Consider the following 56,822-nt stretch of genomic DNA (forward strand, 5'->3'; position numbering starts at 1 on the left):
TTCATCTTCGGAGACGGCCGGAAACCCGACGTCCATGATGTGCACGCCGATGTCGGACAGGCGCTTACAGATCTCGTACTTCGTCTCGGGCGTGTAGGCGATGCCGCACATCTGCTCGCCGTCGCGCAAGCTCGTGTCGTAGATGCGCAACCGCTTTGGATCGGGAAACGCGATGTCTTTCGTGAACTCGCGCGGATCGCGGATCAGGCGCTCGATGGGCTCGCGGAATTCCACGGCGAACTCCCGACGCGAAGGCCTTCTTCGCGCTTCAACGATGAGGGATGACTACGGTTCGACGATGATCTCGCCGCGCATTCCCGCGCTATAGTCGAAGAAACATCCGTACAAGAACGTCCCCGGCGTCTTTGCGGTCAGCACCGGCGACGAGGCGCCTGGGCGGATCTCGCCGGTCGACCACTGGCCGGCGTCGATCGTGGTAGACGGACGCGTGCTCGCGTCGGTCCACATCGGATCGTCCACAAACGTCGTGCCCGTAAGGCCGGTGGCGGTGTGCGCGTGGGTATCGTCGTTCTTGAAGACCACGCGGTCCCCGACGTGGACGCGCAGCACGGCCGGTGATGTTCCCACGGCGTCACCCGCCGAGGTGTGGACGACTGCTGCGAACTTGGCAAGAGACAGCGACACCGTGAAAGTGTCGGCCCGGGCCGCCCCTGGGGCCAATAGCACGATCAGCGCCGCCGCCGACGAGGCGAAGAACCCCAACCGTCCCCGATGATAAAACACGTTGACGCCTTCCGCGGTGAAAATGCGCTTCCCTCCGGTCGCTCGAGCGGCCGATCGGGAGACCTTGCTCACAGTCTGTGAACGAATGGTAACGTCCTGACCGTTTCCGCTGTCTTACCGATGTCGGGCCTGGCCTGTTCCTTTCTTCTATGGCCAGAGAAGCGGCGGGAATGCTAGTAAGCCATTGAGCGCCCCGAACGGACGAAAGCGTGACGACCGAGGTCACATAAAGCGGCCTGTTTCTCGTTTTGCTCCCCGCGTCGACGGGATGTCCGTCCAGCCCATCCGCGCCAACATCGCGCAAGACTATTCGCACGCGCTGCGCCCCGGCCAGATCATCCCGGCGCTGCTCCTTGCATGCGCGGCGGGGGGTATCGTTTGGGCTTTGCCGCTCGCGCCCCACAATGCGATCGGCTTCGCCGCGCTCATCGCCACGACGATCGCGCTCGACGTGCTAGCCGCCGATGCGGTCCGCGCCGGCCGCCGCGTCATCGGGCCTGCTCTTATCATCACGATCGCGGCGTTCGTGCTCTACGGCGCGCCGGCCGCGATCCTTGTCGGCGCAGTCCGCGGCATCACGCGCGCGCTCGTACCGGCGTCGTTGACGCGGGTCGAGGGCGCGTGCGTCGCTTCAATGGGCGTCATCGGGCCGATGCTCGCGAGCGCATCGGCGGCTGCTCTGCCGTTGATGATCGCGCACCCGTCGCCGTGGATCAGCATCGCGGTTTACGTCGCGTGCGCGTTTATCATCGAAGTCGGCGCTGAAAGTCTCGTGCTCGGCCGCCTGTCTCGCCCGTCGATCTTGCGCGCGCTCGAGCGCAACGTCGGTTGGTCGGCCGTCAACTACGCGCTGTACGGCGCGCTTGGTGCATGGCTTGGAACCGCGCTCGCAGCCGGCCGCTGGGCCGATCTGCTGTTCGTCGGCATCCCGCTCGCCATCGTTCGGCAGACCACCGACATGTCGGGCGGCGAAGAACGCTACGTCGGCACGATCGAACATGAGAACTCGGTGCTCTTCGACCGGATCGGCCAACTCGATCGCATGAACGGCGATCTTATCGAAGCTCTTTCGATGGCGATCGATGCGCGCGACCCGCACCAGACCGGGCACAGCGGACGCGTGGCGCAAATATCGGCTGCCATCGGCGTCGCACTCGGTCTCGCCGGCGAACGATTGGAGAATCTGCGCCGAGCGGCGCTGCTTCACGACGTCGGCACACTCGCGCTTTCCGGGCACGTCACGGATAAGCCCGGTCCGCTCTCGCCGCAAGAACGCCGTTACGTCCAGATGCACAGCGACCTCGGCGCTCGCTTCGTCGCCAAATGGCGCGACTGCCGCGACATGGCGCAGATCATCGAACAGCATCACGAGCGGCTGGACGGCAGCGGTTACCCGCGCGGCCTCTCCGGCGACGCCATCGTATTGGAGGCGCGGATCGTCGCGGTCGCAGAGAGCTACGTCGCGTTGACGTCGCCGCGCCAGCACCGCGTCGCTTTGACGCACGCCGAAGCGCTGGATGAGCTCCGTGGCGGCGTAGAAACGCTGTACGATCCGAACGTCATCGAGGCGCTGGCGCAAGTCGCCGAGACAAGAACGGCAGACGTCCTGCCGATCACTCGCCTCCGCAAACCTTAGCCTTAGGAAATGTAGGGCGGACCTTTACGGTCCGCCGGCGGCCCATAAAGGGCCGCCCTACGTTATCATAGTGTGAACTCGCGCGCGGGGCCTTCGCGCACGATTCGCCCGCCTTCCAACAGATACGCGTAATCTGCGAGCTGCACGGCGAATGGCGCCGGGCGTTCGGCCAAGAGCACCGGCATGTCCTCGACGCAGACTTGCCTGATCACGCGCAGTACATGGGTGATATCCGCCGCGTCGAGCTCGGCGGACGGCTCATCGAGCATCAGCAGCTGGGGCTTGCTCATCAGCGCGCGCGCGATCGCGAGAATCTGTCCATCGCCCGCATCGAGCTTCCAAGCCGGCTGCGCGGCGGCCGTTCCGAGCTTGGGAAATCGCTCCAAGAACGCATCGACTTCGGATGCGATCGACCAGCGGTCGCGGCGAACCCACGCGCCGATCTCCAGATTTTCGCGCACCGTCAGCGAACCGAAGATCGCTCGACCCTGCGGCACGAGCACGATGCCGCGCCGAACAGAATCGAACACGGGGATCCGGCGCACGGCGCGGTCGGCGAAGGTTATCGAGCCCTTGTGCGGCCGCAGTGCTCCGGCGAGCGCCAAGAGCACCGCCGATTTCCCGGACCCCGCCGCTCCGATGATGGACACGACCGTGCCTGCGAAGAGCCGAAGATCGATGCCGCTCACGACGTCGCGCATGCCGTAGCCCGCGTGCAGTCCGCTGACTTCGAGCACCGGCGTGAGGCGATCAGGCAGCGCCATCTGCACGCCTTTGATCGAAGGAACCGTACGCGCGCTTTGCGATTTCCAGTAATCCGTCCGGCAGCCAGACGAACGCTGCGATGAGCAGTAGTCCGGCCACGATCGGCCCCCCTCGGCCCGCGATGACGATCAGCGGCAACGCACACCCGGCGATCGGTGCTCCTAAGAGCGGGCCGAAAATACTGCGCCGGCCGCCGATCACGGCGACACCAACGGCTATGCAGAGCTGCTGGATGAGCGTCGTGGTTCCCAGTGCGACTTCCGCGGGTAGGAGCACGCCGGCAGCGCCGGCCGCCAGAGCGCCGGCGCCAAATGCGAACCAGCTATTTGCTGCTGCTCTGCAGATACCCACGCAGAGCGCGAGGACGATCACCCCTTCAAAGGTAGACGCGGAGTGCGGAAAAACTTTGTTCACGACGCCGCTTTGCATCTGTCGATCGGTACTAGCGACCAGTACCACGACCGCAGAGAATGCGAAAGTCGCGACCGCGAAATACTTGTCATCAAGTCGCCGCAAACCCAAGCCGACGAGAACCCCCACGCCTGCCGCGCTCGACGCGCCGATCAATAGCTGTGCGATGAGCGATCCGTGCGCAAATCCGGACGCGGCGCCCGCGCTGATCGCGCCGAACGCCATGAAGCCGGCACCGGCAAGCGACAAGCGTCTTGGCGCCGCGGGCACGAACGCGGTGAGCCCCAATGCCAACGCCGAGATGTAACTCCAAATGAGCGCTTCGATCACGACGCGGCGTCCTTGGCGGCGGCAGCGTCAGGCTTGCTCCGGACTGCGACGCCGATTGCGATGGCGACCAGCAGCACGACCGCGAGAACGATAGGCGAGAACGCGGGCCGGTGCGCTGAGACGGCATCGACGGCAAGCGCCAGCACGAACGACAGCATCGCCGCCACGCCCACCGAGCCGACCGGTGCGAACATGCATGCAGCGAGCGCAGCGATCAAAACCATCGCCGGCATCGCAATCGTGAACGACCCTGCGTGCATCGCGAAAATCGCGCCGCCGATGCCGGTTACCGCGCAGATCGCGGCCATGGCGGCGGGTGGAACTCGGTCGGCGCGCAGGCCCATGAATTGCGCCGCGGCCGGATTGTCGATGGCCGCTCGAACTCCCAAGCCGAATCTCGTGCGATAGATCGCCACATGCAGTGCGACGCATGCGAAGATGCAGGTCGCCACGGCGAGAGCCTGCATCTCGGTGAACGTGAAGCCGCCGATGTTGGCGATTCGCTCAGAGAGCAGCGGTCGCGGCAGCGTTGCGACGGCATCGAGTCTGAAGACCGCGAGGTAACCCAGGATGATGAGGTAAGCGGCTAAGCCTGCCGCGACCATGAGGTCGGCGGCAGCGCGCTTTCGCAACGGGTTCAGCGCGAACCGATCGAATAAGAAGCCGGCGATCGCGGCCGCGAGGGCACCCGCGACAAGCCGCTCCCATTGCGGCGCACCGGTAGCAGCGAATTGATATTCTTCGGCGGCGCCGAGGATGAAGGCGCCGACCAACATGAGGTTGAGGAAACCGAACACATCCAAGCAAACGGTGGTCGCGGCTGAGACAAGCGCGATAACGCTGCCGTCGAACAGCGCGCCGGCAACGACCTTGGCATCCATCGTTCGCTCCCCTACGCCTCTGCTGCGGAGGCACCCTGCCCATGCGAACCGGCGCGAGAGGCGGCATTTCGCGCTTCGTGGTAGAAGGCGCACCACCATGACCGACTTCAACCGCATGACGATCGGCGAAGTCCTCAACCGGCAAGCCGAACGCTATGCGGAGCGAGCCGCGGTGTCGTACGCGGACCGCGACGTGCGCTGGACGTATCGCGACTTCATCCGCCGCACGGATCGTGTCGCAAACGGTCTCATGACGCTCGGCATCCGCAAGGGCGAACACATCGCTATCTGGGCGCCGAATGTGCCGGAGTGGCTGCTCGTGCAGTACGCCGCCGCAAAGATCGGCGCGATCCTCGTCACCGTCAGCACCACAAGCACCGCCACCGAGCTGGATCGCTTGCTCCGCCACAGCGAAGCGACGACGCTCTTCATGGCGCCGAGCCATCGGGGGCTGGATTTTGTCGCGACGCTGCGCGAACTTCTACCCGATCTCGACGACGCGCCCGTCGGCCACGCCACGTTCGAGAAATATCCGCGCCTGAAGCGTCTGCTCGTGATCGGAAAGCAGCGCCTCCCGGGCATGCTTCGATTCGACGACCTCTTCGATCTCGCGGCACAGGCGCAAGAAGGCGAGCTGCGCAGGCGCGAGTCGGCGCTGGATAACTTCGACGTCATCAACGTCCAATACACAAGCGGAACGACCGGAGTTCCAAAAGGCGTGATGCTCACGCATCGCGGCATGCTGCAGAACGCGTTCGCTCTCACGCTCTGTCAGAAGATGACGCAGAACGATCGGCTGTGCATCCCGGTTCCGTTCTTCCATTGTTTCGGCTGCAGCAGCGCAAGCATCGGAGCGGTCGTGCGCGGCGCATGCATGGTGCCGGTCGAGGTCTTCGAACCGGCGACGGTGCTCGCGACGGTGATGAACGAGCGGTGCACGGCGCTCTATGGCACGCCGACCATGTTCACTGCTATGCTTTCGCATCCGCAGTTCGCCGACTTCGACTTGACGAGCTTGCGGACGGGCATCATGGCCGGCGCGCCGTGCCCTGTGCAATTGGTGTCAGACGTCATCGAGCGCATGGGAGCGCGCGACTTCACCGTTGCATACGGCCTGACGGAGTCGTCACCCGGCGTGACGCAGACGCGCACGGATGATCCGGCGGAAAAGCGGCGCACGACGGTCGGACGGCCGCTGCCCGGCATGCAGGTGCGTATCGCCGACCCGGAATCCGGCGACGACGTGCCGGCGGGTAAGTCCGGTGAAGTGCTGTCGCGGGGTCACAGCACGATGAAAGGGTATCTCAAAGACCCGAGCGCCACGGCGCAGGTCATCGACGAGGCAGGCTGGCTGCACACGGGCGATCTTGGTTCGATCGACGCCGACGGCTACGTCAAGATCGTCGGCCGGCTCAAAGACACGATCATCCGCGGCGGTGAGAGCATCTTTCCGGCCGAAGTCGAGGCGTTCTTGCGGACAAATCCAAAGATCCGCGACGTCGCTGTGGTCGGTGTGCCGAGCATGATGTACGGCGAAGATGTGTGCGCTGCGGTCGTGCTTGCCGTAGGCACGTCGATCACAGAGCCGGAACTCGCAGCGTTCTGCGAAAACCGGATCGCGCGCGAGAAAATCCCGTCGCTTCTGATGGTGCTAAAGGAACTGCCGCTGACTGGGAGCGGGAAGGTGCGAAAGACCGATCTTCGCGCGATGGCGATCGAGCGCTTCAACCGCCAGGCCGACGCCGACATCGCGACGGCATGACTCAGACGACGTTTTCTGCGACGGCGACGCGGGTCGCCTCCGAAGCCTCGGACTTCGCGCGAGCCCGACGTTCGATGGCAGGCGGCGTGTCTTCGCCGGTGCGAGCGGGAACGGCGGTCGGCGGCGCGCCGCCCGTCATCGCGCGCGCGCGCGGCAGCCGCATCTTCGACGCCGAGGATCGCGAGTACATCGACTACTTGTGCGCCTACGGCCCGGTTCTTCTCGGGCACGCCGACGAACGGATAGCAGCCGCTGTCGATCGCGCCTGCAGACAAGGCGCGGTCCTGGGCGGCACGCATTCGGAAGAGATCAGGCTAGCCGAACGGCTCGGAGAAGCGATGCCGTCGATGCAGCGCGTGCGGTTCGTCTCCACGGGAACCGAGGCGTGCGCGAGCGCCGTTCGCGTCGCGCGCGCATTCACCGGGCGGCTGAAAATCGTGCGCTTTGCCGGCAACTATCATGGCCACTCCGACGCGATGATCTTCAACGCCGGGGCGGCGTCTAATTCGCGCGCCGATGCGCGCGCGGGTATCACCCAAGGCGTGGCAGGCGACGTGATCGCTCTGCCCTACGACGATCTTCAGACGTTGGGCGCCGCGCTTTCGCGCGAAGGCGACCGCGTCGCAGCCGTCATTCTCGAGCCGGTGGTGGGCAACATGGGGCTCGTGCTGCCCAGCGACGGTTATCTTTCGGGCGTTCGCTCTCTCGCGACGCGCCACGGTGCGCTCTTGATCTTCGATGAGGTCATCACGGGTTTCCGACTCGGGCTCGGCGGCGCGCAAGAGCTCTTCGGCGTCAAGCCCGACGTCACGTGCGTCGGCAAAGTCCTTGGCGGAGGGTTGCCGATCGCGGCATTCGGCGGGCGCGCCGACGTCATGGCGGTGCTGGCGCCTGATGGTCACGTGTTCCAAGGGGGAACCTTCTCCGGCAACCCCGTGTGCGTCGCGGCCGCGCATGCGCTGTTGGATGCGATCGAAAGCGATCCGCTTTTCTATAACCGCTTGAGCGCGAAAGGAAGCCGCCTCGCGCGCGGTGCGCGCCATGCGCTTGCGGATGCCGGACTTGATTTCCCGGTAGTGCAGCTCGGATCGATCGTCGATTTCATGTTCCGCCATGGCGGCGCGCACCGCACGTTCGACGAAGCTAAGCAGGCGGATGCTCGAAGCTACGCGCGCTACTACTGGGCGATGCTGGAGCGCGGCGTCTTCCTTCCTCCATCGCAGATGGAAGTGATGTTCCTGACCGCGGCGCACAGCGATGAAGATATCGACCGAACGGTTGATGCGATGCGTAACGCTTTGCTCGCACTGGCTGAAGGGGCCGACGCGAGTCGGCCCTAGTAAGAAAGGGCCGACTGATGTCGGCCCTTTCGTAGTGGACTTCAGATCGGAGTTGTCGGCCCTGGTTTAGGTGTCCGGCGTCTCCGAGATCGCCGTTATCTCGTATTTGTTCGTCGTCGGACTGAACGGCGGCGGATTGGAACCGAGGCGCTTGTCGTAGCCCATGTGCCGGCAGAAGCCGGTCGCGCAGCCGTTGGCGCCGTAGACTTGTGTGCCAAGCTTGCCGCGCACGTTCTCGACGAGGCTTCCGAAGATCGTCAGAACGCGATTCGCTCCGCCGCCGCACGCGCCAGCGCCGCACGATGAGTTGGAGAAGGTGCCGCTGTTGCACGCGCCGGTGCACTCGCCGTTGTAGCCGGTGAGCAGCAGCGCGTCCACTTCGAAGGCGGCGTCGGTGTTGTCGTTGACTTTGATGTTGTTCGCCCACATCGCAAGCACGTCGGTAGAGTTGGAGTCGGTGGTCGGATTGTCGTCGTAGAGCACCGACTTGTTCAGCGTGATCGTGTTGCTGTAGCTGAGCGGGCTGGACGAGTTGTAGTCCGGAACCGCAAGCGTGTATTGTCCGTGAACGGTGGCGTTCACGCCGGCGTTGGGCGTGAAGCCCGCGCCGATGCCGCCTGCGACGGTCACATTGCCGTCCACGAAGATCGAGCCGTTGCCGCCCGATCCGCCTGCCGGTTGACCTGACGCTTCGCCTGTGTAGGTGGTGGTGCCGCCCGGTCCGACGACCGTGGTCGTATTGCTGGAGAAGTTGACGGTTACATCATAGTTGCCGGCTTGCGTCTGGAAGATGAACTCCTGGTTGCCCGTGCCGACGCACGAGACCGGACATGCCGAACCCTGCGCGTACACGGTCACGTTGCCGGAGATGTAGATGCCCGTCGAGAGAGGCAAGCTTCCACTCGTGGGGATCACGCCGTTGACATAGAGTCCCGGCGGCACCTGCGGTGGCTGCTGCGGGCTCAACGGCGCGGACGTGCCGTTCCACGCTTCGCTCGCGACGAGGAGATTGTCTTTGAACGTGGGCAGCGGTTTCGGCGGTACGCCGACCGAGATATTGCTCGAAGCGCTCTGGCCGCCGTTGAGAACCGAATTCCAGTCTGCCGTGTTTTGCGGACCGGTCAACTGCCCCGTGGTGTAGTTATCCCAGTTGATGTTCTGGCCGGTCTCGATGGTCGAACCGAAGATCGGCGAGTCGCCGTCGGCATACAGGATGTTCATCGGGCCGCCCGAGTAGACGGGGCCGTCGTAGTGCTGGCCGTTCGCATACCAGACTTTGCCGCCGACGTTGTTCGTCTCGGAGACGCTGTACATCTCATACGCGGAATACGGCACCGTGCGGACGAGCGCGTAGAGCGATCGTGTGATGCCGTTCTGTCCGTTTGCACCGAGGAAACCTGACCCCGCCGTGCCGGTGGCCGACACCAAGAAGTACTCGAGGCTGCCGGTGGTCGGGAATTGATAATCGACCTGCGCGGTATAGCTGCCGCTGAACCATCCGTCGCCCGGTACGGACGTGGATATCGGCGTGGGGATCGAGACGTTCTTGCCGGACGTATTTTCTCCGAGCTGCAGCACGACGTCGTCGATGCCGGAGTAAGCGTTTGCGAGCGCCACGTTGCTTACGCCGTTGACACCTGCGCTGTGGAATTCATAGATCACCGCGTCCGTGATGCCGCCGATCAAGATGGCGATCACCACCGTGATGATGACCACCATGATCAGCGCGACGCCGCGCTCGGCTTTGCGGGTGACTTTCTGCTTATCCATTAGTGAAACGCCTTCCAAGACGAAAAGTAGATCTCGTTCGAGACGTATGCGTGTTCGGCGACACCGCCGCTTGTCGCGGATCCCGTATTGCCGACCACCTGAGTCGCCTGGTTCACGACCGAGATATCGATCTGCAGCCCCAAAACTTTGTCCGAGCAAGTCGTGTCCGTCACGTTGCAGCCGAGCGGCGTGACGCCGAACGGAACGTTGGCCGCGCCGTCCACGTTGTGGATGAGCGTCTGGGTTCCGGTGGTGGAGTTTTGGCACGGCACCGTCAACGGATTCGGCTCGGAGTTGTATTGCGCAAGCGTTTCCGTGCACTCTTGCAGCAGGTTCGGCGGATTGTAGAATATGGTCTCGACATTATACACCGGGATAGGTTCGTGGGCCCCGTTCACCGGCATCGTCTTGCTCAAGTGACCGGACGTGCCGGCGTCGCTTGTCACGACGTAAAAGGAGACGGCCGTGTTGCCGTCCGTCGTGTTCTGCAGCGCCCCGGCCGCTGGAATAACCGAGCACGTGTTGCTTTGCGAACACGGGTTATCTTCGATGTCCGGCGTGGCCATCTTCGTGGCATCGTTGATGCGCGCCATCGCGATGCGGCCTTGCGTCTCCGCGTCGAGGTGCGCATCTTGGAACCGGAAGTTCTGGATGGCGGCGGTGAATTCTGCCACCGTCAGTCCGAGCACGATCCCGAGGATCGTCATCGCGAACAACAACTCGATGAGAGTGAACGCGCGCCCGGACTGCGAGCTCCGTCTGTGCTTCATATCCTCTATGTTCCGAAGGTCGGCGAAGGCGTGGGCGTGGGCGACGGCTTGACCGTGGGTGACGGCGACGGCTTCGGCGTTCCCGACGGCGTGGGCGTCGGCTTCGCTGTCGGCGACGGCGACGGTTTCGGCGTTCCCGACGGCGTGGGCGTGGGTGTCGCGGTGGGCAGCGGTGAGATCGGCGGCGCGGTGCCGTAGTTCAGGCCGGACGGCTGATTCGCGTTGAGGCCGGTCAATTCGTACACTTGCGAATTCGGCGAAGTTCCGGTCTTGACCCAGATCTGGATGTTTGCGGCGTTCGTGTCGGTGGGCGATTGCGTTGCCGCCCACATGAACTCCAAATTATTGTTGCCGCACCCGGACGGCAGCGCTTGCCAGTTATTCGTGTCCGGTCCGTTCGGCGGCGGCTTGACGTACGAGCCGTTCATCACCGGGAACGTGCCGCACGAAGCCGCGGGCGCGTAGTTCGACCAGTTCGAGTAGTTCCAGAAATTTCCCGAATCGTTCTGAACCGTTGAGAGCAGATAGTTCGCTTCCGAGACGGCGACGGAATTCGAGCCGGCTTGCGACTGCGCGCCGACCGTCGCGATCATGTCTTGGGAGACGAGCAGAAACACAAGCGTCAGCAGCGTCACCGCTACCAACACTTCCAGGAGCGTCATACCACGCTGTCTCATCGGGTTACCTCTGGCGATCCGGGCGGTTATAGACAACCCCCCGGACAGTATATATCCGGTGTGACCGGAGTAACAGCGCATCTGTTACACCTCGTGGATATTATATCGCCCTAAATCCGGGCGGCAAAGACCTCTGCACTGATTGTGCCTACGGTCACGCGTCTCATCTATTGTCGAGCATCTCCCCAAAAGTCCTAAGAGCCGTCCCGCGCGAAGGCGACCGAACCGGTTTCTCTACGGCTCGCGCACACCCGCGCCGATGAAACCATATAGGAAGAACGTTTTTCGAACGATCGGCGGTTCTTTGGCTATGGCATCTCATATGACGGCAGTGAGCGGTGCGGCGGCGTTCCCGCTGAGCCTTGGCGAATTGTTGATGAAGATGTACGAGGACAAAGCCTCGGACTTGCACATCGTCGTTGGTTGCCCACCGATGGTTCGACGCGGCGGCCAGCTCGAAGCTCTGATGGATCAAGTGCTCACGCCCGAAGATACGCACCAGTTATTGACGTCGATCTTGAACGACGACCAGCTGGATGTGCTCGAGTCTAAGCGCCAGCTCGACTTCGCCTACTCCATGATCGACCTGGCGCGTTTCCGCGTCAACTTCAGCTACGAGCGCGGCGCGCTCGCGGGCGTCTTCAGACTGATCCCGACCGACCCGCCGCACCTCGAAGAGACGAACTTCCCGGATATCCTCGCGGAAGTCACCGGACGGCCGCGCGGCCTCGTGCTCGTCACGGGACCGACGGGCTCCGGAAAATCGACGACGCTCGCCGCGATGTTGGACTTCATCAACCGCCACCGACGTTCGAAGATCGTGACGATCGAAGACCCGGTCGAATTCATGCACAAGAGCCAGAAGTCGATCATCACGCAACGCGAGATCGGCCGCGACACGCTCTCCGCAGCAGACGCGCTGCGCGCGATGCTGCGCCAAGATCCGGACGTCGTGCTCATCGGCGAGATGCGCGACCTCGAAACCATCGCGCTCGCGTTGACCGCGGCTGAGACCGGCCACCTCGTCTTCGCGACGCTGCACACGACGAGCGCGCCCGAGGCCGTGACCCGCATCATCGACGTCTTCCCGCCGGATCAGCAAGAGCAGGTCAGGATAATGTTGTCGACCGTGCTCGAAGCCGTCTTCTCACAGACGCTCGTGCCGCGAGCAGACGGCAACGGCCGCGTCGCCGCGCTCGAGATCCTCATCGGAACGCCGGGCATCCGGAATCTCATCCGCGAGAACAAGATCCAGCAGATGATCAGCGCGATGCAGACCGGTCAGAACCTCGGCATGCAGACGCTGGAGAAAGATCTGGCGAATCTCGTGAAGTCCGGCGTGATCACGCTCGAAGCTGCCATGGCAAAAGCGTCGAATCCGGCCGAAGTGAAGCGCGTGATCGGGGTCGGGAACTAACCGCTTCGCGATCGCGACGCTTCCACGCGAGCGATGAGGCGCGCGACATCTTCACGCCGTATGAATCCGCCGTACGTCCCAGCGTCTTCGACGATCACGGCTTCCGGCCGGTTGACCGCAAGCGCCGGCAGCAGCGCCATGGCGTCGTCGTCCGGCGCTACCGTCGCCAGGTCCGCGACGCGAGTCATGACCGCGGTGATGCTCGTTCCGCTCGCACGATCAAGCGGAACGGTCGCGACTTCTTCGTCCCCCACACAGCCGGCCGGACGCTCGCCGAAGAGCACGGGCAACGATCGCGATGGTGCCGCGGCTCGCAAAGCAGCCGCGGCCTGTTCGACCGTGGCGGTCGTCTGGAGCACCTCTACGTCTTTTGCGTAAAGGTCTCGCACTAACAGGCCGTCGAGAGCGATGCGAACGATCATCGTCTTGTATTGTCCGTCCGCAAGACCGCCGAGAAACCACGCTGTCGCGCACGCCCAGATGCCGATCGCGGGATCTTGGATAAGCGCAACCCAGCAGCCGATCGCGCCAAGGAGAATCGCTATCGCTTTGCCCGCCATCGCGGCTTGGCGCGTCGCTTTGACCGCGTTGCCCGACAAGCGCCAGAGCAGGCCGCGCACAACGCGCCCGCCATCCATCGGGAGGCCGGGCAGCCAGTTGAACCCGCCAAGCAGACCGTTTGCGAGCGCGAGGTAGCCGAGAAGATCGCCCGCGGGCCCGCCGGCCTTGGTCAGGCCATATGCGCCAAGACCAAACACGATCGCAAGCGCGGTGCTGACTGCCGGGCCGGCCGCGCCGATGGCGATATCGTCAGCCGGGCGATCGTCGGTGTGCGCGATGCGCGCGGTAGCGCTCAAGAGAGTCATGGTGACGCACGCCACCGCCTTGCCGCGTCGTTGTGCGACGATCGCGTGGCCGAGCTCGTGTGCGAGCACCGACCCGAAGAGCAACGCCGTGAAGAGCAGGCCGACCGCCAAGGCCTGCCCCGGCGTGGTCTGCGGCGCCACGCGCGGCAGGAGTCCATACGATATGGCGCAGGTGAGTGCGCCGAAGAGAAATAGCGCCGATGCATGGACGCGGATTTCGATGCCGGCGATCGATCCAAGGCGATAGCTCCGCTCGCTCACGGCACCGCGCGCTTCATGGAAAAGCCCGTCGAATGCGCTTCAGGCGTCGCAACTGCCTCCTGCGCTGCGGCCAACAGCCTATCGACGGTGATGGTCGCGCCGCCCTCCGTGAAGGCGAGACCGACTCGCGGCCGCGCGCCGGATTGCGCGTGCTGCGAGCGCAGCCGATCGGCGATCATCATCCCGACATCTTTGGCCCCGCCTTGAGGCAGACCGTCGAGGAGCACGGCGCACACATACGGCGCGAGATCCCCGGCGACGTCGGAGCGGCGCAGGCACGAGCGCGTCAGCGCAGCCAGCGCGGCGTGCGCGCTGCCATCCCCGCCTGCGGCGACGACGAGAACGGCGACCGACGACGCACCGGGCACCGCGCCCGCTATCGCCTCCGCGACGTGCTGCCTAAAATCTTTGCTCGGCTCGTCGCGGCGAAGCGCACCGGCATCGACACGCGCGCGCAGCTCGGCGATGTCGAAAGGTTTGCGCAGAAAATCGACGTTGGTGTTTCCGGCGCCGAGACGGTCGGGCGCCGCGTCGTCCGCGGAGACGAAAATCACCGGCGTGCCGCGGGCATTGCTGTCGCTTTCGATCCGTGCCAGCAGCCCAAATCCGTCCAGTCCGGCCATGCGGACATCGGACACGATGCAGTCGACGCGCGGCTGGGAAAGGATGAACTCCGCCGCCTCGGCTCCGTCGCCGAAGCAGGTCACGGAGCGACCAGGCTTGGCGAGCGCCAGCTCCATAAGGGCTCGGATCTCGACGTCGTCGTCGATGATGACGATGCTTTGCGGTTGGGGCATCATGCCTGCGGGTGTAACGTCGGGTGCGTCGCGCCTGTCGAACGGGATAGGAGGGAGTCGCTCACACTTCCTCCGCCGGGGGTTGCGGCGCTCTCCTGCCCTTCCCAGCCGCGAACTCCGAAAGCGGCTCTCCAATCGAGCCGGCCGCGGCCGGCCGTCGCAAGACGGCCGGCCGGATATTTTGTCGCTGCGCTAGTCCATTGTCCATTCCCAAGAATTCCAATAGGCCGATGTCGCCGGCGATGCTTTGAAGCCCTTGAATCGATTGGTGAACACGTCGGCTCGGCGCTCTACATAGAGGATGATCGTGGGAACCTGCGTCGCGAGTTCGGTCTGGATGATCGCGTAGTCGGCTTTACGGCGTGCCACGTCAAAAGTGCTGAGGGCGTCGTTCTCGGCTGCTTGGACCTTCGGGTCGCACCAGTGCAAGCTGTTCTGGCCGGCCGGCGGGAACTGATCGCAGCCGTATAAGGACGAGTCGTCCGGATCGACGCCGTTCACCCAGCCGTAGTATGCCATCTCATACTTGTACGAGTTGAGGATGCCGCCGTTCTGCTGCGAGTTGAAGAAGAGCGGCGCCGGATACGTCTTCTGCGTCATCTCGATGCCGACGCCACGCAACTCTTGCTGGATGATGTTGCCTACCGCAGCGCCGATGACATTGCCGGAGATGTATGCGTATTGGATCGTGAACCGCTGTCCGTTCTTGGTCAGGATGCCGTCGGGCCCGGGCTGCCAGCCGGCCTGCGCCAATAGTTTGCGCGCCATCGGCGGATTGAAGCCGATGTGCGGAATGCTCCTATCGTACGCCCAGTTGAAATACTGCTGGTCGCTGTCGGATGGGACGAAGACGTCGTGGGTCGCATCGTGGGCGATCCGTTGCCGATCCATCGCGTATTCTATCGCCTGCCGCACGCGCACGTCGGACCACGGCGTGTTGGGATCCTTCAAGTTGAAATCGAGGTGGCCGAAGACATTCTGCGGCGAGAGCACGACGTTGATTCCCGGGATGTTCGAATACGCCGGATAAAGCGACGGGTCGGCGCGGAACCACGCGTCGGTCTCGCCTGTCTTCAATTGGGTCACGATCGTGTTATTGTCGCCCACGATCTTCAGCACGATCGACTTCAATTTGGGCGGCCCGCGCCAATAGAGCGGGTTGGCCACCATCGTCACGTGATCGCCATGCACCCATTCGGTCACGCGGAACGGCCCGGATCCGATCGGCAGCACATTGTACGGGATGTGATTGACGTTGGGGTATGAAGCGAGCAGATGCGCGGGCATGAGCGGGTACCCGCCTTGGATGCACATGAAATACGCCACGATCGGCGCGAAGAATTTTTTCATATGCACGACGACCGTGTAGTCATCCGCTGCAACGACGCTGCCCACGTGATCGTAACCCGTGCGTACCTGGACGTTGTTCTGCGGATTCATGATCGCCTGGTACGTGAAGACGACATCCCGCGCCGTCAGCGGCGCGCCGTCCTGCCATTTCAGACCCTTGCGAAGGTGATACGTCAGCGTCATGCCGTCGCGCGAGACTCCGCCGTTCTCCAGCGTTGGAACCTCGAGCGCGACCTCGGGCACGTATTGCTGATGATCGTCGATGTTGAAGAAGAATTGATAGACGAAGTACGAGAGGTCGATCGTCGTCGCTTGCGTCGAGACGAGCGGATTCAAGGAGTCCGGCTCGGCGATCTCCGCGTAGTGCAGAACGCCCGGCTGCCCGCCGCTGCGGCCGCTTGCGCCCGATGTGCTCTGCGAGACATTCGAACACGCGGTCACGACGGTCGCGAGCACGGCGGCTAGCACCGTGACGACCAGCATTCGTGGATTCGTCATCGTGGGTACTCCTTGCGGGCGTTGTTCGGCTTGCGTCGACGTGCAGCCTTACGGGCTGGTCGGCGCGCCGGGCAGGACGGTGATCGTCGCGATCATCGTCGGTTGGAGCGAACTGTGATATTGGAAGGTGCCCGGAATCGAGGCGACCCACGTCCATCGCCCGCCGTTCGGCGCGATGATGCCGGAGTCGAACGCACCGGCTACGGTCGCGCTGTGCGGCTGGGTATCCTGGTTCACGAAGATGACGTGTGTTCCGAGCGCGACAGTGACGTTGGCGGGATTGTATGCCCCGCCGCCTGCGCCGGTCATATTGATAGTGACCTGGCCGGTGTTCACCTTCTGCTGACACGCCGCGCAGGCGAGCAGCGCCAGCGCGAGAAGCGTGACGCGAATCGCCGCGCGCCCGCGCGATGGTTCATTCATGTGATTCGCGCTTCTGTCGGGCGCGAAGCAAACCCTACCGCAGCTCGTGCGGCGCAATCGAGAGGTCGCCTATTGTGAACGCTCTGCTCGCGCTTCTTGCGGCTGCGCTCACGATCGTCTATCCTGGACCGGGCGCGCAACTGCCGGCGGTCTCGCGCTCGTTTGTGTTCGGCGCTTCGCCTCCCGGATCTCATGTCGTCGTCAACGGCACTGCCGCGCATAGCGCCTCCGACGGCGGATGGATCGCGTACGTGCCGCTCGTGCCCGGAGACTTCACGCTCAACGTCAGCGCTGAAGGCGATCGCATGTGGTATCTGCAGCGGCGCATCCACGTGGCCGCGCCGCTGCGCACCGATCCGCCGGCGCCCGCGCGATTTGACGGCGCGCTTTCACCGCAGCCGTACGCGAATCTCGTCGTGCGAGTCGGCGATGTCGTGCGATTGCAAGTAAAAGGAAGCACCGGCGCAAGCGCTTCCGCGACTGTGGGCGACGAAGGTCCGGTTCAGCTGACCGAAACCGAGTTGAACGGCGCTCGCGGGGTGTATGAAGGCCAGCTTCGAGTCCGGCCGAGCACACGCTCCCAGCCGCTGCCGGTCACGTATACGCTTAGATCCGCAAACGGCGCCGCGATCTCGGCACGCGCTCGCGGCCGTGTGACCGTCGATGCTTCCGCGCAGCCGGCGGTGGGTTCTGTCGCGCTCACGCGAACGGCGGACGGGCAGCGCCCGTACGGCGTGGTGATGCGGTCGCCCGGCAACGATTGGTTCTTGTTCCCGCCGGCGGGCACGCCGTTTGCGATCGAAGGGAAAGACGGCAACTTCTTTCGGGTGGAGGCGGGAGGCGGTGTATCCGGTTACATCTATAAGGATAATCTGCGCATCGAACCTCCGGACACGCCTTCGCCGAGCGCGGCGCTCAACGGGATCGAGACCTCCGACTTTCCAACCGAATCGGTCGTCGAGGTGCACCTCTCATCGCGCGTGCCGTTCACCTTGGCTGAGTCGAGCGCCGCGACCGCCCTCAAGCTCGCACTGTTCTCCACAGACGCAGGAACGGGTGCGCTCACGATCTCCGGAGCGGCGGAAGGCATCTCTTCCATTACCAGGATGGCGGCGCCGGCCGGCGCGTTGGGTCTGCGCATCGCGCTGCGGCAACACTCGATCTGGGGATACCACGTCAGCTGGGCCGGCAACGATCTGGAGATTTCGATCAAGAAGCCGCCGCACATGGACGCTGCTCCCCGGCCGGCGTTGCGCGGACTTCTCGTCGTCGTGGACCCCGGACACTCGCCGGATGCGGGCGCGGTCGGACCGCTCGGCACGCAAGAGCGAGTGGTGAATCTCGAAATCGCGCGCCGCCTTGCATACCATCTCGGTTTGTTCGGCGCGCGCACCCTGTTGACGCGCACCGATGAGAGCGGCCCTGGACTCTACGACCGAACGCTGACCGCGACGGCCGCGAACGCCGACGTGTTGATCAGCGTGCACAACAACGCTTGGCCGGACGGCACGGATCCGGCGACGCAGCTCGGCTACTCGGTGTACTATTACCACGCGGAGAGCCTCGATCTCGCACGAGCGATCCACGCTGCGTACGCGCGCGAAACGCAGCTGCCCGACGCCGGGCTCTTTCGCGAAGATTTCGCGCTGGTGCGGCCCACCGAGCAGCCCTCGGTGCTCACCGAATCGGCATTCATAACGTGGCCGGATGAAGAACAGCTCTTGTTGTCGCCGCCGTTCATCGATCGCCTCGGCGCCACGCTCGCCGACGGCCTCGAGCGTTGGGCAGAAGCTCGCCGCGCGCTTGAGACACCGCGACAGCCGTAGTAGGGCAAGCATCGCTTGCCCAATTACGGTTTGCTGATCGTGCCCTCGGCCAGCTGCAGCGCCGCTTGCGCCACCTTGAAATTGTAGAGCGCTGTGATCTGATCGCTCTCCGCCGTCGTCAATCCGACTTGCGCGTTCAGGAGGAGAGGAAGCGTGGTGACGCCCGATTTGTACTGGGCGTTCGTCACGTCGAGTACCGTGCGCGCGTTCGCAAGCTCTGCATTGGCCGCAGTCACGCTTTCGCTCGCGGTCTCAAGGTTCAAGATCGCTTGTTGAACGCTCAGTCCGACGCCGAGAACCGCAGTCTTGAGATTGGCGTGCGCGATGTCGGCTTGCGCTCGAGCACTGACCGTTTGGGCGTGGATCGCACCGCCGTCGAAGAGCGGGAACGTCAGTCCAAGCCCGTAGGAATAGCTATTTCCATTTCGCCCAAATCCCGGCGCTGTACCCGACACGCCGTCGGACGCCGTGGCGGAGAGCTGCGGAAAGCGCGCCAGCGCCGCGGCGTTGACCGCTGCATCGGCGGATTTTGCCGACGCCTCGGCCGCAAGGAGATCGGGGCGCGTGACCGACGCGACTGCCATCGCTTGATCGGTGCTCAAGATCGGTCCGCCGGCCGTGGACGTGTCATCGATCAAGTTGACGGTTGGGGTCGCAGGCAGACCCATGGTGTTGAGCAGCGTCGTGAGCGCGAGTTGTTCGCCGTTGCGCTGTTGAGCGACTTTGAGTCGCGCCTGTGCGACCGGGAACAGCGCGGTCAAAACGTCCGCCTTCGAGGCTATGCCCGCTTTGAATTGCGCGTTGACGAGATTGTATTGCACCGAGGCGAGGTTGAGCTGGTCGTTGGCCGCGATCAAGGCGTGTCGTGCTTGCAGCGCGGCGTAATAGTCTTGCGCGATCGTGAAGAACAGCGATTGGACGGTGCGGGCAAGCGTATAGCGCGCAGCGTCTTCATTCAGCGTGGCCGAAACTATTTGCGACCGCAGCCTGCCGCCGTCGAAGATGAGTTGACGGACGTTCGCATTCGCGCTATTCGATGTCAGTTGCCCGACGCTCGGCGCCGGAGTCGCGCCTGTGCCCTGCGATAGACCGCTCGATGCTTTCGTGCGCGTGGAATCAGCTGAGACGCTGATGTTCGGATAACCGCCGCTATGCGCAAGACCGGTGGCGCCGCCCGCCGCATCGAGCTGCGCGCGAGCGATTGTGATCAGCGGCGACTGCGCGAGCGCGATGTTCTCCGCATCCGTCAAGCTGAGCGACTGCGGCGCGGAAGACGCTCCCGGATGCGGCGACATCGAGGAGAACGGCGGGGCGGGCGGAGCTGTACCGTATGTCATGGACGGTGTCGCTGCCGGCGAAGGCGAGGCACTTGGCGCCGGTGCCGCATTGGCGGCGGTGGCGACGATCATCGCGAGCGCGCAGGCATACAAGGGGAGTGCGATCTTCATACGGTTTCCTTATGACGGCTGACTGACGGTCTGTGGCGGCGAAGCCCAAGGTTGGCGGCGCGACAGCCCTGAGTCCTCCGCGGCGCGCACGCGTTCGCTTCGGCTCAATCGTACTATCTTCTACTTAGATGCTACTGAGACGGCGGCGATGAGATCGCGACGCCGTTCGAGACGACGATCTGCACGGGCGAACCGTCTTGCAGCGAATCAGGGCGCTGGGTGATGACGCGCGTGCCGGCGGAGATGCCTCGACCGCTGACTTCGGCCCGGTCCTGCGTCTGCAGTCCGACGACCACCGGCAGCGCCTTGGCCTTGCCGTGATCGACGATATATACGGCCGAACCGTCTTGCGTGGAGATGACGGCCGTGCGCGGCACGATGAGCGCATGCTCGTGGCGCGCGGCCACAAACGCGACCGTCGCCACCATGCCGGCTTTGAGTTCGATCGTCGGATTCGGAATCGCTATGCGTGCGAGATAGGATAACGTGCCGGCGTTCGTCGCCGCGTTGAGATTGTCGACCTTGCCGGTCCACGTGCGCCCCGGCATCGTCTCCACGGTGACGCTGGCTGACGTTCCCGCGCTGACCGAGGCGAGATCGGAATCTGGAATTCCGACGGCGACAAAGGCGGGATCAAGCTGCGAGACCTGCACGAGGGGCGTGCCAGGCGACGCGAGCGATCCAGGGTCGACGCTGCGCTGCGTCACAACGCCGTCGAAGGGCGCCGTGACGGCCGCTTGCCCGATCTGGGTTTCCGCGAACTGGACCGCTGCGGCATCCTGCGCGGCCGTCGCTCGCGCCGTCTCGATGTCCGATTGGGCGGAGCTTCCGCTGCCGGCGGACATGTTGGCGTTCTGAGCGGCGACCTGCGCACTGCGAAGTGTCGACTCTGCAGCTGCTTCCTGGCTCAAGGCTTGGTCGAGCGCCGTCTGCGAGACGTACCCTTGCTTGAAAAGCGATTGCGTGCGCGCGAGGTTCGAAGCTGCCGCGCTCTCCGCGACCTTTGCCGATTCGAGACCTGCTTGCGTGGTGGAGGCACTGCCGACGTCGTTTGAAACGGACGAATGCATGCGCGCCCGCGCGGCATCGTATGCCGCTTGATTCTGCGCCAGCGTTGCGCGAAGCGTTGAGTCGTCGATCTGGACCAAGAGCTGGCCTTTGCGAACGCGATCCCCGATCTGCGCGTTCACAGCGAGCACTTGACCGGAGATGACGGACGATAGATTCGCCTGTTGCCCCGGTATGATCGTGCCCGTGAGCGTGAACGTCGAAGCGATGGGACCCCGGACGACAGGCGCGACGGAAACGGGGACCGGCGGCGGCCCTTGATCAGCGGATGCTTTGCCGGATTTCGCGCCGCAGGCGGCGAGCGAAAGTATGGAAACAACGGCGATGCAGGCGCATGCGATGTTCCGGACTGGCGATAGATGTGCGGTCATGAACCTTATTACTCGCGTTTCTCGCGGTTTGTTTCGCCTAGGTTCGAGGGGTGATTTTGCGCATTCGGCTTCGGCCTCAAGTAGTCTTGCGCGCGCGCGTTGAACCGGGCGCTTGATGGAGAGACGCGAATCCTCGCCGATGATCGGTTGGATAGTCGTCGCCGTGCTATTCACCATCGCCGGCCTTCTGTTTTGGCGGTCGATCAGCATCGTCACCTCGGTACCCGCTTCGGCTACCTCGTCGGGACTAGCGCATGTGGGTAAACTCGCGCCCAGCATTCCCCTCGTGACTCTCTCGGGAACCCCTATCGCGCTTCGCGCGTACAGCGGCAAACCGCTCTGGGTGAATTTCTTCGCGACGTGGTGCCCGCCGTGCAAAGATGAACTGCCGCAGATCGAGCGACGATATGAGCGTTTGCATTCCTCGGGTTTGCTCGTTCTCGGAATCGATCAGCAAGAAGAGGCAAAGGTCGTCAAGCCGTTCACCGCGCGTTTTGGACTTCGGTACCCGATTTTGATCGATAACGGCAAGGGGCCGAACGTCTATTTTCTTCAGGCGCTGCCGACATCCGTATTCATCGATCGTCAGGGAATAGTGCGCTTTATCCAAATCGGCGAGATGACTCCGCCGATGATGGACAAAGCGCTCGCCACGATCTTGCAATAAAGAGCCTCCCGCGCGGTCACGCCCCGCGAGGACGCTTCTTCGCTCGCATCCGGCTCGCTCAGTCGCTCGGTTCACTTCGTCGCTCTCGCGCTCCGCCGCGTCCCCGGCGCAGACACCGCCGCACGAAGAGAATGAAGCGCAGATAGGCCGACTCGTGTGTTAGATAGATTTGCCGCGGGTGGCGAGCCATGTTTTCGCGGCTTCGGCTTTACGCAGATCGGAACGGATCACGGTGATATAGCGGGGACAATTCGGGCCCTCGGTCTCATTACAATATCCGCGAACGCACGTCGCGCCCGCATCTTTGAACAAGACCGGATCTTCGCGTTTGAGTATCCGCAACACTTGAAACGACATCTCGCGTATCTCCCACTGGGCCATGTTGCATGTGCGCAGCGAGAGAAATTCGTACCACGCGCGCGCATTGCCCGAGACGACGAGCTGACTCGCAGCCGCGTTGGGAAGCACGAAGCGTGCGTCTTCACCGGGAATGCCGGCCGCGATCATCGCTTCATACGTCGCGCCGATCTCCGCCATGAGCGCGTCGAATCGCGCCGAGAGCGCGGGCAACGATGCGATCCGTTTGGGCTTGACGTACGGGAACTCAGCGTTTTTGAACGCGAGATAACGCTGGCTCTGCTGGTCGAATTGCAGATGACGGTGGCGGACGAGTTGGTGCGTCGCGGCGCGCGATAACCCCGTGACACCGAAGATATAGATGTTGTGTTCGAGCGTTGAGTGATGGCCGGCAGCGCGCACACGGTCCACGGTTTTGACCATATCGTCGTGGCGATCTGCCCAGCGCTTGGTGATCGCCTCCGGAGAATTCGCGGAATAGCAAGTGCGGGCGGCGGTCGCCGTCATGGCCGTCGGATTCGGCGATTTCTCGAGCAGCGCGACGCGGACATCGATTTCGGGCATAGTGACGGGCGGTTGTCCTTCCGTACCCCAAAAGCCCCTATCGGCTACCCCACCCAGAAGGGTAAAGCAAGCCTCCTTCGAACAAGCCGGGGTTGGCGGACTGCGAACAGGTGGTCGTAACCTGGGACCGGGACGCCGGGCGGACCGGTCGTTGCATGCGGCGATCGCCCCGATGCAACGAAAGATTTCCCGCCTACGTTACCGGGACGTATGACTCTCCTTCAAGTGTTTTGTCTTCGAGCGCCGCTTTTCATGCGTTTACGTGCGGTTGCGCGAGGGAACAGCGAAGGAGAACGCCTGCCGAGTAGTCGCGGATTTTCCGGGTCGACCGACGCTCACGTTAGGCGAAAGATAACACGCAGAACTACGACCATGAAACAGTCCTTTAGGAGGGCATAGATTTGAAAAAATTCCACATCGCGGCCTTGTTAGCGATGCTATTCGTCGCACTAGGTATCGCGCCCAGCTTCGCTGCGTCCGGAACGGGAACAACGGCAACGTCCGGAACACAGGTCGCTGACGCAGCGATGGATTTCGGCAATCCGCCATCCGGCGAAGTGCCGATCCTGTTCAACGACCACCACGTCTACGCGAATCCCGACACTCTGCGCCAGGGTCGCGTGCTCGCCGCGCTGGTCAAGAACGGCGCGATCCTCGTTCCGCTGGCAAGCATGTTCCAGCAAATGGGCGGAACGTCGACGTATGATCCGGCCACGCATTCGGTCACCGCGAAAAAGGATGGCGCCGAAGTCCAAGTGACGCTCGGCAAGAACGAGGTCATCATCAACGGCGAATCACGGCCGCTCGATGTGCCGCCGATGATGTGGAAGGGCAATCTACTTGTGCCCGTCCGCGTGATCTCAGAAGCGCTCGGCGCGTACGTCGAGTGGGTGCCGTCGCAGCACGTCTGCGTCGTGCGCTACATCCCGCCGACACCGATCCCAACACCGGAGCCCACGCCGAGCGCGACCGTGCCTCCGACACCTGCGCCCACCCCGATGCCCACCGTACGACCGGTGATCGGCTACGCTCAGGGTGGCGTCACGAGCGGTCAAGTGGCGAACGAATACGCCGCGAACGTTCGCGACAGCACGGGTCCGTCGAATCCGGCGGGCGGTCTTAACGGCTCGTACGTCGCTTCGGGCGTCTACCTCTTCGACCCGTTCGCGGTCAAGGTGGACTGGCGTCAGGATTCCTATACGACCACCAACAACGCCGTATTCAACGGCGGACCGGGTACGCAGTTCAACACCGTGGACGGTGGATCGGCGACCGTGGCCCAGTTCCACGCGCGTCAGTCCACGATTGACGGGCGGCTTGAATACCGCGTCACCAACCCGAACATCTACGTCGGCGTCGGTTACCTCCAGGCGGCCAATAACTACGGCATTCCGGCACTGCACGCGATCGGTGTCGGCCTGGAGAAGTTGCCGAACATGAATGCGACGTGGGACGTCTACGGGTCGATCTTCTACTACCCGAACGCGAACGGCACGCTTACCGAGCTCACCGCGGGTTCGGCCACAGCGTCGCAGTTCAAGATAGAATACGACATCTACAAGTACGACGCCGGTATCGACGTCAACCTCGGATCGTCGCCGTTCTATCTCTTCGGTGGATTTAGCGGAGATAAATACAACGCGAAGCAATTCGCGCCGATCAACCAGACGCACGCAGGTCCGTACCTGGGCTTGGGCTTCCACGTCTGATCTGATCGAATCGACACCAGACGATAAAGGGGGCGCCTCGATGAGGCGCTCCCTTTATGTTGCAGGTGATGGGCGAGCGCTGCTCGCCCTGCTACGGGTTAGACGGGGTTGACGGGGTTGACGGGATCGACGGCACGCGCAGCCCGAGCACGTCGACATCGAACGGTGAATAAATCCGAAACGGCGGAGCAGCCCCCGCCGGGTCGACGTCGAGGACAGGTGTATGGGCTTGGAGCAGGGGTGCGTACCAGTGCTCGCTGCGGGTTCCGTTGAATTTGTCCACGAGATAGACGGCGAAGTCGATCGAAAGAGCGGCAGCTTCGGGCGTCTGCTTTCGTTCCAGAAACTTCACGAATGACGTGGTCGTCCTGGGCACCCAAACATCCCGCGGGTAGCGATTCGTCCAATCGGCGAGAGCGCCCGCAACCGCGTTGATCCGCGTTTCTTGCAGCTGCACCGCAAGGGGTGAGTCGCCCTCGATCGTCATGTCGTGGATGATGTTGCGCATGCCGAGATTGCTCAGTTTGAACCGGCCGAAGTATTCGTCGGCGGGCGCCGGCGCAGGGGTGAAGGGCCGAGCGATCGCTGTGAACAGATGCCACGTATGATCGTCGTACGGCGCGGCGCTTTCGGCAGCTGCTGCCGGACCTGCGATAGCAGATGCGATGAGCACGGTAAAGGCGGCGATGCGATGGAAATGCATGCCGCCTTGTTTTTGCTGGCGCCGCGCGCAGCCTGCTTTTGGACTACGGGTGCGGCGTTGCGGCCGTTTGAGGCTTGGCTGCCGTAGCTCCGACCGTCGCGCTCGTTGCTGTTCCGGTCGTCGCCGTTGTCGTCGCAGCCGTTGCGCCTGCTGACGCGGCGGCGCCGGTCGCGACGGCGGCTTGCGCCGGCTGAGCGGCCGCGATCGCGGGCTGGAACATCGCCGCAGCCTCGGTGCGCGCCTTTGCCGCGTACGGCGACGTCTTGAATTGGGCGAAGAGCAGCGCGCGGCAGCGCTCTGCTTCGCGGTTGCCGTCGGGTGTGTTCATCGCCCAGAACTCGTGCGACATATAGTAGGCTTTGCCCGGAAGCCACGTGTCGTGCGGATATTTCTTCGACCAATCTTCAAGCGCGTCTTCGGCCAGCGATAATTTATCGTAATACGCCGCCGCGTGAACGGGATCGAATCCCTCGCGCAGTTTCGTGTCGTGAATCGTATTGCTGATGCCAAGGATACTGAGCTTCATGCGACCGAAATACTCGTCCGCCGGTGCGACCACCGGTTTGGCGGCTGCAGGCTTTGCGGTCACCTGTTTTGCTGGTGACGGCGCAGGTTTGGATGCAGTCGTTCCGGCGACTGCGGCTTGCGTCAACGTAGCGGCGGTGATGACGCCGATCAAGGCGGATTTCACGATCACGGATGGCCTCCCGGAAAGCATAAGACGGTAGCGTTCGGACGGCCCCAGGCTCTCGTTGCTACCGATTCGATTATAGAAAAGCGCTGGATGGCCAAGCGAGTGTCGCGCGTCACGGTCCGGATCGCATGTGCTCAGCTCGTCGCAAGACCGACCGCTCACGCGCGAGCCGCGCTGACGGACATCCTCGCCGCCGTCGCGGCGGCTGGTGCTGAATCGGCCGACTTTCTCGTGCTTCCCGAGTGCGCATATCCCGGCTATGTACTGCTAGCCGTCGATCCGTATCGCAAGTACCGCATTCCATCCGCTGCGCAGGCGCTCGCAGCCGTCGGCGATGCGGCGCGGCGCGCTTCGGTGAACGTCATCGTCGGAATTGCGCGCACCGGCCCGGCCGGAGCGTTGCGCAACGAAGCAGTGCTCATCGACAGGAGCGGAGCGATCTCCGGCGTCTACGCCAAATCACACCTGTGGAATTTCGATCGACGCTGGTTCGAACGCGGCGACGAACTTCCGGTGTTCGAGACCGACTGCGGCCGCATCGGTCTCATGATCTGCGCGGACGGGCGCGTCCCCGAGATAGCGCGCACGCTCGCCAAGCGCGGTGCGTGGCTGATAGCCGACCCGACGGCGTGGGTCGGCGTCGGGCCGTCGTACGCTGACATCCACAACCCTCAAGTCGAGTTCGCGCTCCGCACACGCGCTTTGGAGAACGGCGTCGCGATCGCCGCCGCAGACAAGTGCGGTTCTGAGACGGGCGCCGTCCACTACGCCGGTCGAAGTATGATCCTCTCCGCCGATGGCCGCACGAAAGCGCAAGCGCCCGCTGACGGTGCTGCTTTTATCGTCGCCGATGTCGTCCGGCATGCGCCGCGGCCGCTGGTGACGAGCGTATCGCGATCGCAGGCGAAGATACTGCGCGCTCCGGCGCGGCGCAACACCGCGGCCGGCAACGCCGCCTTGCCGTCTCGATCGGTGACCATCGGCGTGTATCAGTCTCGCAAAGGCGGCAAAGGCTTCGGCGAGCGACGCGAGGCGTACGCATCTTTGCGGGCACAGGGCGCCGAGATCATCGTCGATACGACCGCGCGCGCCGGCGATATCGCAGCTGCGCTTCGCGGCGCGCGCGGGGTACGCTGCTCGATCATCGAAGGCCGCGACATGTTCGCTCCCGAACCTGCCCGCGCCGATGCGCTTGCCGGTGCCGACATCATCGCGTGGGTACGTCCGCCGCGGACAGACAGCATACGCGACTTCGCGCGGACGCGCGCCTTTGAGAACCGCGTCTTTGTTCTCGTCTGCGCCTCGGCCGGCGATAACGAGCCAGCGTGCGTCATCGCGCCTGACGGCGCGGTAGCCGCAGAGGCGCTCGCCCACGTGCCGAGCGGCTACACCTTCGAAATCCGCGTTGATCGGGCGCGCGACAAATCCGTGGTGGCCCGCACCGATGCGTTCGCGGACCGCACGCCCGCCGCGTACGAGCTGTTTCTGTGAACCGACGCCTGCTCGCATGAGGGCGGAGAACTGATGAGCGAACGCTATACGACCGGCGAAGCGATGGAACACGTCGAGCACGCCCGTGAAGCACTCGAGAAGACCGAGCACTTCTTGCTTAAGCACGTGCCGCTCGCAGCTGCCGCGCTTGCTGTGTTCGCAGGACTTTCGAGTCTCTTGGGCGCCAGGACCGGCGAGGCGATGCTCGCCACCCGCACCGAAGCGGTGCTATCGCAAGCGCGCGCGACCGACGATTGGAACGAATACGAAGCCGACAGCCTCAAGGCGCACCTGAACGAGACGGTCGGCGTGCTTGCCGCAACGCCAACCGGCAAGAGCGAGCTGGCGACCGCCGCGACGCTGTATCGATCGCGCCAGGGTCCGATTCGCGAGAGAGCGCTCGCAAGCGAGCGAAAGCGCGACGACGACATCGAGCAGTCGGCGCGGCTCGAGCGCCGCAAACAGCAATTCGACATTGCGGTCGCGCTCGCGGAGATCGCGATCGTGCTCACGTCGGTGGCTGCGATGACGAAGCAGCCCAGTCTTTTTGTGACGGCGGCATGCCTCGCGCTAGCGGGCGTCGTGTTCGACGTTCTCGGGTTCATCATTTGATACGCCCGTCAGCCGCATTGGCCGTTGTCGCCGTCCTGGCGACATCCGGCGCAGACTTCGATGCGACGCGCTCCGGCGGCCCCGCGGCGGCCCACGTCATCGTCACGCCGCGCGATGCCGCCGTCTTCGCGGGCGGGTCGCTTCGCATGCATGCCGTCGTCGTCGGTTCGACCACGGAGAATGAACCAATAACGTGGTGGCTGTTCGGATCCGGTCATATCGACGGAGATGGGACCTACCATGCACCCGCGGTCGGCGGTGACGTCAACTCGATCGTCGCGGCCGCAAAGAGCGGCGCCGGTTCTTCACGGATTGCGATCGTGGCGCCGCCGCCGGCGCGCGCGCCGGTCGCGATCGTGGCATGTTATGGCGATGGCGCAGTCGACGTTCGAGAATCTGGCGGCGCCGGTTCGTATGGCCGCGCCGCGATCGGCGGCGCGCTCGGCGGCATTGCGGTTTCACACGATGGCACGGTCGCGCTCGCCACAGACGACGAGCGCGTTGTTTCCGTGGATCTCAACACGATGACCGCTCGGCCTTCGAAGGCGGTGACCGGCGCGCGGTTCAGCGAGGCGGCCTCATTGCGCGATGGTCTCTTCGCCGTGACCGACGCAAACGCGGGCCCGCAGGATGCCGGGGTCTTCGTCTTCAGAGCGTCGGCTTCGACCGTGCCGGAGCTGGTCGCGTCCGCGCCGGCGGGTGAGACGCCCGAAGGGCTTGCGGCAGATCCGGACGGCCGGACCGTCTACGTCACGGCAGTCAATTCGAACTCGATCGTGCGTTTCACCGTCAGCGAGAACGGCGCGTTGCGCCGCACCGGTTCGGCGCAGACGGGCACGCGTCCGTTCGGCGTCTCGCTCGCCGCGCGCCGCGGACTTCTGCTCGTGGCAGACAACGACACGCCGACGCTCAGCGGACGTGCGTCGCGACCGGGCTTGGAGTTCTTCACGTTGCCTTCGATGCGCAGGATCGGATCGCCGGTCGCGACCGGATCGGCGAACGCTTTGCCTCTCGGCATCGCCGTGGACGAACAAGCGGATCGCGCGTTCGTCACCAACGAAGGGGACGACGACGTGGCGGTATACTCGCTTCGGACCTTTGCGCGGCTAGCCACGCTTCGCGTCGGTCGGACTCCGTGGCTGCCGGCCGTCGACCAGAGCCGTCATCTGCTCTACGTTCCCGACGCGCGCGACGACTCGGTCGACGCCTTCGACACGCGATCTCTTCACCTCAGCGCCATGCGCGCTGCGACATGCGCGTACCCGATCGCCATCGGCGTCGCGAGATAGGACGAGGCAAAGGCAATGCGCGCGGTTTTTGCGTCTCGACTCGGCGGCGATGCGCCGCTCGATAATCTCTCGATCGGTGAACGGCCGGAGCCGCAGCCCGGACCGGGCGAGGTCCGCGTGCGCGTGCATGCGGCCACGCTCAATCGACACGACTACTTCACGCTGCAGGGCGTCGTGGCATATCCGTTCGAGCCGCCGCGTATCCTCGGTTGCGACGCGGCGGGCATCGTCGATCGATACGGTCCGGATCGGCCGCCGGATTCGCCGGACCCGGGCACGCCTGTCGCGATCTATCCGGTGACATTTTGCGGTAGGTGCGCCGGATGCGGGTCCGGTGACCCGATGCTGTGCGCTCGATTCACCCTGCTCAGCGACGGCGATCGCGAAGGATCGTTCGGCGACTTCCTCGTCGTGCCGGCGAAGTGCGTTTTGCCCAAACCTGAAACGCTATCGTTCGCGCAAACCGCCGCGTTGGGAACGACCTTCCTAACGGCCTATCGGATGCTCTTCGTCAAAGCCGCGCTTATGCCGGGCCAAAGCGTTCTCGTCCAGGGCGCGGGCGGCGGACTCGCGACCGCCGCGATCTCCCTTGCTTGCGCGGCGGGCCTCACCGTGTACGTCTCATCGCGATCGGCTGAGCGACTCGAAGCGGCGCAACGGATCGGTGCGCGGCATGCGGTGCTCGCGGGTCGAGATGCGGCGAAGACCATTCTCAAACTCTCCGGCGGTGGTGTGGACGCCGTCATCGAGTCGGTCGGTGAAGCGACGTGGGCGACGAGCTTGCGCGCGCTGAGACAAGGCGGAACGATCGTCGTCTCCGGCGCCACTGCCGGCCCGAATCCGCCGGCTGATCTCGCGCGCGTGTTCTGGCGGCAATTGCAGATCAAAGGATCGAGCATGGGCACGATCCAGGAGTTCCGCGACTTACTGCATTTCGTCGCCACACGCGATATCAAACCGCTCATCGATCACGTCTATCCGGCAGAACATGCGCGCGACGCGTTCGTCCGGCTCGCCGCCGGCGATGTCTTCGGCAAGCTGGCCCTCTCTTTCGAATAGTCCAGGCTAAAGTTTGATGTCGATCGCACCGATAGAAAAAAAGTGGAGTCGGTCGGTCACTTTGCATCGCTCGCGAGCCGACGATCGACTCTACACTTGGAAGACCGGGGCTAAGGCTCCGGCCTTTTCTCTTTCTTGGGCAAGCTGAACGCATAGCCCACGAATCCTCCGATCGCGAGAGCTATGCCCAACGCGCAGATCCAGATCGGCGCTGCTCCCGCGGATATGACCGCCGGATAGGTTCCAAGCGAAAAACGCAGTCGTACTCCGGATGAGGTGATCTCTCGTCCGTCGACGGCGACGCCGTCGAACAACGCGGCGCCGTTCGCTTCGCGGATCTGAAGCACCAGAAACGGAACCGTGATGCCGCGCGCCGGAAGGCCGTCGAAATATTTCACACCGACGTCGCGGTGCAGCGGCGGCACGCTGAAGAAGTCGACCGGTCGCGTATCGGTATCGACCTGAGGAAAGGTAAGGTACGGCGAGAGAAAGGCGACGTTGTTCGGCTGCGTCGTGGTCACCGGACGCCCGTTTGTATCTGACGCCGTCACGCGCGCGATCGGCCACCGGACCGCAGTGAATACGAATGGTCCCGCGCGGACAACGTCTCCCTGCGAAAGCGTGAGCGTTTTGTCTCCGTCGCGAATCGTCGCCGCGGTCGGCCAGACGCGTACGCCGGCCGGTTCGCCGGCGTCCGGATACGAGACGCCGATTCTCGCGTAGTGTTCGGGCACATAGTCTTGGCCCGGCGCGGCCGGAACGCGAACCGGAGCGCCGCCCACGATGTCTGCGTAGACGAAGGCGGCAGCGAGAAGGGCGCCGCCTACGCCCGCTATTGCCGCGCATCGCTCGTGCATCGTCTGCGCCGAAGCGCTGCGCGCCGCGGACGAGAGCCCGAATGCTCCGGCAAGCGCCACTGCGAGGTCGACGGCCCAGCCGTGCCACGTAGCCAAGAAAGGGTGCAGCTGCGCCGCACAGACGAGGGCGGCGACAAGCATGCTGACGCCGATCACCGGCGCGCCGGCGCGCATAGTTCTCCGATCTACGAACGAGGGTTCGAGTGCGAGCGAGCGCCTTGTTCCCGGACTGCGCACCCGTAACATTTTCGGCGCCCTCGCGTCATATGGATGATCCGACGAGGATCGTTTCCGAGGAGGCTTCGCACCGGCACCATGTCTACTTGCGCTTTCTGCGGCGTCCAATCGACATTCGGTTCAAATCTCTTCGCCCATCGCATCACGCCGCGGCGTACCCGCACGGTGAAAGTCTGCACCGGATGCATCGCTGACGCCAACGAAGCCGGGTACCGCGTCGCCGAACGCGAGCCCTCAACCCATCCCACTCCGTCGCCCCCGAAATTTCGTCGCGCGAGCTGACCCACAGTATCCCCGAGTGTCCCAGGGGCGACCCGTCTGAGTGCGCCCTGTACTGGTTAGTCGCACGCGAGCCGCCGATACCTAGGGCATGGCGTTTCATGCGCCCGGCGCAAACCATTCGCAAGAAGCCGGCGACTACAGCCACGCGTTCAACACATGAGCGTCGCGCTGCGGGTCCTATTCGTCGTCGACGATGAAGCGCACGAACAGGCGATGCTCGCAGAGCTTTGCAGCGCCGGGTTTTCCGTCGAGCACGATCGCGCAGAGAACGAAGGCAGTGTCCGCCGCGCGCTGACGTCCGCGCGCTGGGATATCCTGCTGTGTGATTCTCGCGTCGGCAATCTGAGCGGGCTCAAGATTCTCTCCGTCATCCGCGACGCGGCGCCTAGCATTCCAGTAGCGATCGTTTCGCGCGTCTCCGGCGAGAACAACACCTCCGAATACCTGCAGGCCGGTGCCTGCGACTTCATCGCACGAGATGAGTTCGCAAAGCTCGCGCCTTGCGTTCGTCGCGAAGTGGCGAGCCTCCGAAGTTCCTCCGGCGGCGACGTCTCGGATGACCGGATCCGGCTGCTGACCGCCGTGATCGAAAACTGGGATGCCGGCGTGATCGTATACGATGCGGTGATCCACGAGGACGGATTCAACCGGATTGTCTACGCGAACGAAGCGGTGCGCCGCTATACCGGATTCAGTCCGGCGGAGCTCGTCGGAAAGAGCCCAGACATCTTCTATCGCGGCGACGAGCATGCTGCCGCGCGTCTGCAGATCCAAGCCGCTGTCCGCGCGGGTCGAGCCTGCCGCGTGGACCTAACGCACGCGGACGCGAATGGCTTACCGATGCAAGTCGAGATGCAGACGTACCCGATCCGCAATGCCGAGGGCATGATCACGAATTGGATGGCGGTGCGCAGCGACGTCACGGCGCACAAACGCGCCGAAGAGGAACGCCGCGCGACTGAGACGCGGTTGCAATTGCTCATGTCGCAGTTGCCTGTCGCGGTGCTCACGTATGATCTATCGATGCGCAACACGTCTGCGACCGGCGCCGAGCTGAGGCTTTTCCGCATCCCGCTCGCCGCCATGACGGGCATGAACCTGCGCGAGCTCATCAGGCCGGACGATCCGTATAGAGACGCCGTGCTCAGCATGCACGAACGGGCGCATGACGGAGAGTCGTCGTCGATCGTCAAAGAAGACGAAAACGGCTCCTTCGAGACGTTCGTCGAGCCGTTCCGAAATGCCGACGGCGTCATCGTGGGTTCCGTCACCGTTCTCGTAGACGTCACCGAACGGGTTCGAGCAGAGACCGCGCTTCGCGCCGAAGAATCGCGCTCGCGCGTCATTCTCGAAGGTTTGCCCGCCATCGTTTGGAGCGTCGACACGGACCTTCGCTGGGGTTACAGCATGGGCGCGGGGCTTAAGCAGCTCGGCCAAACCCCAAGCCAGATGCAAGGCGTGCCGCTTAGCGAGTACTTCCAGACCGACGACCCGGATTTTCCGCCGATCGCCGCCCATCGGCGCGCGCTTGCCGGCGAGACCGTCAACTACGATATCACGTGGGATAACCGCACCAATCGTTGCCATATAGAACCGCTGAGAGACGCGGACGGCAACATCACGGGCGTGATCGGCATCGCGTTAGACGTGACGGAAGAGATCGCAGCGAAGGAATCGGTCCGCGCCGCCGAGAGCAGAGTCGAAATGCTGGTCCGGCAGCTGCCTGCACTTATGGTCACGATCGATCCCGACATGCACGTGACCTGGAGCGCCGGTGCCGCGCTTTCGGCGCTCGGGCTGCAGCCCGCGCAGGTCGACGGCATGAACCTCAACGGCTTCGCCGCGGACGATCACCCCGGCCGAATCGTCTACCGCGCCGTGCGGGCCGCGCTCGCCGGCGAATCCGCCGCGTTCGATTACGCGTGGAGCGGCCGCCGCTTCAACGCTCGCGTCGAACCGATGCGCGATTCGTCCGGGAACATCTCGGGCGCGCTCGGTGTCGCCGTGGATATCACCGAACAGCATCGGGTCGAAGAAGCGCTGCGCAAGAGCGAGCTGTCGCTGGCCGCCGCTCAAGAAGTCGCGCATCTCGGCAATTGGGAACGCGATTTGATCACGCGCGAGACGATATGGTCGGATGAGTGCAGCCGCATATTCGGTTTGGCCCCGGGTCAGGAAAAGCTGGAGTCTGACTGGTTCTACCGATTCGATCATCCGGACGATGCGGAGACGGTACGCCGCAAAGTCGCTGAAGCCACGTCCACCCACACGTCATACAATATCGATCACCGCATCATCCGCCGCGACGGCGCGGTTCGCTGGGTGCACGAACAGGGCGAATTCGTCGTCGACGCAAGCGGCGTGCCGGTGAAGATGATCGGGACGGTCCTTGACATCACGGACCGCAAGCAAGCCGAAGACCGGCTCGCCTATCTCGCGCACCACGATGCGCTCACCGATCTCCCGAACCGTCTCATGCTCGACGACCGCCTCTCCCAAACGATTGCGCACGCCGAGCGGAATGGGCGGATCGCGAGCGTGCTGTTCCTCGACCTCGACCGGTTCAAGAACATCAACGACACGTTGGGGCATGCCGCGGGAGATAAACTGCTGCGCAACGTCGCGGAGCGTCTGCAGGCGTGTTTACGGACGGGCGACACCGTCGCGCGGTCGGGCGGCGATGAGTTCATCATCGTCCTCGCTGACGTCGCGCACCTCGACGACATCGGAATCGTCGCGGGCCGGATCGTCGAATCGTTCGCCAAACCGTTCTCGATCGACGGTCGCGAGCTGTTTGTCAGCGCGAGCGTCGGCATAAGCGTCTTCCCGTTCGATGGCCGCGCCGTCGACGATCTGCTGCGTTGTGCGGACACGGCGATGTACCAGGCGAAGGACATGGGGCGCAACAACTTCCATTTCTTCACCGCGAACATGCACGCGAACGCAGTCGCGCGGCTCGCGCTCGAGGGCGATCTTCGGCATGCGGCAGAGCGCGGCGAGCTCATCTTGCATTTCCAACCTGTGCTTGACTTACCGACCGGACAGATCGTCGGGGCCGAAGCGCTTCTCCGATGGAAGCATCCCAAGCGCGGGCTGATCGAGCCCGCGGACTTCGTGCCTCTTGCGGAAGAGACCGGCCTGATCGTGCCGATCGGCGAGTGGGTGCTCCGCACCGCGTGCGGTCAGGCGCGCCGCTGGCGCGATCACGGCCACGACGGCGTCAGAGTGATGGTGAACATCTCGCCGCGGCAGTTCCAGGACCGTAAGCTCGGCGCCGTGATCGATCGCGCGCTCTCCGACGCGGCCCTGCCGGCCGACCATTTGGAGCTCGAGATAACGGAGTCCGTCATCATGCGTGACACGGACGAAACGATTCGCGCGCTCAAAGATCTCAAGGCCAAAGGAATCCGGCTCTCGGTCGACGATTTCGGTACCGGCTACAGCTCCCTTGGCTACCTCAAGTTGTTTCCGGTCGACGCGCTGAAGATCGATCGGTCATTCGTGCGCGACATCTCGGTCGACGAATTCGACGAGGCCATCGCATCATCCATCATCGGCCTCGCGCGCAGTTTGCGGCTGCGCGTGATCGCCGAAGGGGTCGAGACGGGCACGCAGCTCGCGTTTCTGCGCCGCGCCGGCTGCGACGAGATGCAAGGGCATCTGTTCAGCAAAGCCGTGCCGGCGCAAGAATTCGAAGCGCTTCTCTTCGAAGACCGGCGCCTAGATATCGCCGGCTAGCGAGAGCGCGCGCAGCATCGCCTGCGCCGCACTGCGCGGTTGTTCCGACTGAGCGATCCAACGCAACACCGAGACCGACTTCGCGCCCGCGCCGATGACGTCGGCAACAGTTGATGGGTCGATCCCGCCTATCGCGAAAAACGGTTTCGCAGCATGCGCGCCGGCGTAGCTGACGAGGTCGAGCCCCGCTGCGGCACGACCGGGTTTCGTGGGCGTCTCCCAGACGGGCCCGACGCCGAGGTAGTCGACGGACGACGCAAGCGCAGCATCCACCTGCGCCCGCGAGTGCGTGGATAGTCCGATGATCGCATCGCTTCCCACGATCCGTCTCGCATCGGCAGCGGGCAGGTCGTCTTGACCGAGATGGACGCCGTCGGCATGCGCCAGCAGGGCGATGTCGGGCCGATCGTTTACGATGAACGGCACGCCGAGCCGGCGGCACGTCGATGCGCAGCGGCGCGCGACGTCGAGCAATGTCAGATCATCCAGCGATTTCTCGCGCAGCTGAACCATGTCCACGCCGCCGCCGACCGCCTCCTCGAGAAATTTCTCTATCGGCCGAACCGTGGGCGCCGCGTCCGTTATGAGATAGAGCCGGACCGAGGCCAGGCGATCGGATGGCGGCAAGCGGTCAACCGCCGCCGACCATGTGCGCGATCTCAACGGCATCGCCGGCTTCGAGCTCTGTCGTGGTGAACTGTTCGCGCAGAAGCGGTTCACCGTTGAACTCGACGACGACGGCGTTTGCGACGAGACCCAATTGTTTGACGAGCTCGGCGATGGTGGACCCGCGCTGGACAGAGGTCGACCTCCCATTGACGATCACGGCGACGGCGCTCACGCTCGCGATACCGCGGCGGGTTCGGTCATGGTCTCCCAATCTTTGAACACGGGATCGTATCCCGCGGCTCGCAGGGCGCGCGCAACCTCTTCCGGCGCTCGCAAATCTTCCAAATCGAACTGGCCGCCCGCATCGCCGGGATGTTCGTAGCCGCCTGGTTCCGTGCTCGAGCCGGCGCTCATATGCGTCACGCCAAGAGTCGCAAGCCGATCTCGCAGTTTCGCCGGCTCGCGCGTCGAAAGAAAGATGCCGGCGGTCGGGAACGCCAACCGGAAAACGCAGACCAGCTGAGCGAGGGCCGCGTCGTCGACCGGGTGATTCGGAACGTATCCGCCTTCGGCCGGATTGATGCGCGGAAAGGAGAGGTTGATCTGCGAACGCCAGCAATGGCGTTCGAGAAAGCGCGCGTGCGCGAAGAGCGCAAGCGCGTCGAAACGCCAGTCCGCCAATCCGAGAAGCGCACCGATCCCGAGATTGCGCATTCCGGCCTTGCCGGCGCGCTCGAGCGCATCCATACGCCAGGCATATCGTTTCTTTGGACCGCCTAAGTGGTGGGCTGCGTACACGGTCTCATCGTACGTCTCTTGATACAAGACGACTCCGTCGCAGCCGGCGTCGGCGTATGCCCGATAATCCGGTTCCTCGGCAGCGGCGATCTCGAGCGCGACATATGGAATCCTGGCTTTGACCTCGCGGATGCATGCGGCGACGTAGTCTGCGCTCACGCGCTTCGGATGTTCCGCAGAGACGAGAAGGACGTTGCGAATTCCTCGCCGCGCAAGCAGCTCGGATTCCGTCGCGACCTCGGTGAGCCGCAGCGTCTTGCGGCGGATGTCCAGACCTTGGGAGAAACCGCAGTACGTGCACGTGCAGACGCATTCGTTGCTGAGGTAGAGCGGCGCGAACAGCTGCATGGTTCTGCCGAATCGCTCGATCGTGATCTGCCGCGCGCGTGCGGCGACGTCTGCGAACGCTTCGAGGCCTGCCGGCGATAGAAGCGCCGCCATCGAGTCGAGCGTCACCGGCGAAGTCGCGAGGCTCGCGCGTATTGCGTCCGAGTCGGCAGATTCAGCACGCGCAAGCGCGGAGCGTATCGCCCCGCTTTGGAACGATTCGGAAAAAGTCATCGGACGGTCAGCGGGCCGTGGATGCGAGGAGCCCGCTCAGCGGACTAGACGCGCGAGCGTGTGTGCGCTCCGGCGCGCGACCCGCCAAGTACGCAAGACGTCCGGCGCTGACGCCTTGGGCAAATGCGCGGGCCATGGCCGGCGGATCTCCCGCTGTCGCGATCGCCGTGTTGACGAGGACAGCATCGGCTCCCATCTCCATCGCTGCGGCCGCGTGAGACGGAACGCCGAGGCCCGCGTCGACGATGATCGGCACCGTTGCCTGCTCGATGATGATCTGAATCGCGTCACGCATGCGCAGCCCCCGACCCGAGCCGATCGGTGCGGCGAGCGGCATCACCGCGGCTGCGCCAACCTCTTCGAGGCGCTTCGCGAGCACCGGGTCCGCATGGATGTAGGGCAGCACGGTAAAGCCGTCTTCCACCAGCTGCTCGCACGCGCGCAGTGTCTCGATCGGATCCGGCATCAGATAGCGCGGATCGGGGATGACTTCGACTTTGATCCACGCCGGCAAACCGGCGGTCCGGGCGAGGCGCGCCAGACGTATGGCTTCCTCGGCCGTCGCGGCACCCGAGGTGTTCGGCAGGATCAGCACTTTCGACCGGTCGATGAAATCGGTGATCGGATTTGTCGGCGTGGAAAGATCGACGCGGCGAAGCGCGACGGTCGCCATCTCGGCTCCCGACGCTTCGATGGATTCGGCCATGACCTCGGCGCTGGCGAATTTACCCGTGCCGACGATGAGGCGCGACTCGAACGCCCGTCCGCCGATTTGAAGCTGATCGGTCAATACGTTGACTCCGGAAGTTGGGTAGGTGTTCGACTCTTTTCTGCGACTGTGAGTCCGAGTCCCCGCGGGCCTTGACGCAGGAGATACCTACCTTCTCAATCGTAAAGGTTGGTTGGAAGTCGCTGCTGACCTTTGCTGCGGCTTCGTCGCGCTGCTGGAGGAACACGGCATGGCTATTCGGCCATTTGATCCTGTACAAGAGATCACATCGTCGTTCGGTCCCTTGTCTCGCAACCCGATGCTGTTGCTGCCGAACATCGTCGCCGGCTTGATACCCGCGATCCTCATCTTGGTCTTTGGCGGTTTTGCGCTGATCGGGGCGTTCATGTCGCCTTCGACGCTGATGAATCCCGGCTCAATGAGCGGATTCTTTACACCGACGCTCTTCATCGGGTTCGGTTTGGCGGTGCTCGTCGGAATCGTATTGTCGCTCCTCGCTACCGGTGCGACATACGGCGGAGCCGCTGACGTGATCCAGGGTCGGTCAGTCGATGTGCCTTCGCTTATGGCAAATGGAACGAAATACGCCGGAAGTATTTTCGTGTTTGGGTTGATCCTCGCGGTAGTCGGAGCCTTAGCCGAATTGGTCGTCATCCTGCTAGGGGTGATTTCTCACGGCATCCTCGGCGTTCTCGGTGGAATCGTGCTCTTCTTCGCTGCCATCTATGTCGGCTTCTTGCTCATCTATGGGTTTGCGGCACTCGTGGTCGGCGGAAGGGGCCCCGTGGACGCGATGCAGGAGTCGGCCGCATTGGCGCGCGCAAACGTCGGCCCGACGCTCATGGTGGTCCTCGCGGCGATCGTGCTCTTCATCATCACGGCGATCGTGAATGCGATCCTCGGCTTTATCCCGTTTCTGGGCTTTCTCATCGGCATCGCCATTCAGGGCGCGTGCGCGGCCTTTATCGCTCTTATCTCGGTCAGATTCTACATGCTGCTCTCTGGCCGCGTGTCGCCAACCGTAGCGGCCTCGCCGAGCATGCCGTCGCCCCCGATGGCGCCGCCGCCGCCGCCATCTCCGCCGATGGCACCGCCTCCCCCAACCCCATAGGAATACCGGCAGGCCGTAAAGGCCCGCCCTACATTTGCCGGCGGGCCGTAAAGGCCCGCCCTACATTTAAGATGCCATCACTTGAACACAGAATCCGGGATCGCGACGTTGAGTTTGTATGTGCCGTACGTCGATATCACGTGCGCCTTGTAATTCGGCAGATCGAAATCTGCGGTCTGAGTCCGAGGCAGCAAGAAGCTCTCGACTTGGGCGTTTACCTGGTGCACGTCGATCGAACCGCCGTTCTTATAGGTGAAGCGCTCGCGCGTGATGCCGAACGTCGAAGGATCGACGTCCACGAGCACCTTTGCGACGTTGCCTGAGACCTTGGGAATCAGCTGCAGTTCGTTCGGCGATTCCAGCGTCACGTCGTAGGTCTGCTCCCACGTCGCTGGAGTGCCGAGCGTTCCGGCGAGATGCTTAAACGCATCCGCGACGATCGGCACCGTGTTGAAATCCACCGCGCTCTTGTCGGGCTGACGGAAATAGGCGGTGCCGTCGAGCGCCGTGTGCATCTCCAAAAAAGAATGGAGGTCAACGTCGAAATGGACCGGCACTTCGTACGAGGTGAGCGCCGCGTTCGGCGCTGCCATTTGCGTGAGCAGTTGGCTGGCAACGGTTATGGCCAATAGGATCAAATGCATATTTCATCAACGGAATCGCGCAGCGTCGGGTTCCATAAACGGACTATAAAGGTCGGCGCAGCGTAAAGGTCCGCCCATCAGCGGACGTCTGAAAGGGTGGCCGTGATGGGAAGCGTCAGGTTGCTTGAATGGATGGGGTGGATCTTGTCGGATGGGTTGATGTAATGCATCGCTTGGTTGACCGCTATCGCGGCTTCGGACGTGCCGCATGCGATCAGCTTTAGTTTTCCGGCATGGCTCACGACATCGCCCGCCGCGTAGATGCCTTTCACGCTCGTCTCCTGCGTGGCGGTGTCCACGATGATGCCGTTGCCTTCCACGGCGATGCCCCACTCCTTGAGGGTGCCCAGGTCAGAGACGAAACCAAGCGCGCATAAGATCGAGTCGCATTCGTGCCGGTACGTCTCCTTCGTCTTCTTGTTGACCACGGTGACCGCTTCGACGGAGCCGTCGCCGTGCACGGCTTCGATCTCAAAATCGGGTTGGCGGATCAACGCTTTCGACGCACGCAAACGGTCGACCGTGGCCGCGTGCGCGCGGAATGCCGAACGGTGGACCACAGTTACACTCGCCGAGCGCGGCTCGAGCGCGAGCGCGTAATCCACTGCGGAATCACCGCCTCCGACGATCACCACGTTCTTGCCGGCGAATTCGTCGAACGATCGCGCATAGTAATAGAGACCGCGTCCTTCGAATCCGGCGGCGCTCGGTGCCGCGAGCTTGCGCGGGGAGAACGCGCCGATACCGGTCGTCAAAACCACCGCCTTTGTGAAATGACGGCTTTTGTCGGTCGTGATGGTGAGGATATCGTTCTCGCCGCGCTCGATGTTCAGCACCCGTTCTTCGAGGCACTTCGCGTGCGGCCACTGGAACGCTTGATCGACGCAGCCCTTCACGAGATCCTGTGCGATGATCGCCGGAAAACCCGGCATGTCGTAGATGTATTTCTCGGGATACAAAGCGTAGAGCTGGCCGCCAAGTTCGGGCAGCACGTCGATGACCTTCGCCCTCGCGCCGCGCATGCCGGCATAGAAGAGCGCGAAGAGCCCGCTCGGTCCGCCGCCGATTACCGTGATGTCGAAAACGTCCATGCTACCGTGCATTGGACGCCGGCCTCTCGTTTCTTCCCGTGGCGCGCAACAGGTGGCGATGCGGCGCCGGACGTATGGCTAGCGCTATGGCTGATTTCAAGAACTGCGGCGCATGGCTCGCCGTTTTTCGCATTCTGACCGGCGGGATCTGGCTGGACCACGCATACGGAAAGCTCACCGACCCGCAGTGGGCCGCACCGAACGGCACGTGTTTTCAGATTCTCACGGGGATGTCCAACGGCACGTCCGGGATCTATCACGATTTCGTCACTGGAGTCGCGCTGCCGAACATCGGTCTGTTCGCAAATCTCGTCATGTGGGGCGAGACGCTTGTCGGCATATCGCTCGTTCTCGGATTCCTTTCGCGGCTCGGCGGCCTCGCCGGATTCCTGCTCGTGCTGCAATATTTCGCGGCGAAAGGCGCCTATGCACATATCGATGCGTACGCCGGATTGGAGACGACGACCGCGATTCTGACGGTGATCAATCTCGTTCTTCCGACGGGCACCGTCTTTGGAATTGACGCGCTGTTCGGTCGCCGAAAAGGGGGCCGCGGCCCCGGCTGAGAGGGACCGGCGGGCACTGATAAGGCTAGGGCAGGCGAATCGGCTCGCCGAAGCCACGGTGCCGGAACCGCGGACATTGCTGTCGGAGGATTTCCATGCTGACCAAGGTCACTCGCCCGTCACTCGACGATCTCGGCCTGTCGCCCGGTAAACGCGCGCGTCTGCACCGCATGATGTACGAATATGGCCCCGCCAACGGCACGCTGCTGCTGTTGCCGATCGATCAAGGCCTCGAACACGGCCCGGTCGATTTCTTCGACAACCCGGACAGCATCGATCCCGACTTCCAGTACGATCTCGCTCTCGACGGCAACTATTCGGGCATCGCGCTGCACTACGGCCTGGCCAATAAGTATTTCGCCAAATATGCCGGCAAGATTCCGCTCGTGCTCAAGATCAATGGGAAGACCAACATCCCAAGCGACGACGATCCGTTCTCGCCGCTGACCGCGACGGTTGAAGACGCGGTTCGCCTCGGTGCTGATGCGGTCGGCTACACGCTCTACGTCGGGTCGCCGTCGCAAGGCGAGGACATCGCGCAATTGACGGACGTTCGCGACGAATGCGACCGCTACGGCATGCCGCTCATCGTGTGGGCGTACCCGCGGGGCGCCGCGATCAAAACGAAAGGCGGTCAGGACTCGCTCTACGCCGTGGACTATGCGGCGCGCGTGGCATGCGAACTCGGCGCCGACGTCGTCAAGCTCAACGTGCCGAAGGTCGAACCCAACGACAAACAGCCGAAGCCTTACGGTACCATGGCGATCGGCGAAGAAGAGGCGCTGCGCAAGGTCGTGAGATCGGCCGGCCGCACGCTCGTCCTCATCTCCGGGGGAAGCAAGATCTCGGACGACGATCTCGTGCACAAAGCGCGGCTTGCGATGGAGGCCGGCGTGACCGGCTTGATATTCGGCCGGAATATGTGGCAGCGCAAGCATGACGGCGCGCTCGCGATCACGGGTCGCATCCACGAGATGCTCAAAGGCTACTCCGGCTGACGCATCACCGGTCGCTCGCGTCGAGCGACGAGTTGAACCCGCGCACCGTGAACCGCAACTTGGCGTCGCGGTTGTAAGGATCGTCGCGTATAAAGGCCTTCGCGGCTTCGTCGTCGGCAGCGTGCAGGACGTAGAATCCGCCCTTTCCATCCACGAACGGACCAGATTCGGAGACGCGTCCTTCGGCGCGCGCGGCCGCCAAAAAGGCGCGGTGCGCATCCACGGTTCGTGCCCGAGCTTCCATGTCCGTATAGTCGATGGTGACGAGAAATCGCATTGAGTCCGCGTCAGCCTTTCATGGCGTCAAGCAGCAGTTCGAGCGCGCGCAGCGAGGCCCCCCAGATGCGGCCGCCTTCGACCGGATACGCATCCACCTCGCGTTCTGCACCGCGGATGGTAACCATCTCCTTGAATCGCGACGAACGGAAGTTGTCGTCGAGTTGAAGGATGATCACGCGCGCGACTTCACGTTTATCCGCTTTGAGCTCCGGTACCACGGGCATATATCCTACCACGGGCGTGATGACGAAGTTCGAGCCGCGCGTGCGCACGTCATCGAGCATTCCGAGGATCGCGACGTCGTGCGCGCATATGCCGAGCTCTTCTTCTGCTTCGCGCAGCGCTGCCGCTACCGTATCTGCGTCGCCCGGCTCGATCGATCCGCCTGGGAAGCAGATCTCGCCTTTGTGGTCTGCGACTTGCAGCGTTCGTTCGAACACGACAGTCCGCAACGCTTCGTCGCCGCCGATGAGCAGGATGAGAACAGCCGCGCGCCTTGGCGGATTGCCCCCAGCTTCGATCGCGGCGCTGGGGCGAGCGCGCGCCTGCAGAAGGGCACGCAAGGCGGCTATGCGGTCAGGCAGCACGCGGCCGGGGTCAGTTGCGTGAGAAGCGTACATCGAACGGTGCCGGCACCGCGTGCATCGGATCGGTCCGCCTGCGTTCGTTCACCGTCTCCAGCCGCTCCGTCTCGGCGGCGAGCGTCGCAAGCTCGTCAGACAGACGGACGGTCGCTGAATCGGCTTCTAAGAGCCGCTGTTTGACGGCTGGTTCGACATGCATCGCGTCCGCGATGAGATAGGACGACGCGGCGCTGTCTTGCGGCAGTTCGAGCGAATCGAGCAAAGGGTCGGTCGTTGAAAGCAGCGCGCGCAGGTAGGCTTTGAACTGCTCCTCGACGCGATTGCGCAGATCGACTGCCGCGCCCGCGTCGCCGACCGGTTCCTCCAAGTATTCCACGACGGCCTCGATGTAGGGCTCGCGTTGCAGCAAGCGTTCTACGCGAAAACGGCGCGTGCCGCGCGTGACGATGAACAGCCGGCCGCCTTCGAGGTGTGAAACTTCGCAGATCTCCGCGGCCGTGCCGACGTGGACCGGATCGAGATCGGGACCCGTTTCGCGGCCCGCGCGCTCGAGCACGACGCCGAACGAACCACCTCCGGCGATGCATTCGCCGATCATGGTCTTGTAGCGTTCTTCGAATATGTGGAGGCGGAGGGTTGCGCCCGGCACGAGCACGGTGCTGAGCGGGAACATCGCCAACGCCGAAGGCACGACGGCTCGGCTAATCAGTCAGGCGTTGCGCGCGAACGCGTCTTCCCACGCCTGTGCGATGCGCTCGAGCGTGCCCTCGTCGACCCGTTCGGGGTCGTCTTCGAAATCGTCGAGCTCCGTCACCATGCGCAGCAGTTCGGGCAACTCGATATGACCGGGATCTTCGTCCGGGTGAGCCTGCGCGAGCTCGAAGCCGATGTCGTCGACGTCCTGCCATGTGAGGCCCATGACCCGTACCTCCCTTCGATTTTTTAGCGGACCCGTAAGTTGGGCATCGCTGGCTAGCGGACCTTGTGGAACGGAGCGAAAAAGTTACGTCATTCCCATGATATTATAACCGGCGTCGACGTAGAGCACGTGACCTGTGATCGCGCTCGAAAGGTCGCTCGCGAGGAAGACCGCTGCGTTGCCGACATCGGTCTGCGTGACGTTTCTGCGCAGCGGTGACTTCGCCGCCACTTCGCCGAGGATGTTCGAGAAGCCGCCGACGGCGCGGGCCGACGCGGTTTTGATGGGGCCTGCCGAAATCGCATTCACGCGAACGCCCGATTCGCCTAAGTCGGCGGCGAGGTAGCGTACGCACGCTTCGAGCGCGGCCTTGGCGACGCCCATCACATTGTAGCTCGGAACGGCACGCACCGAGCCGAGGTATGTCATCGCCATCACCGATGCCTGATCTGCGAAGACCGAACGCAGTTCGCGGCACATCGCGACGAGCGAGTACGCACTGACGTCGAGCGCGAGCGCGTACCCATCACGCGATGTGGCGTAGAACTTACCGGTCAGTTCCTCTTTGCGGGCGAACGCGATGCTGTGCAAGAGCGCATCGAGCTTCACGCCGCGTTCCTCGAGGAGCGCGCGGAGCGCGGCGATGCTCGCATCCTGTCCGACGTCGCACGGAGCGACGAGCGCGTTGTCCAGTTCGGCGCCGAGTTTTTCGACCTCGGGCTTCGTTCTTTCGCCCTCATAAGTGAGCACGAGCGATGCGCCGTTGCGCGCAAGCGTTTGAGCGCACGCGTATGCGATGCTCCAACGGTTTGCCACGCCGGAGACCAGCGCGGTCTTACCCGCCAGGAGGGGCTGAGACGGCGCCTCCGTCACGCTTCGAACCGCTGGCCCACGACGTCCCAGTCCACGACGTTCCACCACGCCGCGAGGTAGTCGGCCCGGCGGTTCTGATGTTTCAGATAGTAGGCGTGTTCCCACACGTCGTTGCCAAGCACGATGTGCGCGCCCTGCGAGAGCGGATTGTCCTGGTTCGGCGTCGTGACGATTTTCAACCCGCGGTCGCTGCCGCGGACGAGCCAGACCCAGCCGCTGCCGAACTGCTTGACGCCGGCTTCGTTGAATTGCTTCTTGAACGATTCTACGTCGCCAAATGCTTTGGTGATCGCGTCGGCGATCGCGCCTTTGGGCGCTCCGCCGCCGCCCGGCTTCATCAGTTTCCAAAACATCGAATGGTTCACGTGTCCGCCGCCGTTGTTGCGGACCGCAGTGCGGATATCTTCCGGGATGCTGTCCAGCGATTTCAGCAGATTCTCTGCCGAACGGCCTGCGAGGTCCGGATGTTTTTCGAGCGCCGCGTTCAGGTTGGTGACGTAAGCGCCGTGATGCTTGTCGTGGTGGATGGTCATCGTCTCTTTGTCGATGTGCGGTTCCAGCGCGTCGTAAGCATAGGGCAGCGGCGGCAGTTCAAATGGCATTTCTTCTCTCCATATCCGGTTTTGTTCGTGCCTATCGGTTTTGCAAAGGCATCTGGGTTTGGCCGCCGACCGCTCGGTGTCCTAGCCGGACAAGCGATACGGGACTCTTCCCACGTATCGTTGTACCCATCATTCGCAATGCCGCTGCACATCATCGTTCGACTTTTCGCTTCGCACCGAGAAGCCGCGGGCACCGGATCGGTAGAGGTTCGGCTCGAACAAGGAGCGACCGCGGCCGACGCGTTCGCGCGCGCCCGCGATGTCCACCCCGAGCTGCCCGCAGATACGAATAATGTCGCCTTTGCGGTCAACCGCGAGTTCGCGAGACCCGACACGCAGCTCGCCGAGGGTGATGAGGTTGCTGTCCTGCCGCCGGTCGCCGGCGGATGAGCGCTCGCATCCTGATTTCGTCTGCCGTCCTCGACGAGCAGTCCGCGGTGAACGCGCTATCGCACGATGGCGCCGGGGCCACCGTGACGTTCGTCGGCCGCGTTCGCGGCGATTCGCGCGGAAGATCCGTCGAAAAGCTCGAGTACGACGCGTATCCCGAAATGGCGGAAATCGTATTCGAGCGCATCGCGCGGGAGATTCGCGCGAAGTTCGATATCGTGGACATCGCGATCCATCACCGCGTCGGCGCGCTCGCGGTCGGTGAGATCAGTGTGGTCATCGCGGTCTCGGCCGCGCATCGTCCGGCGGCATTTGACGCATGCCGCGACGCGATCGACACCTTGAAGCGCATCGCGCCGATCTGGAAAAAAGAATTCGCAGCTGACGGTGCGACCTGGGTCGAAGACCGGCCATGAACGGTCACACGACCGGCCGGCGGTGAAGATCCGCCAAATCCACGCCCTTGACGAACAGCAAGCGCTGTAGGGCTTCCGCACCGGCGCGCTCCCGCAGATCCGCCTCGCTTGGAAAAAGCGGCACGACCCACAGGAAGCGCACGTGAAGCGCATCGGCGCGCATATATTCGAAAGCATCGCCTTCAAAAACGGCGGGGACGACCGCAAGCGCCTTCATGCCGAGCGTGTCGGGAACTTCCTGGCCCAGTCTCACGATCGACCATTCATCCAATCGTGTGCCGTTGCCGCAAGCGTGGGTCGCGCACACCGCGGTCAAGTCGAAGAGAACCTCGCACGGTTCGCGCGTCACAGCGAAAAACTGTTCGGCGTGCGCGTGCCCGTCGACGATAAGCGTCGCCATGCCCGGATGCGCGTGAATGCTTGCGTATGTGAACACTTCGCGCGATTCGTTCGGCGGATGGCGATTGACGTTCGCCCAGCATGCTGCGCCGGGGAAGAAGCGATGGGCCGAGTCGTCGGGTGGGCCAAAACGGCGCGCGTAGTGATCGACGATGAGCGCTGCGATCCGCTCGGAGTCGAAGAGCTGCCCGCTTGCGATCTCTTCTGATTCCTTAGCCGGCCGGTACGGTGAAGCCGAGCAAATTCGGGATGAGCGTGCCGATCGCGTATCCGAGAAGTGCGGCGCTCGCACCGATCGCGAACGCTTCTACACCGGAACGCCATGGATTGGTCGCTGCCGCGTGTGCCTTTACGACGCCGATACCGAAGAGCGCGGCAGCTGCCGCGAGTATCGACGCGGTGAGCGCCGCCATACCGTGCATGAACGTGTACGGCACGATCGGCACGGCCGCGCCGACCAGGAACGAAGGCGCCATCACCATCGCGTCCTTTAGCGCGTCACCGGACGAATCCAAATGTAGACCAAGCTCTTCGTGCGCCATGACCGCGAGCATCTTCTTCGGGTCTTTAGCGACTTCCAATGCCGCGTCGCGCGCTCGGGTCGCGCTCATGCCCTGCTGTTTGTAAATCTCGACAAGCTCGGCAAGCTCTTCGGCGGGGTGCTCTCGGATCTCGCGCCGCTCTGCGTCGAGTTCAGAGACCGCCACGTCATGCTCCGCCTTCGACGATAGGTAGGAACCAGCCGTCATCGCTACCATGCCCGCGAATGCGGACGCGACGCCCGCCAACAAGATCACGCTGTTGTTCTGCGCCGCGCCGAAAAACGACGAGACGACGCCGACGGTCGTCAAGATGCCGTCTTGCGCGCCGAAGACAAGCTCGCGAATCCGCGACCGCGCCGCAATGCGTTCGCGCTCGCCGCTGATCTCGGCCGGACCGTGCGCCCCCTGCGTCGGCGCCGGCCGAGAGACGATTTTCTGTGCGATTGCGGCGGCGCTCGGTGAATCGTGCGCCGCGGGAGCTTCCTGTCTGCCGGTCTGCAGCGCGCTCAAGGCGTCCGAGAAGAGGCGGACGTGATGCTCCTCGCGTGCGAGCGCGAGTTGGAACACACGCACTGCGTCTGGTCGATCGTCGGCCTCTGCCTCGCGGATATAACGCGGGTACGTCTCGCGGCTTTCGACCGCTTCTTCTTCGACGACTCTGTGAAGATTCTCGGAACTGGACTTCACCGCGCCGAGGGCCGCGAGAGCCGCCATCGCGTGCACGACCTCAGAACCCGCGGCCTCCATGAACACTTCTGCGACTTCAGGATGGCCTTCGCGCATCGCTTGCATCGCGTACGCTTCGTAGAGGCGGTGGGCCTTCGACTCGTCGACGAACGCCATCCACAGGTTGAGCTCTGTCTTGCTGACGGATGTCTTCATGCGCGCGACTCATTCTTGAGTTCGGTCCCCCACTCATCCCGCGTGTTTGCGGCGCAGGAACGTGACACAACGCGGAAAACGGGCGATCGTGACGAGAGTTAGCGATCAGCGTGGCCCGCGGCCCTCAGCGGAGAACGGAATTCTTCCGCCGGTCGTGCGAGCGCTTGTGTTCGTGCTCGTCTGGCCCGGCGTCGCTTTTGCGAGCAGCGCCGGCGCGATTCAGCTTTTCTGCCCCGGCGGAGCTCGATCGGCTTGTTCGGGTGCTGCGTATAACTATGCAGCCGTCGCCGGCGAGTGCCTCGCAACGGTGATTCTCGCTTTCGGTTTCCGGCGCTTCTTGGATCGCAGGCCCGCGGATTCGCTGGGGCTTTCGCTCGGCGTGAACTCGTTGCGGCTCTTCGCGCTGGGCGCTGCGTTCGGCGCCGGCATGCAAACGCTGGCCTTCGTGCTTGAATACGTAACGGGCTCGGTGCACGTCGCTGCGATCGCGCCGATCCGGACCGACCTCACCTCGTGGGCCGCGATCCTCCCTCTGCTCGCGATCGCCGCTCTCGCCGAGGAATTGCCGCTGCGCGGTTACCTGTTTCAGAACTTACGCGTCGTCTGGGGCAACGCGTTCGCCATTGCCGGAACGTCCTTGCTTTTCGCGCTGCTGCATGTGACGAATCCAGGTGCGCACCAAGACTTCGCGCTGACGATCATCGGCGTTGCTCTCGCCGGTGCGTGGTTTTGCGCGGCGGTCATCTGGACGCGCTCGCTCTGGCTCGCGCTTGGTGCACATATCTCGTGGAATCTATTCGAGGGATCGGTATTCGGCCTTCCCGTCAGCGGGCTCACCCTCGGCAACGGCTCCGCGATCACGTCGGCGGTCGGTGGCCCGACATGGTTCACCGGAGGATCATTCGGCCCCGAAGCCGGCGTCAGTTCGCTTGTGGCGCTATCCGTCGGCGCCGTCGCGCTCTACGTTCTCCACCGCCGCGGGGCTCTCTCGTTCGCCTCGGCATCATCGGTCGATGTCTTCGCCGGGGACGCGGCGGGCGACTAACGCTCGGCACGCCCCGCGAGGACGCTCCATCGCTCGCATCCAGCTCGCTCAGTCGCTCGGTTCACTTCGTCGCTCTCGCCATCCGTGGCTCCGCTCCTCGTTCAACGCCTCGCTCGGGCGTGCCGAGCGTTCGTCATCGCACCGAGCGCGTCTGCGGCGTCACCGGGTTGCCGAATGCCGGTGCATTTCAGGCGGAGAAATCCGCCGAAAGCGAGCGAAGGAGCGTCCTCGCGGGGCATGCTGCGCGGCCGTTGTGGGCGCGTCCACGGCGCGGCCGATGTGAGCGTCGCTGGTAGACTTCGGCCGGTGACGCTTCGAGGATGGGGGACCATTCAGAAAATGACGCGGTCTTTCCATACCTGACCGCGGCCGGTCAGATCGCGCCACGCCGCGGCGAGCATGACGCCGGCGATGAACGCGCCGGCGATCGGCGCCCCTAAAGCGGTCAGCGGATTCGCGCCGATCGAGCGGTCTCGAAGCGTTCGCGTGACGACGCAGCCGGCTGCTGACGCCGCGCAATACATCGCGAGTTTGCTTTCCAGCGGCCGCAGGCGCCGGGTGAGCCGGGTGAGGCCGAGTAGCGCGAGCGCGGGCAGCGGCACGACGAGCGTCGCCATTTGCGCAACAGCGAAGAGGCTCGCGGCGATCGGATTTCTTCGTACGCCTTCGTAGACGTTCTTGCGCCATCCGAGCCACATCTCTCGCGTGCCTTGATACATGCGGACGCGAATCAGATCGTGACCGTCGAACAGACGGATCCGATAGCCGAATGCCTTGAAGCGCTCTGCAAGTGCGCGGTCTTCTGCGATCTCACCTCTGACGGCGGCGTGTCCGCCGACCGCGAAATACGCGCTGCGACGAACGAGCAGAAACCCGCCCCAGACGAGTCCGACGGGCGAACGAGCGTCGTGGATCAGGGAGAGCGGATGCGCCGACATGATGACCGTCGCCATCGTCGGCATGACGACCCTTTCCAGAAACGTGTTGCATTCGAGCGTCGCGGTAAGCGAGCACACGTCGGCACCGTATGCTTCGGCAGCGGCGATCGCGACGTCGATCGTTCCGCGCGCCATACGCATGTCCGCGTCGCTGAACAAAAACCACGGTCCGCGAGCGACACGAGCCGCTCGCTCGCACGCTGAAGTCTTTCCGACCCAGCCGTCCGGCGGCGCGCCTTCGATGACGCGCACGCGCGCGTCGGACAGTGCGGCTTCGTACGCTATCGAGAGCGTCTCATCGGTCGAATCGTCATCGGAGATGATGATCTCGCCGACGATCTCGCCTTGCGCGCCGATATCGTCAAGCCAACCTCGAATGTTGCGCGCTTCGTTGCGCATGGGCCCGATGACCGAGACTCGGCGACCGTCATCGACCGGAACCCCGGCATCGGCACGGGGCCGCGCGCGGCGTCCCTCGCGCGCATCGAGTGCAGCGAAGACCGCCGCGATGCCGACGAGAACGGCAGCCGCCCACTGGACGGCACACAGCAGAACGAGGCCGGGGGCCTCGCTCTGGCGTTGTGTCGCTAGGGGATCGGACGTATCAGAAACCGTTGTCCGAATCGTCGGAATGGGATTCCTCTTCTTCCTCTTCTTCTTCTTCGTATCCGTCGTCGAACTCGTCCTCGTCTTCGAACTCATCCGTTTCTATCGTGACGTCGATTTCATCGAAGAGCGGCTTCGGCGCTGGTGTTGATACGGCGCCGCGAGGCTTTGCAGCCGGTTTCGCGGCGACGGGTTTCGGTGCAGGCGGCGTCTTCTCGGGCGCGCTCTTGTGCGGCGCCGCGGCTTTCTTGGCGGCTGCTTTCTTCGGCGCTGCTTTCTTTGCAGCCGCCTTCTTGGTGGCCGGTGCTTTGCGCGACGTCGAACGCTTCCGCGCGGCCGCTTTGCGGACCGTTCGCTTGGCTGTTTTCGATTTGGCGCGGGCCGGCGCGCGGCGAGCAGACTTACTCGACGGGGCGCGTTTTGCGCCCTTCTTGGCCGAAGCCGATTTCTTGGCGCGTCTCTTGATGGCCATGTTCGAAGCCTCCGGATGTGGTGCGGATCGATGTCGTCAGCTGCGCGCCATCAGCCCGCGCTGCGCTGCGTGCGCGCCGTTTGTCTTGAAGCACAGCAGTCTCCTGCCGCCGATTTACCGCGTTAGAGCGTCTTTACGAACGATAGCACGTTGTCGGCGTGGCCGAGCGGCATCACGTTTTCGTAGACGCGCTGAACGATGCCGAGTTTGTCAACCACGATGGTCGTGCGCGTTGCATGCCCCTTGGCCGAAACCGGAATGCCGAGCTGCGCGCAGATCGCACCGCCGGGATCGGCGATCAACGGCACTTCGAGCGCGTGACGACCAGCGAACGCAAGGTGAGAGGCCGCGTCATCGGTGGAGATTCCGGCCGTTACGGCGCCGGCAGCCGCGAAGTCGGCGGACCGCCGACTGAAGTCTTTCGCTTCCAGCGTTCAGCCCGCGGTGTTATCCTTAGGATAGGCCCAGATGACGAGGGCTTTCGACGCTCGATATGCGTCGAGATCCATCTGACCGTTCTGTGTCTCGCAGTGGATGTGCGGCAGGACGGCGCCGACAGCAATGGGCATGTGCCACCTCGCCTCGCGATCAGGGGACGATCGGCCGCACCGCAAATGGCGCGCCGACCGCAGGTTCGGTCGTGGACTTGCCGTCCACGCCGGTGAACGTGGCAAGCATCCGGCATGTGCCGACGTGCTCGCGTCTGACGTGCACTTGGCCTTCGTACAGGGCGCCCCCGCTTCGGGCAAAGACCGTGGTGGGATACGAGCCGTCCACAGCGCCGTCCGGGGCAAGGCCCACTTCGACCTCGCCCGTCCAAGGCTTGGCGAAGAATATGGCGACGGTGAGCACATCGCCCGGATTGTAGACATCCTTGGTAGGCGAAAGACGCACTTCGCGAAGAGCGATCTCCATGACGGCCGCTTGTGTTCGCCTCCACACCGGGATGCCCTTGTGCTGGAAGCGAATCCGAAGAGACCTATGGATGCAAGGCTGCGCGAGCGGCTGACGGCGATCGTCGGCGAACGAAACGCTCTTTGGACGCCGGGTGACTTGCGCTCGTACGGCTACGACGCCTCGATTGAACGCGCGCTCCCCGAAATGGTTGTCCTTCCACGGGATGCGGCACAAACCGCATCGATCGTCGTCGCCTGTCGTGAAGCCAAGGTGCCGTTCGTCGCGCGCGGTGCGGGTACGGGACTTTCAGGCGGCGCCATCGCCGAGCGCGGCGGTATCGTGATCGCCACCGTACATCTTGATCGAATTCTGGAAATCGACGAGCGCAATCTCTTTGCAGTGGTCGAGCCTGGTGTTGTGAACTCGGTCCTGTGCGCGGCCGTCGCCGGCCGCGGCTTGCGCTACGTTCCCGATCCGTCAAGCATGGCGGCGTGCACGATCGGCGGCAATGTCGCCGAAAATTCCGGCGGGCTTCATTGCCTCGCGTACGGTGTGACCGCGAATCACATCTTGGGTATCGAACTCGTCACGCCCGAAGGGGACGTCGTCTGGCTCGGCGGCAAGACGCGCGAGAACTACGGCTACGATCTTCTGGGCGCATTCGTCGGCTCCGAAGGCACGTGCGGCATCGCGACAAAGATATGCGTCCGGCTTTGTCCGCTGCCCGCCGGATCAAAGACGATGTTGTGCGTCTTCGACGACATCGATGGAGCATCGCAAGCCGTATCGGACGTCATCTCGTCGGGCATCGTGCCGGCGGCACTCGAGATGATGGACAAGACCGCGACCGGAGCGATCGAAGAATTCGCGCATGCCGGTTTTCCGATCGATGCGGCGGCCATACTGATCGTCGAAGCGGATGGACCGGATGACGTCGCAGACGAGATCACCGCCGCCGTTCGAGCCGTCTGCGAGCGCAACGGCGCGCGCGAGGTGCGGATCGCTCGCGATGCCGCGGAAGCCGCCCGCATCTGGAAGGGCCGCAAGGCGGCTTTCGGGGCGATGGGGCGCTTGAGCGCAAACTACTATGTGCAGGACGGCGTGATACCGCGCAGCCGTTTGCCGCAAGTGCTGCGCGACGTCGAGGCGGCGGGCGCACGGGCCGGACTGCGCATCGCGAACGTTTTCCACGCAGGCGACGGCAATCTCCATCCTTTGATTCTTTTCGACGATAGGATTTCGGGCGAGCTGGACGGCGCGCTGCGGGCCGGCGCCGAGATCCTGGAGGCGTGCGTGCGCAACGGCGGCAGCATCACAGGCGAGCACGGCGTCGGGCTTGAGAAGCGAGACTGCATGCCGCTGCAGTTCAGTCCGGATGACCTGGCGCTGATGCGACGCGTGCGAGACACGTTCGATCCTGATGGGCTGTGCAATCCGGGCAAGGTCTTCCCGACTTCGCGGCGTTGCGGCGAATCATCGCGGCGCGTCGACCGGGGCGAAGTCGACCCGGCTGGCGCGCGCGCGGCAGGTGTCGCGTTTTGACGCGGCGTCCGAAGGGCATCGGGCCGGTCCCATTCGATTCTTCATTGCGTGAAGCGGTGAAAGATCGGCTCACGGTCCATCCCGATGATTGCGCGGCGTTTGCGATCGCCGGCCGCGTTCCGACCGTGGTCGCTTCTCCGAAGTCGTTCGAGCAAGCCGCCGCCGCGCTCCAGGCTTGCGCACGAGAAGGCGCACGAGTCGTCATCCGCGGCCAGGGTACGAAGTCTGCGCAGCCCCCGGCCCCTGCTGCGCTCGACGTCGTCGTCGACGTCTCATCGGTCGCAAAGTCGATCTACATTCGTGCCGACGACCTGACTGCAGTCGCCTCGAGCAGCGTTCGAATCGCCGATCTGCGTGCGGCGCTCACCGCTAAGGAGCGATTCTTCCCGTGCGACGTGCCGTTCGCGGCCGATGCGACGGTTGGCGGCGCGCTCGCCGCCGGATCGAACGGCGCGCTTGCCGCGCGATTCGGCGGCTTGCGCGACAACATTCTCGGCATGCGTGTCGCGTTGTCGGATGGATCGCGCGCGTTCGCCGGGTCTCATGTCGTCAAGAGCGTTGCGGGATTCGACTCCCACAAGCTCTTCATCGGATCGCGCGGCACGCTCGGCTTCATCGGAGAGGCGGTCCTCAAGCTTGCCCCGATCCCGCCCGATGAACGCGCGCTCGTCGCGCGCTTCGCGGACCCGCAAAACGCTTGCGCGGCGGCGCTCGACGTCGCAGCCGCGCCTGTGTTTCCGTATGCGGTCACGCTGCACTGCCCGCGCTCGGCGCAACGCATCGCGGCTTTGACGGCTCTGACACGGCCCGATGAGTGGCTGGCGGTCTACCGCTTTGGCGGACTCCGCCGCGCGGTCGGTCGTGCCGTCGAAACAGTTCGGCAGACGTGCGCCCAGCACGGTTGCTCGGCGACGGATGTGCTCGACCGCGGCGGCGTGGAGCGCGCGTGGGTAGACATTGCCGAGCTGGCGGGCGGGCGGATGTATCCGGCGACCGGATGGTGCGCTTATCGCATCGCTTGCCTGCCCTCTGAAGTCCCATCGGTGCTCGCGGCAGCGGCAGCCGCGTGGCCTGCGCTTGAGATCAGCGCACATCCGACTATGGGAGTGGTCTTCGCGCACGTGCCCGCCGATGTCGCGGTCGATGCGCCCGGTCTTTGGCGTTCGGTCGGCGCCGCGGCCGGAAGCGCGATCTGCACGTCGGCTCCGCCCGGCCGCACGGACTTCGCGATGCCGCCGCGCAGTTACGCGCCGTATGCGCTTTTCCGCCGGCTCAAGAGTGAATTCGACGCTTCCGGCACCCTCGACCCAGGGCGCATGCTCGGCGCAGTCTGATGGAGATCGTCGAGAGCGCAGCGCACGCAGCCGGCTCCGAGCGCCCGACGCTTGCCGAGCTCGACGTATGTACGCGCTGCGGCATGTGCGAACAAGCATGTCCGACCTATCGGCTGCTCGGCGTGGAGGCCGACTCGCCGCGCGGGCGCATTTTCATGATGAAGGACGTCGCCGAGGGACGCGCGACCGTCGATGCATTCTTGGCCGAACATCTCTACGCGTGCCTCGGATGCCGCGCGTGCGAAACTGCGTGCCCGTCCGGCGTGAATTTTGGACATCTGCTCGAGCTCGGCCGAGCGCAGGTCGAAGCCGGCGCACCGCCGGTACCCGGACGCACGGGCTGGCGATTCTTCCGCGATTTCCTCACACGGCGGCTTCTGCCGAATCGCGCACTCACGGCGGCGATCCTCGCGCCGGCTCGGTTCATCTCGCGCCATAGATCCGCGCGCAGATTTCTGCTCGCGCTTCCGTTACCGGCGCGCATGCGGACGATGATCGCGATGCTGCCGGACGCGCCGGTCCGTGGAGGCGCCCTTCCGGCCACGATACCAGCCGCCGGCGAACGCCGCGCGCGCGTCGGTCTGTTCCTTGGCTGTGTGATGAACGAACTCTATCCGCACGTGCACGCTGCGACCGTGCGCGTGCTTCGGCGCCAAGGTTTTGAAATCGCCGTGCCGCCGAACCAGTGGTGTTGCGGGGCGCTCAACGTGCACGCCGGCGAGCGCACGCGCGCGAAATCGATGGCGCGCTCGGTGATCGACGCGTTCGATGCTGCTGCGGTTGAAATGATCGTCACCAACAGCGCCGGCTGCGGCGCCATGCTCAAAGAATATGGCGAGCTGCTTTGCGATGATCCCGAATACGCTGAACGGGCACGGCGTTTTTCGACGATCGTGCGAGACGTCACGGAAGTACTGCGGCCTCTTTCGCCGGGCGACGGTGCGGTGCCGGGCGGGTCGCGCGCGACGTATCAAGATGCTTGTCACCTCGCGCATGCCCAGAAGATCCGCGAACAGCCGCGCGCGCTCTTGCGAAGCATCGGACGCGTCGAATTCACAGAAATGGCCGATTCCGACCGCTGCTGCGGAGCAGCCGGACTGCACGCGCTTACCCACCCGGAGATCGCTGCCCAACTCGCCGATGAAAAAATCGACAATGCCGTAGCCGCGGGCGCTGACACCATCGTCGTATGCAATCCCGGCTGCGACATGCACTTGCGAGCGGCAATCGAGCGGCGCGGGCTCGCCTTGACGGTCCGCCACCTGTTGGAATTGGTCGATGAGGCATACGCCGGCGCCGCCGGGGCGCCGATAACCCGTTAAGA

The 56,822-nt window shown here is 63.9% G+C and carries 58 protein-coding genes; 21 read left to right on the forward strand and 37 right to left on the reverse strand.

Translation table 11 applies throughout. From position 1 onward, the window contains the following. Positions 1–234, reverse strand: a 234-nt coding sequence (locus VKT51_12395; GenBank protein HLJ84964.1) for a hypothetical protein, incomplete at its 3' end; no start/stop codon positions are given. Between the two features lie 51 nt (positions 235–285). After that, the gene (locus tag VKT51_12400; protein ID HLJ84965.1) at positions 286–744 is read right to left on the reverse strand and encodes a hypothetical protein; all 459 of its coding nucleotides are present in this window, start codon (positions 742–744) and stop codon (positions 286–288) included. 268 nt (positions 745–1,012) lie between these two features. Here VKT51_12400 and VKT51_12405 point away from each other — a divergent pair, with 268 nt between their 5' ends. Next, positions 1,013–2,380, forward strand: coding sequence for an HD domain-containing phosphohydrolase (locus VKT51_12405; GenBank protein ID HLJ84966.1), 1,368 nt, complete (start codon positions 1,013–1,015; stop codon positions 2,378–2,380). A gap of 65 nt (positions 2,381–2,445) precedes the next feature. Here the strand turns inward: VKT51_12405 and VKT51_12410 are convergent, their stop codons facing one another. The 3 genes from VKT51_12410 to VKT51_12420 are packed head-to-tail and all read right to left on the reverse strand — an operon-like array spanning position 2,446 to position 4,767. Beyond that, on the reverse strand, positions 2,446–3,144 hold the full coding sequence (locus VKT51_12410) for an ATP-binding cassette domain-containing protein (GenBank protein ID HLJ84967.1): 699 nt from the start codon (positions 3,142–3,144) through the stop codon (positions 2,446–2,448). After that, positions 3,131–3,886 (reverse strand): hypothetical protein, encoded by a 756-nt coding sequence (locus tag VKT51_12415; protein ID HLJ84968.1) that lies wholly within the window; start codon positions 3,884–3,886, stop codon positions 3,131–3,133. The genes VKT51_12410 and VKT51_12415 overlap by 14 nt, the downstream gene beginning before the upstream one ends. After that, positions 3,883–4,767 (reverse strand): hypothetical protein, encoded by an 885-nt coding sequence (locus VKT51_12420; GenBank protein HLJ84969.1) that lies wholly within the window; start codon positions 4,765–4,767, stop codon positions 3,883–3,885. The genes VKT51_12415 and VKT51_12420 overlap by 4 nt, the downstream gene beginning before the upstream one ends. A 97-nt stretch (positions 4,768–4,864) precedes the next feature. Here VKT51_12420 and VKT51_12425 point away from each other — a divergent pair, with 97 nt between their 5' ends. Then, a complete protein-coding gene (locus VKT51_12425) occupies positions 4,865–6,529 on the forward strand; it encodes an AMP-binding protein (GenBank protein HLJ84970.1) in 1,665 nt (554 codons plus the stop codon). Continuing rightward, entirely contained in the window at positions 6,526–7,869 is a 1,344-nt protein-coding gene (locus VKT51_12430; protein ID HLJ84971.1) for a glutamate-1-semialdehyde 2,1-aminomutase, read from the forward strand. The genes VKT51_12425 and VKT51_12430 overlap by 4 nt, the downstream gene beginning before the upstream one ends. Before the next feature lie 66 nt (positions 7,870–7,935). Here the strand turns inward: VKT51_12430 and VKT51_12435 are convergent, their stop codons facing one another. From VKT51_12435 to VKT51_12445, 3 genes are read right to left on the reverse strand one after another with little or no spacing between them, the layout of a single operon-like run. After that, the gene (locus VKT51_12435; GenBank protein HLJ84972.1) at positions 7,936–9,639 is read right to left on the reverse strand and encodes a hypothetical protein; all 1,704 of its coding nucleotides are present in this window, start codon (positions 9,637–9,639) and stop codon (positions 7,936–7,938) included. Continuing rightward, positions 9,639–10,409 (reverse strand): type II secretion system protein, encoded by a 771-nt coding sequence (locus VKT51_12440; protein HLJ84973.1) that lies wholly within the window; start codon positions 10,407–10,409, stop codon positions 9,639–9,641. Before VKT51_12440 ends, VKT51_12435 begins: the two co-directional genes overlap by 1 nt. A gap of 5 nt (positions 10,410–10,414) precedes the next feature. Beyond that, positions 10,415–11,086 carry a prepilin-type N-terminal cleavage/methylation domain-containing protein gene (locus VKT51_12445; GenBank protein ID HLJ84974.1) on the reverse strand — a complete coding sequence of 224 codons (672 nt, stop codon included), beginning with the start codon at positions 11,084–11,086 and terminating at the stop codon, positions 10,415–10,417. Positions 11,087–11,408: 322 nt separating this feature from the next. Between VKT51_12445 and VKT51_12450 the strand changes: the two genes are divergently transcribed. Then, positions 11,409–12,503 (forward strand): type IV pilus twitching motility protein PilT, encoded by a 1,095-nt coding sequence (locus VKT51_12450; GenBank protein ID HLJ84975.1) that lies wholly within the window; start codon positions 11,409–11,411, stop codon positions 12,501–12,503. On the opposite strand, the gene VKT51_12455 is transcribed toward VKT51_12450, so the two are convergent. From VKT51_12455 to VKT51_12470, 4 genes are all read right to left on the reverse strand, one after another. Continuing rightward, a complete protein-coding gene (locus VKT51_12455) occupies positions 12,500–13,630 on the reverse strand; it encodes a site-2 protease family protein (protein HLJ84976.1) in 1,131 nt (376 codons plus the stop codon). The genes VKT51_12450 and VKT51_12455 overlap by 4 nt on opposite strands. Continuing rightward, positions 13,627–14,427 carry a response regulator gene (locus VKT51_12460; GenBank protein ID HLJ84977.1) on the reverse strand — a complete coding sequence of 267 codons (801 nt, stop codon included), beginning with the start codon at positions 14,425–14,427 and terminating at the stop codon, positions 13,627–13,629. Before VKT51_12460 ends, VKT51_12455 begins: the two co-directional genes overlap by 4 nt. Before the next feature lie 192 nt (positions 14,428–14,619). Continuing rightward, positions 14,620–16,275 (reverse strand): peptide ABC transporter substrate-binding protein, encoded by a 1,656-nt coding sequence (locus tag VKT51_12465; GenBank protein ID HLJ84978.1) that lies wholly within the window; start codon positions 16,273–16,275, stop codon positions 14,620–14,622. Positions 16,276–16,323: 48 nt separating this feature from the next. Further along, on the reverse strand, positions 16,324–16,698 hold the full coding sequence (locus tag VKT51_12470) for a cupredoxin domain-containing protein (GenBank protein ID HLJ84979.1): 375 nt from the start codon (positions 16,696–16,698) through the stop codon (positions 16,324–16,326). Between the two features lie 74 nt (positions 16,699–16,772). On the opposite strand from VKT51_12470, the gene VKT51_12475 reads away from it, so the two are divergent. Further along, positions 16,773–18,524 (forward strand): N-acetylmuramoyl-L-alanine amidase, encoded by a 1,752-nt coding sequence (locus tag VKT51_12475; GenBank protein HLJ84980.1) that lies wholly within the window; start codon positions 16,773–16,775, stop codon positions 18,522–18,524. Positions 18,525–18,547: 23 nt separating this feature from the next. Here VKT51_12475 and VKT51_12480 read toward each other — a convergent pair whose 3' ends face one another. Both VKT51_12480 and VKT51_12485 read right to left on the reverse strand, forming a co-directional pair. Next, the gene (locus VKT51_12480) at positions 18,548–19,972 is read right to left on the reverse strand and encodes a TolC family protein (GenBank protein ID HLJ84981.1); all 1,425 of its coding nucleotides are present in this window, start codon (positions 19,970–19,972) and stop codon (positions 18,548–18,550) included. A 131-nt stretch (positions 19,973–20,103) separates the two neighbouring features. Continuing rightward, entirely contained in the window at positions 20,104–21,411 is a 1,308-nt protein-coding gene (locus tag VKT51_12485; GenBank protein HLJ84982.1) for an efflux RND transporter periplasmic adaptor subunit, read from the reverse strand. A 139-nt stretch (positions 21,412–21,550) separates the two neighbouring features. Here VKT51_12485 and VKT51_12490 point away from each other — a divergent pair, with 139 nt between their 5' ends. Beyond that, positions 21,551–22,078: a TlpA disulfide reductase family protein gene (locus VKT51_12490; GenBank protein ID HLJ84983.1), complete on the forward strand. Its 528-nt coding sequence runs from the start codon at positions 21,551–21,553 to the stop codon at positions 22,076–22,078. Positions 22,079–22,237: 159 nt separating this feature from the next. Here the strand turns inward: VKT51_12490 and thyX are convergent, their stop codons facing one another. Then, positions 22,238–22,999, reverse strand: coding sequence for an FAD-dependent thymidylate synthase (thyX, locus tag VKT51_12495; GenBank protein HLJ84984.1), 762 nt, complete (start codon positions 22,997–22,999; stop codon positions 22,238–22,240). Positions 23,000–23,400: 401 nt separating this feature from the next. Here thyX and VKT51_12500 point away from each other — a divergent pair, with 401 nt between their 5' ends. Then, positions 23,401–24,708 carry a copper amine oxidase N-terminal domain-containing protein gene (locus VKT51_12500; protein HLJ84985.1) on the forward strand — a complete coding sequence of 436 codons (1,308 nt, stop codon included), beginning with the start codon at positions 23,401–23,403 and terminating at the stop codon, positions 24,706–24,708. Positions 24,709–24,799: 91 nt separating this feature from the next. Here VKT51_12500 and VKT51_12505 read toward each other — a convergent pair whose 3' ends face one another. After that, positions 24,800–25,411: a hypothetical protein gene (locus tag VKT51_12505; protein HLJ84986.1), complete on the reverse strand. Its 612-nt coding sequence runs from the start codon at positions 25,409–25,411 to the stop codon at positions 24,800–24,802. 43 nt (positions 25,412–25,454) lie between these two features. Continuing rightward, entirely contained in the window at positions 25,455–26,108 is a 654-nt protein-coding gene (locus tag VKT51_12510; GenBank protein ID HLJ84987.1) for a hypothetical protein, read from the reverse strand. 87 nt (positions 26,109–26,195) lie between these two features. Between VKT51_12510 and VKT51_12515 the strand changes: the two genes are divergently transcribed. From VKT51_12515 to VKT51_12530, 4 genes are read left to right on the forward strand one after another with little or no spacing between them, the layout of a single operon-like run. Further along, positions 26,196–27,596: a nitrilase-related carbon-nitrogen hydrolase gene (locus VKT51_12515; GenBank protein ID HLJ84988.1), complete on the forward strand. Its 1,401-nt coding sequence runs from the start codon at positions 26,196–26,198 to the stop codon at positions 27,594–27,596. 33 nt (positions 27,597–27,629) lie between these two features. After that, positions 27,630–28,208, forward strand: coding sequence for a DUF4337 family protein (locus VKT51_12520; GenBank protein ID HLJ84989.1), 579 nt, complete (start codon positions 27,630–27,632; stop codon positions 28,206–28,208). Continuing rightward, complete coding sequence (locus tag VKT51_12525) at positions 28,205–29,497, forward strand: beta-propeller fold lactonase family protein (protein HLJ84990.1); 1,293 nt, start codon at positions 28,205–28,207, stop codon at positions 29,495–29,497. Before VKT51_12520 ends, VKT51_12525 begins: the two co-directional genes overlap by 4 nt. A 15-nt stretch (positions 29,498–29,512) precedes the next feature. Next, positions 29,513–30,556: a zinc-binding dehydrogenase gene (locus tag VKT51_12530; GenBank protein HLJ84991.1), complete on the forward strand. Its 1,044-nt coding sequence runs from the start codon at positions 29,513–29,515 to the stop codon at positions 30,554–30,556. Between the two features lie 110 nt (positions 30,557–30,666). Here VKT51_12530 and VKT51_12535 read toward each other — a convergent pair whose 3' ends face one another. Further along, complete coding sequence (locus tag VKT51_12535; GenBank protein ID HLJ84992.1) at positions 30,667–31,587, reverse strand: hypothetical protein; 921 nt, start codon at positions 31,585–31,587, stop codon at positions 30,667–30,669. Positions 31,588–32,088: 501 nt separating this feature from the next. Here VKT51_12535 and VKT51_12540 point away from each other — a divergent pair. Continuing rightward, on the forward strand, positions 32,089–35,670 hold the full coding sequence (locus VKT51_12540) for an EAL domain-containing protein (GenBank protein HLJ84993.1): 3,582 nt from the start codon (positions 32,089–32,091) through the stop codon (positions 35,668–35,670). On the opposite strand, the gene thiE is transcribed toward VKT51_12540, so the two are convergent. From thiE to VKT51_12560, 4 genes are read right to left on the reverse strand one after another with little or no spacing between them, the layout of a single operon-like run. Further along, positions 35,653–36,333 carry a thiamine phosphate synthase gene (gene thiE, locus VKT51_12545; GenBank protein HLJ84994.1) on the reverse strand — a complete coding sequence of 227 codons (681 nt, stop codon included), beginning with the start codon at positions 36,331–36,333 and terminating at the stop codon, positions 35,653–35,655. The genes VKT51_12540 and thiE overlap by 18 nt on opposite strands. After that, a complete protein-coding gene (gene thiS, locus VKT51_12550; GenBank protein HLJ84995.1) occupies positions 36,302–36,511 on the reverse strand; it encodes a sulfur carrier protein ThiS in 210 nt (69 codons plus the stop codon). The genes thiE and thiS overlap by 32 nt, the downstream gene beginning before the upstream one ends. Then, positions 36,508–37,638, reverse strand: a complete 1,131-nt coding sequence (gene thiH / locus VKT51_12555) for a 2-iminoacetate synthase ThiH (GenBank protein HLJ84996.1) — start codon at positions 37,636–37,638, stop codon at positions 36,508–36,510. Before thiH ends, thiS begins: the two co-directional genes overlap by 4 nt. Positions 37,639–37,645: 7 nt before the next feature. Then, the gene (locus tag VKT51_12560; protein ID HLJ84997.1) at positions 37,646–38,428 is read right to left on the reverse strand and encodes a thiazole synthase; all 783 of its coding nucleotides are present in this window, start codon (positions 38,426–38,428) and stop codon (positions 37,646–37,648) included. Positions 38,429–38,540: 112 nt separating this feature from the next. On the opposite strand from VKT51_12560, the gene VKT51_12565 reads away from it, so the two are divergent. After that, positions 38,541–39,479 carry a hypothetical protein gene (locus VKT51_12565; protein ID HLJ84998.1) on the forward strand — a complete coding sequence of 313 codons (939 nt, stop codon included), beginning with the start codon at positions 38,541–38,543 and terminating at the stop codon, positions 39,477–39,479. Positions 39,480–39,556: 77 nt separating this feature from the next. Here the strand turns inward: VKT51_12565 and VKT51_12570 are convergent, their stop codons facing one another. Then, a complete protein-coding gene (locus tag VKT51_12570) occupies positions 39,557–40,117 on the reverse strand; it encodes a hypothetical protein (protein HLJ84999.1) in 561 nt (186 codons plus the stop codon). Positions 40,118–40,200: 83 nt separating this feature from the next. Continuing rightward, the gene (locus tag VKT51_12575) at positions 40,201–41,226 is read right to left on the reverse strand and encodes an NAD(P)/FAD-dependent oxidoreductase (GenBank protein HLJ85000.1); all 1,026 of its coding nucleotides are present in this window, start codon (positions 41,224–41,226) and stop codon (positions 40,201–40,203) included. 74 nt (positions 41,227–41,300) lie between these two features. Here VKT51_12575 and VKT51_12580 point away from each other — a divergent pair, with 74 nt between their 5' ends. Continuing rightward, positions 41,301–41,780: a TQO small subunit DoxD gene (locus VKT51_12580; protein HLJ85001.1), complete on the forward strand. Its 480-nt coding sequence runs from the start codon at positions 41,301–41,303 to the stop codon at positions 41,778–41,780. A 95-nt stretch (positions 41,781–41,875) separates the two neighbouring features. Continuing rightward, positions 41,876–42,778: a hypothetical protein gene (locus VKT51_12585; protein ID HLJ85002.1), complete on the forward strand. Its 903-nt coding sequence runs from the start codon at positions 41,876–41,878 to the stop codon at positions 42,776–42,778. A gap of 4 nt (positions 42,779–42,782) precedes the next feature. Here VKT51_12585 and VKT51_12590 read toward each other — a convergent pair whose 3' ends face one another. The 6 genes from VKT51_12590 to VKT51_12615 all read right to left on the reverse strand — a co-directional run bounded on the left by VKT51_12590 (position 42,783) and on the right by VKT51_12615 (position 46,035). Beyond that, on the reverse strand, positions 42,783–43,055 hold the full coding sequence (locus tag VKT51_12590) for a YciI family protein (protein ID HLJ85003.1): 273 nt from the start codon (positions 43,053–43,055) through the stop codon (positions 42,783–42,785). Positions 43,056–43,065: 10 nt separating this feature from the next. Next, entirely contained in the window at positions 43,066–43,644 is a 579-nt protein-coding gene (locus tag VKT51_12595) for a CoA pyrophosphatase (protein HLJ85004.1), read from the reverse strand. A 10-nt stretch (positions 43,645–43,654) separates the two neighbouring features. Further along, a complete protein-coding gene (locus tag VKT51_12600; protein HLJ85005.1) occupies positions 43,655–44,332 on the reverse strand; it encodes an LON peptidase substrate-binding domain-containing protein in 678 nt (225 codons plus the stop codon). An 18-nt stretch (positions 44,333–44,350) separates the two neighbouring features. Further along, a complete protein-coding gene (gene iscX, locus VKT51_12605) occupies positions 44,351–44,560 on the reverse strand; it encodes a Fe-S cluster assembly protein IscX (GenBank protein HLJ85006.1) in 210 nt (69 codons plus the stop codon). A gap of 84 nt (positions 44,561–44,644) precedes the next feature. Then, positions 44,645–45,433, reverse strand: a complete 789-nt coding sequence (locus tag VKT51_12610) for an enoyl-ACP reductase (GenBank protein ID HLJ85007.1) — start codon at positions 45,431–45,433, stop codon at positions 44,645–44,647. Next, positions 45,430–46,035: a superoxide dismutase gene (locus VKT51_12615; GenBank protein HLJ85008.1), complete on the reverse strand. Its 606-nt coding sequence runs from the start codon at positions 46,033–46,035 to the stop codon at positions 45,430–45,432. The genes VKT51_12610 and VKT51_12615 overlap by 4 nt, the downstream gene beginning before the upstream one ends. 120 nt (positions 46,036–46,155) lie before the next feature. Here VKT51_12615 and moaD point away from each other — a divergent pair, with 120 nt between their 5' ends. Both moaD and VKT51_12625 read left to right on the forward strand, forming a co-directional pair. Beyond that, positions 46,156–46,425 (forward strand): molybdopterin converting factor subunit 1, encoded by a 270-nt coding sequence (gene moaD, locus VKT51_12620; GenBank protein HLJ85009.1) that lies wholly within the window; start codon positions 46,156–46,158, stop codon positions 46,423–46,425. Then, positions 46,422–46,841, forward strand: a complete 420-nt coding sequence (locus VKT51_12625) for a molybdenum cofactor biosynthesis protein MoaE (GenBank protein ID HLJ85010.1) — start codon at positions 46,422–46,424, stop codon at positions 46,839–46,841. The genes moaD and VKT51_12625 overlap by 4 nt, the downstream gene beginning before the upstream one ends. A 4-nt stretch (positions 46,842–46,845) precedes the next feature. On the opposite strand, the gene VKT51_12630 is transcribed toward VKT51_12625, so the two are convergent. Both VKT51_12630 and VKT51_12635 read right to left on the reverse strand, forming a co-directional pair. Further along, positions 46,846–47,532 carry a suppressor of fused domain protein gene (locus tag VKT51_12630; protein HLJ85011.1) on the reverse strand — a complete coding sequence of 229 codons (687 nt, stop codon included), beginning with the start codon at positions 47,530–47,532 and terminating at the stop codon, positions 46,846–46,848. After that, the gene (locus VKT51_12635; GenBank protein HLJ85012.1) at positions 47,453–48,664 is read right to left on the reverse strand and encodes a VIT1/CCC1 transporter family protein; all 1,212 of its coding nucleotides are present in this window, start codon (positions 48,662–48,664) and stop codon (positions 47,453–47,455) included. The genes VKT51_12630 and VKT51_12635 overlap by 80 nt, the downstream gene beginning before the upstream one ends. A gap of 88 nt (positions 48,665–48,752) precedes the next feature. On the opposite strand from VKT51_12635, the gene VKT51_12640 reads away from it, so the two are divergent. Beyond that, complete coding sequence (locus VKT51_12640) at positions 48,753–49,709, forward strand: CPBP family intramembrane glutamic endopeptidase (protein ID HLJ85013.1); 957 nt, start codon at positions 48,753–48,755, stop codon at positions 49,707–49,709. Positions 49,710–50,041: 332 nt separating this feature from the next. On the opposite strand, the gene VKT51_12645 is transcribed toward VKT51_12640, so the two are convergent. The 5 genes from VKT51_12645 to VKT51_12665 form a co-directional block, all read right to left on the reverse strand. Then, positions 50,042–51,349, reverse strand: a complete 1,308-nt coding sequence (locus VKT51_12645) for a glycosyltransferase family A protein (protein ID HLJ85014.1) — start codon at positions 51,347–51,349, stop codon at positions 50,042–50,044. Continuing rightward, positions 51,252–51,725: a hypothetical protein gene (locus VKT51_12650; GenBank protein ID HLJ85015.1), complete on the reverse strand. Its 474-nt coding sequence runs from the start codon at positions 51,723–51,725 to the stop codon at positions 51,252–51,254. The genes VKT51_12645 and VKT51_12650 overlap by 98 nt, the downstream gene beginning before the upstream one ends. Positions 51,726–51,847: 122 nt before the next feature. After that, positions 51,848–52,156, reverse strand: coding sequence for a peroxiredoxin (locus VKT51_12655; GenBank protein HLJ85016.1), 309 nt, complete (start codon positions 52,154–52,156; stop codon positions 51,848–51,850). 3 nt (positions 52,157–52,159) lie between these two features. Next, positions 52,160–52,294: a hypothetical protein gene (locus VKT51_12660; protein ID HLJ85017.1), complete on the reverse strand. Its 135-nt coding sequence runs from the start codon at positions 52,292–52,294 to the stop codon at positions 52,160–52,162. A 19-nt stretch (positions 52,295–52,313) separates the two neighbouring features. Further along, complete coding sequence (locus VKT51_12665) at positions 52,314–52,640, reverse strand: hypothetical protein (protein ID HLJ85018.1); 327 nt, start codon at positions 52,638–52,640, stop codon at positions 52,314–52,316. A 66-nt stretch (positions 52,641–52,706) separates the two neighbouring features. Here VKT51_12665 and VKT51_12670 point away from each other — a divergent pair, with 66 nt between their 5' ends. Genes VKT51_12670 through VKT51_12680 form a run of 3 tightly spaced genes read left to right on the forward strand, consistent with a single transcriptional unit; the run spans position 52,707 to position 56,820 of the window. Next, positions 52,707–54,164: an FAD-linked oxidase C-terminal domain-containing protein gene (locus tag VKT51_12670; protein HLJ85019.1), complete on the forward strand. Its 1,458-nt coding sequence runs from the start codon at positions 52,707–52,709 to the stop codon at positions 54,162–54,164. A gap of 56 nt (positions 54,165–54,220) precedes the next feature. Beyond that, positions 54,221–55,498 (forward strand): FAD-binding oxidoreductase, encoded by a 1,278-nt coding sequence (locus VKT51_12675; GenBank protein HLJ85020.1) that lies wholly within the window; start codon positions 54,221–54,223, stop codon positions 55,496–55,498. After that, complete coding sequence (locus VKT51_12680) at positions 55,498–56,820, forward strand: heterodisulfide reductase-related iron-sulfur binding cluster (GenBank protein HLJ85021.1); 1,323 nt, start codon at positions 55,498–55,500, stop codon at positions 56,818–56,820. The genes VKT51_12675 and VKT51_12680 overlap by 1 nt, the downstream gene beginning before the upstream one ends. Positions 56,821–56,822 lie beyond the last annotated feature (2 nt).

It is taken from the genome of Candidatus Eremiobacteraceae bacterium, from assembly GCA_035295225.1.
Taxonomy (GTDB): Bacteria; Vulcanimicrobiota; Vulcanimicrobiia; order Eremiobacterales; family Eremiobacteraceae; genus JABCYQ01.

Bases quoted from the DNA above. Each gene is read 5' to 3' on its own strand.
- VKT51_12435 (HLJ84972.1), bottom strand. From the start codon at position 9,639: ATGGATAAGCAGAAAGTCACCCGCAAAGCCGAGCGCGGCGTCGCGCTG.
- VKT51_12420 (HLJ84969.1), bottom strand. From the start codon at position 4,767: ATGGATGCCAAGGTCGTTGCCGGCGCGCTGTTCGACGGCAGCGTTATC.
- VKT51_12405 (HLJ84966.1), top strand. From the start codon at position 1,013: ATGTCCGTCCAGCCCATCCGCGCCAACATCGCGCAAGACTATTCGCAC.
- VKT51_12575 (HLJ85000.1), bottom strand. From the start codon at position 41,226: ATGCACGGTAGCATGGACGTTTTCGACATCACGGTAATCGGCGGCGGA.
- VKT51_12650 (HLJ85015.1), bottom strand. From the start codon at position 51,725: ATGGCCATCAAGAGACGCGCCAAGAAATCGGCTTCGGCCAAGAAGGGC.
- VKT51_12470 (HLJ84979.1), bottom strand. From the start codon at position 16,698: ATGAATGAACCATCGCGCGGGCGCGCGGCGATTCGCGTCACGCTTCTC.
- VKT51_12535 (HLJ84992.1), bottom strand. From the start codon at position 31,587: ATGCGCGCCGGCGCGCCGGTGATCGGCGTCAGCATGCTTGTCGCCGCC.
- VKT51_12580 (HLJ85001.1), top strand. From the start codon at position 41,301: ATGGCTGATTTCAAGAACTGCGGCGCATGGCTCGCCGTTTTTCGCATT.
- thiH (HLJ84996.1), bottom strand. From the start codon at position 37,638: ATGACTTTTTCCGAATCGTTCCAAAGCGGGGCGATACGCTCCGCGCTT.
- VKT51_12680 (HLJ85021.1), top strand. From the start codon at position 55,498: ATGGAGATCGTCGAGAGCGCAGCGCACGCAGCCGGCTCCGAGCGCCCG.
- VKT51_12425 (HLJ84970.1), top strand. From the start codon at position 4,865: ATGACCGACTTCAACCGCATGACGATCGGCGAAGTCCTCAACCGGCAA.
- VKT51_12530 (HLJ84991.1), top strand. From the start codon at position 29,513: ATGCGCGCGGTTTTTGCGTCTCGACTCGGCGGCGATGCGCCGCTCGAT.
- VKT51_12660 (HLJ85017.1), bottom strand. From the start codon at position 52,294: ATGCCCATTGCTGTCGGCGCCGTCCTGCCGCACATCCACTGCGAGACA.
- VKT51_12430 (HLJ84971.1), top strand. From the start codon at position 6,526: ATGACTCAGACGACGTTTTCTGCGACGGCGACGCGGGTCGCCTCCGAA.
- VKT51_12635 (HLJ85012.1), bottom strand. From the start codon at position 48,664: ATGAAGACATCCGTCAGCAAGACAGAGCTCAACCTGTGGATGGCGTTC.
- VKT51_12440 (HLJ84973.1), bottom strand. From the start codon at position 10,409: ATGAAGCACAGACGGAGCTCGCAGTCCGGGCGCGCGTTCACTCTCATC.
- VKT51_12615 (HLJ85008.1), bottom strand. From the start codon at position 46,035: ATGCCATTTGAACTGCCGCCGCTGCCCTATGCTTACGACGCGCTGGAA.
- VKT51_12515 (HLJ84988.1), top strand. From the start codon at position 26,196: ATGGCCAAGCGAGTGTCGCGCGTCACGGTCCGGATCGCATGTGCTCAG.
- VKT51_12520 (HLJ84989.1), top strand. From the start codon at position 27,630: ATGAGCGAACGCTATACGACCGGCGAAGCGATGGAACACGTCGAGCAC.
- VKT51_12485 (HLJ84982.1), bottom strand. From the start codon at position 21,411: ATGACCGCACATCTATCGCCAGTCCGGAACATCGCATGCGCCTGCATC.
- VKT51_12480 (HLJ84981.1), bottom strand. From the start codon at position 19,972: ATGAAGATCGCACTCCCCTTGTATGCCTGCGCGCTCGCGATGATCGTC.
- VKT51_12625 (HLJ85010.1), top strand. From the start codon at position 46,422: ATGAGCGCTCGCATCCTGATTTCGTCTGCCGTCCTCGACGAGCAGTCC.
- VKT51_12460 (HLJ84977.1), bottom strand. From the start codon at position 14,427: ATGCCCCAACCGCAAAGCATCGTCATCATCGACGACGACGTCGAGATC.
- VKT51_12445 (HLJ84974.1), bottom strand. From the start codon at position 11,086: ATGAGACAGCGTGGTATGACGCTCCTGGAAGTGTTGGTAGCGGTGACG.
- VKT51_12540 (HLJ84993.1), top strand. From the start codon at position 32,089: ATGAGCGTCGCGCTGCGGGTCCTATTCGTCGTCGACGATGAAGCGCAC.
- VKT51_12670 (HLJ85019.1), top strand. From the start codon at position 52,707: ATGGATGCAAGGCTGCGCGAGCGGCTGACGGCGATCGTCGGCGAACGA.
- iscX (HLJ85006.1), bottom strand. From the start codon at position 44,560: ATGGGCCTCACATGGCAGGACGTCGACGACATCGGCTTCGAGCTCGCG.
- VKT51_12590 (HLJ85003.1), bottom strand. From the start codon at position 43,055: ATGCGATTTCTCGTCACCATCGACTATACGGACATGGAAGCTCGGGCA.
- VKT51_12410 (HLJ84967.1), bottom strand. From the start codon at position 3,144: ATGGCGCTGCCTGATCGCCTCACGCCGGTGCTCGAAGTCAGCGGACTG.
- VKT51_12465 (HLJ84978.1), bottom strand. From the start codon at position 16,275: ATGACGAATCCACGAATGCTGGTCGTCACGGTGCTAGCCGCCGTGCTC.
- VKT51_12505 (HLJ84986.1), bottom strand. From the start codon at position 25,411: ATGCATTTCCATCGCATCGCCGCCTTTACCGTGCTCATCGCATCTGCT.
- VKT51_12645 (HLJ85014.1), bottom strand. From the start codon at position 51,349: ATGAGTTCGAAGACGAGGACGAGTTCGACGACGGATACGAAGAAGAAG.
- VKT51_12585 (HLJ85002.1), top strand. From the start codon at position 41,876: ATGCTGACCAAGGTCACTCGCCCGTCACTCGACGATCTCGGCCTGTCG.
- VKT51_12490 (HLJ84983.1), top strand. From the start codon at position 21,551: ATGATCGGTTGGATAGTCGTCGCCGTGCTATTCACCATCGCCGGCCTT.
- VKT51_12665 (HLJ85018.1), bottom strand. From the start codon at position 52,640: ATGGAGATCGCTCTTCGCGAAGTGCGTCTTTCGCCTACCAAGGATGTC.
- thyX (HLJ84984.1), bottom strand. From the start codon at position 22,999: ATGCCCGAAATCGATGTCCGCGTCGCGCTGCTCGAGAAATCGCCGAAT.
- VKT51_12450 (HLJ84975.1), top strand. From the start codon at position 11,409: ATGACGGCAGTGAGCGGTGCGGCGGCGTTCCCGCTGAGCCTTGGCGAA.